Raw genomic sequence first — 55,633 nt, forward strand, 5'->3', positions numbered from 1 at the left:
ATACGGCGGAGGCGTTGCGCGAGGCTGCCAACAGATGTCCTTCCGAGGGCTCGCGGCGGACTGACTACACGCACGCCAGACGACCTCACTCCGTGAGCAAGCAAAGCGGGTCGTCAAAGGGCAGCGCAAAGGGGCAGTGTAGCCGAACGGCACACGCCTGTCCACTCTGCTCTCGCTGCATGCTCCACGTTGCTCGCAGCATCGCCCGTCCGAGCGCAAACGTCAAGCCCGTGAGCCGGACTTTCGCCGGATTCGTAGGCTAGACGCTGGGATTTCTCCCCGGAGCGACGCTCGTTCGCCGTCAGGCCCAAGACGATACCCGCGATCCGAGACGGCTAACACAGCGTCACTACCGAGGCGCTACCCCGGTCGAGCTGTGACGGTCGTACCCGGCACCCAGGCTACGCTAAACCTCTTTTTTAATAACAATTTGTCCTTCGCCACGCGCGAGCCCTCACGCGCTGCCGATCAGGGTCGATAGCTGGGCCGCGAGCCAGCCCGTGTCGCCGCGCACCATGACGAGCCTCGCGCGGTTGTGGCTCACCTGTTGCCGCGACCCGGTGATAGTACCGAGATCGACGAAGACGAGCACCTCCACCCGGTCCGGTGTGGCGCGCTCCACAGCCGCGCCCGCCACGGTGGCCTGCTGGACCTTCTTGTCGGCCTTGGCGCTGGCGACGAGCGTGGCCCGCAGTTCGTCGTAGTGCCGCGACAGCTCTCCCGTGGTGTGCTCGCGGGCCCGGGCGAGGTCCTGCTCGATCGTGCGGTAGTTGTACGACAGCAGGTCGGACGTGACCGCGCGGGCGGCCGCCATGGCCTCCGCGCCCGCCGCCTCGGCCGCGTCCAGCCGGCGCAGCTCCAGCGCCATCACCGCCACCGTCACCACCAGCCCGGCTGCGGCGAGGGCCAGGACCGCCACGGTCACGACCCGCCTCACCGGCTCCGCCCCGCCTCGCGCGCCCGCCTCACAGGACCTGCACCGCCTTGGACACCAGCCAGACTCCCCGCACCTTGGTGACCTCCATCGACCACCGGTAGAAGCGCTTCTGCGGCGCCGCCCGCGAGCCCTCCCACCGGATGTCCACGTCGGCGACCACCAGTGCCTTGGCCGTACCGCCGGCCAGCGACTCCAGCCCCGCCGCGCGCAGCACGCCGGTCTGGACCACCTTGTTGGCCAGCGTCGTCTGCCGGAGCTTCGCCGAGCCCGCGGCGTACTCCGCCTTGGCCGCCCCCGTGGAGGTGGCCAGGATGCGCCGGATGTCGGCGTCGACGGTGGCGTGGTTGAGCGAGATCAGGCTGATCGCGTGGGCTCCCGCGGCGTCGAGCGCGGCCCGCCGGTCGTCGGCCCGCGCCTGCGCCTCCCGCAGGCGGGCGCCGGTCCACACGGCCGCCACGCCCAGCAGCACGACGAGCGCCGCCAGCACGGGGATCAGGAGCCGTCGCGCCATGCCACCGGATCATAATCGGACAACCCGCCGCGCAACCGCGGAACGCCCGGTTGGAGGGGGTGTCGCGGGCCGTACACCTGACGCGGGCCGTACGCCCGACGCGCCGACCCCCGGATCGCCCTCCCCCGCGCCGCCGCCCTACCGCACCCCGTTGAGGTGGGCGTTGATCAACCGCGGGTACTCCTCCAGCCAGTTGCGCCCGCGCTCGTCCACGAACGACCCCGGCGGCGGGATCACCCCGTTGGCCGCCAGCCACGAGCCCGGCGGCCTCATCGTGCGCCGGATGCGGTTGCCCGTCGGCATCAGCTGCGGCGGGATGGGCGGCAGCGCGCCCGGGTCGTGCCCCATCTGCGCCTCGGCCTCCAGCTCCGAGACGTCCTTCTCCTCCGACATCCCGATGGGCCCGTGCCGCCGCGCGTTGAGGAACTGCCTGACCACCGGTTCCTCGCTGGACAGCAGCATCTCCCGCGGCCCGAACATGACCAGCTCCCGCCGGAACAGCAGCCCGATGTCGTCCGGCACCGTGCGCGCGGTGTTGATGTCGTGGGTGACGATGAGGAAGGTCGCCTCGATCTCGGCGTTGAGGTCGACGATGAGCTGGTTGAGGTACGCGGTTCGCACCGGGTCCAGGCCGGAGTCGGGCTCGTCGAACAGGATGATCTCCGGATCCAGCACCAGCGCCCTGGCCAGCCCCGCGCGCTTGCGCATGCCGCCGGAGATCTCCCCCGGCAGCTTGTTCTCCGCGCCCACCAGGCCGACCAGATCCATCTTCTCCATCACGATCTGGCGGATCTGCGACTCGCTCTTCTTGGTGTGCTCGCGCAGCGGGAAGGCGATGTTGTCGTAGAGGTTCATCGAGCCGAACAGGGCGCCGTCCTGGAACAGCACGCCGAACAGGCGCCGCAGCTCATACAGCTTGTTCTCGCTACAGTTGGCCAGGTCGTGCCCGTCGATCCAGATGTGTCCCCGGTCGGGGCGCAGCAGCCCGACCAGCGTCTTGAGGAAGACCGACTTGCCGGTGCCCGACGGGCCGAGCAGCACGGAGATCTCCCCGGCGGGCAGCGTGAGCGAGACGTCCTCCCAGATGACCTGCTTGCCGAACGACTTGGTCAACCCCTCGACGACGACTTCGACGCCCACGGTCACCTTCCACGCACAGGCGGTAGCTTGGGCGGCACTTTACCTCGCGCGTGCCGTTCCGCTAGCGACCTTCCCGCGAATTGGACTCCAATCCAATAGAGCGGGCGAATCGTTACCGGCCGGTTATCCCTGCACCGCCGCCTATCCGAACACCACCGACGTCAGCGGCGCCACCAGCCGCCACCCGAGCGTGCCGTACAGCGCGCGCCCGTCCCGGGTGGCCGCCAGCACTCCCGTACGGCCCGCCCCGAGCCCCTCCAGCGTGCGCATCACGACGCTCCCCAGGCCGCGCCTCCGGTGCGGCTCCTCGGTCGCGACCCGGTCCACCACGGCCGAGCCCGCGCCCGCCACGATCCGGCCCCGCGCCGCCTCCTCGCCCGTGCCGGCGACGACGATCCGGACCCGGGTGAGCGTCCCAGCGGTCTCCGTGACCACCTCGTACCCCTCCGGGCAGACCGCTGTCACCTCCTCCAGCGGCCTGGTCATCAGGAAGCCCGGCTCCCTGATCTCCCAGCCCGGCGTCAGGAACGGCGCCACCTCCTCGGCGGGCGCGAACACCTTCAGCCACGTGCCCGGCGTCGTGGTCGCCGCCACGATCCGCTCCAGGGCGTCGGGGTCGGCGGCGGGCAGGACGTGCCGCCGCACGTGGCCGGGCTGCCCGACCTCGATGCTGAACCCGTACGGCTGGGCCACCGGCGCGGCCGCCTCCCGGGAGACCGCCCATCCCGTCACCCATGCGTGCACCAAATCCACGCGCGGAGCCTAGCGAGCGGTCAGGTCGTAGAGAGTCACGCCCCCGGTCTCGGTGGCGGTGAAGGTCTGCCGCACCCAGGCGGCGATCCTGGCGGCCTGGTCGCCGTCGCTTGAGTCGCGCCCTATCCGACCCATGATGAAGTAGTGGGTCCTCCCCTCGGCGACGTGGCGCTGGACCTGCCGGCGTTGAGCAGGCCGCCTCCCCGCCCGCTGGGAAAACCGCCACCGCCGAAACCGCCAGGAGCCCCACCGAGCATCCCGCCCTCCACGGTCCCGCCGCCGGGCATGGGAGGGCGGAACCCGCCGCGGCCCATCGCCCCCGCGGGCGGCCCCCCGAAGCCGGGGCCGCCCGCCGTACGCGGCCCCGCCGCGGGGATCGCGCCCGTGTGCGGCGTGGCCGCCGTGTCGATCGCGTAGGCCGCCGGACCGGCGAGTGCCACGACCACGGCGACGGCGGCAGCCGTACCCGCCGACCGGCCCGGGCGGGGACCCGCCGATGTACGGCCTGGCGTCCTCGGGCACGAGCGCCACGGCCGCCACCCACCACCCCGCCGCAACCACCATGGCGGCACCGGCCACGCACAGCTGCCACACGCGCCGCCACAGGCCCGTCGGCGCGGTCGCCAGGTAGACCAGGGCGAAGGCCGGCAGGACGAGGAAGGCCTGCAGCATCTTGGCCAGGAACGCGAACCCGACGCAGGCCCGGCCGGCGCCAGCCACCGGGTGGAGGCGGCCTCCTGGGCCCGCAGCAGGCAGTACGCGCCCAGGGTGAGCAGCAGCACCAGCATCGCGTCGGGGTTGTTGAACCGGAACATCAGCACCGCCACCGGCGTCAGGGCCATGACCGCGCCGGCCAGCAGGGCCGCGCCCGTGGAGAAGTGGCGGCGCACCGCGGCGTAGACGACGCCCACCGTGGCCACGCCCATGAGCGCCTGCGGCGCCAGGATGCTCCAGGAGTTCAGCCCGAACAGCCGCACGCTCAGCGCCATCGGCCACAGCGACGCGGGCGTCTTGTCCACGGTGATGGCGTTCGCGGCGTCGGAGGAGCCGAAGAAGAACGCCTTCCAGCTCTGGCTGCCCGCCTGGACCGCGGCCGAGTAGAACGGGTTGGCCCACCCGGAGGCGCCCAGCCCCCACAGGCAGAGCACTCCGGTGGCGACCAGCACAGGCTCCGGACAGGCTCCGGACATGCCAAAGGGGCGGACCCACCCGGCACCAGGGTGTGGGGTCCGCCCCTTTCGCTGAGAGCTCTTACTTGACGGTGACGGTGGCGCCGGCGCCCTCGAGGGCGGCCTTGGCCTTCTCCGCCTGCTCCTTGTTGACCTTGCCGTCGAAGACCGGCTTCGGAGCGCCGTCGACCAGGTCCTTGGCCTCCTTCAGGCCCAGGGAGGTCAGCGCGCGGATCTCCTTGATGACCTGGATCTTCTTGTCGCCGGCGGCCTCGAGGATGACCTCGAACTCGTCCTGCTCCTCGGCGGCCTCGGCCGGGGCGGCGGCGGCACCGGTCGGGGCGGCGGCGACGGCGACCGGGGCGGCGGCCTTGACGTCGAAGGTCTCCTCGAAGAGCTTCACGAACTCGGAAAGCTCCAGGAGGGTCATCTCCTTGAAAGCGTCGAGCAGCTCGTCGTTGCTGAGCTTCGCCATGGTGTTTCCTCCGTATGGATCTTGCTAAGTGTGGTGGTGGGACAATCCCCGGTCTTACTCGCCCGCCTCTTCGCGCTTGGCGCGCAGGGCGTCGGCCAGCTGCGCCATCTGCGTGGGCAGCGCGGCGAACATGGCGGCTGCAGCGGACTGCTTCGCCTTCATGGCACCGGCCAGCTTCGCGAGGAGGACCTCGCGGGACTCGAGGTCTGCGAGCTTGGTGATCTCGGCGGCGTCGAGGGCCTTGCCCTCCATGTAACCGCCCTTGATCACCAGCAGGGGATTGGCCTTGGCGAAGTCACGCAGACCCTTGGCGGCCTCCACCACGTCGCCCTTGACGAAGGCGACGGCGGTGGGGCCGGTGAGCAGGTCGTCCAGACCCGTCACGCCCGCCTGGTTGGCGGCGATCTTGGTCAGGGTGTTCTTCGCCACGGCGAACCTCGCGTTCCCACCGAGCGACTTACGCAGCTCCTTGAGCTGTGCGACGGTGAGACCGCGGTATTCGGTCAGAACGGCGGCGCTGCTGGCCTCGAACTCGCTCTTGAGCTCGGCAACCGCTGCCGCCTTATCCGCCCTCGCCATGGGCCTCCTTCCTGATGTGCCGCCGGAAGTGACGAACCCCAGACATGAAAACAGCCCCGAGCGCAGGCGCGTCGGGGCTTGCACACGGTCAGGAGACCATGTGGAAAGCTCGCATCTCACACCTGCGCGGGTCGCCCACATGCGTGGATCCTTCGGTCGCCAGGAGGTGCCTGGACGACGACCAGCGGTCTTCGGCACCAGCCAGGATAGGTCCTGGCTGTCAAGATGCCAAATCGGGTTCTTCGCTCAGCCGGTCGGGGCCTGGCTGGGCCGGCTCAGCTCGTTGAGCTCCCCCACCTGGTCCGCCGGAGGCGTCTGGACCGTGACCGGCTGGTTGAAGCCCTTGAAGAACAGCGTGGCGTCCAGCGTCGCGCCCTCCTTCGAGCCGTTGAGCGCCAGCTTCCGCGGCAGCCCGTCGGCGCCGACCCAGATGTCGAACTTGACGTCCTTCAGTTCCGCCAGCGTCGGCCTGGCCCGCTCCCGCTGGTCGGCGGGCAGCTGCTGCAGGGCCGCCTCGACGGGGAACGTGCCGCTGTAGCGGGTGGCGTCCTCGCCGTTGACGCTCTCGGTGCCGACCGCCTTGACGTCCTGCGAGGCGGTCACCATCTGCGTCACGGTGGCGAGGTCGAACTGCCGCACCTGGTCGAGGTACTTGTTGACCTCGGCGGCCGACCCTGCCTGGGCGAGGTCGACGCGGATCCACGGCTTGGTCGCGCCCAGCATCTGCTTGAGGGCCTCGACCTTCACGTACAGGACGTCGCCCTGCAGCACGGCGCGCACCTCGCCGGGCACGTTGCGCCCGCCGAAGCTCACCGTGTCGAGGGTGACGTCCACGGCCAGCTGGGGCTGGTTCTGGTAGAGCATCCGGCCCTGGACCTTGCCGGAGCCCTGCTGCGGATGCGTCACGTTCACCACCGCGTCGACGGTGTAACTGGTGACGCTCTGCGTCTTCTGCGCGGCCTGCTCGAGCACCTCCGCGGCCGCCAGGTTGACCTGGAGCGGCTGGGAGGCCGACCCGCAACCGGCCACCGCGAACAGCGCGGCCGCGCCCGTCGCGGCGGCAGCGAGAGTAATCCTGCGCTTCAGCATGCTTTCGACCCTACGTGGCGATCTCACGCCGCAGCGCCTTCCCCACCAGAATCCAGGGAAACGCCAGGGTTTTCCCTGGGTTTTACTTTTTGGTTTTTGTCCTGTACGGCAGAGCCAGGTCGGCACCACCCGCCAACCGGGGCCGGGCCCTGTCCAGGGAGACGCTCACCGGGCGTTCATGGCCGGCCGCCGCAACGGCGTGACGTTGGACGATCGCCGTGGCCCTCGGGCTGGCCGCCGTCGCCGTACTTGCCGTCCTGCTGTGGCGGGGGCATGGAGTGCGTTGAGCCGCCCCGCCGCCGCCGTACTTGCCGTCTGGCTGTGGTGGAGGCACTGAGGGGATGGAGGTGGTGCGGCTCGCTGAGGACGTTGGTAGCGAGCGTGCGCCGGAAGGCCGTAGCGGATGCTCGTGGAGGCCGTAGCGGATGCTGCGGCCCGACCTGTCGCGCGTTGCTCGTCGACCCGCGCAGGTCATGCTCATCATGCTTGCGCGCGCCGAGACCGCAAGCCGCGATGTGGCGCATGCTCACCGAGGCCCACAAGCCCGCGCTCAGCCGTACCCACGCTCGGTGAGCCTTGATGCCCGCCCGGCTGTGCTGACGCCCGGCGACCCCGCTATGCCCCCGCCGAGCCGTACCCCAGCCGCCTTTCTCCCAGTACCTGTGCCCCAGCAGGACGGAAAGCCCGCTACGGCGGGACGGTCCCGTGGAAAGCGAAGGCCCCGCCGGGAGACCGGCGGGGCCATGCCCTATGTGCCCTGCTGGAGGCTCAGGCCTCGAGCTCGGCGGTGATGCCGCGGGTGATGTTGGGGTCGACCGGGACACCGGGGCCCATGGTGGTGGAGAAGGTGACCTTCTTCAGGTAACGGCCCTTGGCCGCCGACGGCTTGAGACGCAGCACCTCGTCCAGGGCGGCGGCGTAGTTCTCCACGAGCTGGCGCTCGCCGAAGGACGTCTTGCCGATGACGAAGTGCAGGTTCGCCTGGCGGTCGGTGCGGAACTCGATCTTGCCGCCCTTGATGTCGGACACGGCCTTGGCCACGTCCGGCGTCACGGTGCCGGTCTTGGGGTTCGGCATCAGGCCGCGGGGGCCGAGGACGCGGCCGAGGCGGCCGACCTTGCCCATGAGGTCGGGCGTGGCCACGACGGCGTCGAACTCGCCCAGCCGGTTGCCCTTGGCGATCTCCTCGATCAGCTCGTCGGCGCCGACGATGTCGGCGCCCGCCTCGCGGGCGGCCTCGGCACGGTCACCGGTCGCGAAGACCAGGACCCGGGCGGTCTTACCGGTGCCGTGCGGAAGGTTGACCGTGCCGCGCACGATCTGGTCGGCCTTGCGAGGGTCGACGCCGAGGCGGAGGGCGACCTCCACGGTGGCGTCGAACTTGGTCGGGGACGTCTCCTTGGCGAGCTTGACGGCCTCGACCGGGGTGTAGAGCTTGCTGCGGTCGACCTTAGCCGCCGCGTCCTTGTACGCCTTGCTGCGCTTCATGGTCAGGGAATCTCCTGCTGGTGGTGTGACGGGCTCTGCGGCCCTCCCACGGGGTGGAACAGGTCTCAGTCGGCGACGGTGATGCCCATCGACCGGGCGGTGCCGGCGATGATCTTCTCGGCGGCCTCGATGTCGTTGGCGTTGAGGTCGGGCATCTTCGTCTCGGCGATCTGGCGCAGCTGCTCGCGGGTGAGCTTGCCGACCTTGTCCTTGTGCGGGACCGCGCTGCCCTTCTCCAGGCCGAGCGCCTTCTTGATCAGCTCGGGCGCCGGGGGCGTCTTGGTGATGAAGGTGAAGCTGCGGTCTTCGAAGATGGTGATCTCGACGGGGATGATGTTGCCCCGCTGGGCCTCGGTCGCAGCGTTGTACTGCTTGACGAAGTCCATGATGTTGACGCCGTGCGGACCGAGGGCGGTACCGACCGGCGGAGCCGGGGTCGCCTGGCCAGCGGGCAGCTGGACCTTGACGAGCGCGGCGATCTTCTTCTTCGGAGGCATGTCCTACTCCGGGTCCTGAGTGGGTGGTGACACGTCGGAAGGGCCGCCCTTCGCGATAGGCGGCCCGCCGAACGACTAAGTGTATGTCAGATCTTCGAGACCTGGTTGAACGACAGCTCGACCGGGGTCTCGCGACCGAAGATCGAGACCAGCACCTTGAGCTTCTGCGACTCGGGGCTGATCTCGTTGACCGTCGCGGGCAGCGTGGCGAACGGGCCGTCCATGACCGTGACGGACTCGCCGATCTCGAACTCCACGGCCGGGCCGCTGGCGGCCTTGGTCTTGGCCTGCTTGGTCTCCTCGGTGGGCTCGGGAGCCAGCAGCTTGGCGACGTCGTCGAGGCTGAGCGGGCTGGGCTTGTTGGACAGGCCGACGAAGCCGGTCACGCCGGGCGTGTTGCGCACCGCGGCCCAGGACTCGTCGGTCAGCTCCATGCGCACCAGCACGTAGCCGGGCAGCACGCGCTCCCTGACGGGGACCTTCTTGCCGCTCTTGAACTCGTCGCGGGTCTGCGTCGGCACCTCGACCTGGAAGATGTAGTCCTCCATGTTGAGGGACACGGTCCGGGTCTCGATGTTGGACTTCACCCGGTTCTCGTAGCCGGCGTAGGAGTGGATGACGTACCACTCGCCGGGCAGCCCACGCAGCGACTCCTTGAACTGCTCGACCGGGTCGGCCTCGGGCAGGACGTCACCGTCTTCGTCGACAGCCGCGACGTCCTCGACAGCCTCTTGCGGCTTCTCGTCCCACTCGTGCGTGGACTCGTCGGACACGGTGACTCTTCCTCTTCCGTCGACTACCGATTGTCGACACCCTCCAGGGTGTCAGATCACTTCCCGCCGAACACGCGCAGGACGGCCTCGCCGAAGAGCCAGTCGAGCCCGTACACGATGCCGACCATGATCAGGACGAACACCATGACGACGGTGGTGTAGGTGACGAGGTCCCTGCGCGTGGGCCAGATGACCTTGCGCAGCTCCGCGACGACCTGGCGGTAGAAGAGGGCAGGAGTGGTCCTGGACTTCTTCTCACCACTCGGCTTGCCTGCGGTCTCGCCGCGAGTGTCGATCGCCACAGTCCTCACCTGCATCTGTCGTGAATCCAACGCACACTTGCGGCGCGCTTTCACGCCTAGGTGCGCGGACCGCAACTCGCAGGGCAAGAGGGACTCGAACCCCCAACCGCCGGTTTTGGAGACCGGAGCGCTACCAATTGCGCCATTGCCCTATGTCGTCAACCAGACTACCCCGGTTGAGTCACTGCCCGGACCTTTCCGCATGGCGACATGCGGAGGCTCGACCAGGCCAGAGTGTAGAGGGGAATGACCGATACGTCGAACCGAATCGCGATCACGCAGGTCACGGCGGCGACGTCGGCGTTCTCCACAAGAGACGTCGGCGTTGTCCACAGGAGCCGGAGAGCCGCGCCCGCGCCGGAGCACGCTGTGACAGCATGGGAGCCATGTCCACCCGACCCCGCATCTCAGCGCGAATCTCCGCGATCAGCGAATCCGCCACCCTGGCCGTCGACGCCAAGGCCAAGGCGATGAAGGCGGCGGGACGGCCGGTCATCGGCTTCGGCGCCGGCGAGCCCGACTTCCCCACGCCCGGCTACATCGTCGAGGCCGCCGTCGAAGCGGCCAGAAACCCGAAGTACCACAAGTACACGCCGGCCGGCGGCCTGCCTGAGCTGCGTCAGGCGATCGCGGACAAGACGGCGCGCGATTCGGGGTATCAGGTGTCCGCCGACCAGGTGCTGGTCACCAACGGCGGCAAGCAGGCCGTCTACGAGGCGTTCGCCACCCTGCTCGACCCCGGCGACGAGGTGCTGGTCGTCGCGCCCTACTGGACGACCTACCCCGAGGCGATCAAGCTGGCGGGCGGTGTCCAGGTGGACGTGGTCACCGACGAGACGACCGGCTACCTCGCGAGCGTCGAGCAGCTGGAGGCCGCGCGCACCGAGCGCACCAAGGTCGTGCTGTTCGTCTCGCCGTCCAACCCCACCGGCGCGGTCTACTCGCCGGACGACACGGCCGCGATCGGCCGCTGGGCGGCCGAGCACGGGCTGTGGGTGGTCACCGACGAGATCTACGAGCACCTGGTGTACGGCGGGGCGGAGTTCACCAGCATCGCCCACCACGTCCCCGCGGACCAGGTCGTCATCCTCAACGGCGTGGCCAAGACCTACGCGATGACCGGCTGGCGCGTGGGCTGGCTGATCGGCCCCAAGGACGTCGTGAAGGCCGCGACCAACCTGCAGTCCCACGCCACCTCCAACGTCTCCAACGTCGCCCAGGTGGCGGCCCTGGCCGCGGTGTCGGGCGACCTGTCGGCCGTGGCGGAGATGCGCGAGGCGTTCGACCGGCGCCGCAAGACCATGGTCCGCATGCTCAACGAGATCCCGGGCGTGGTCTGCCCCGAGCCGCTGGGCGCGTTCTACGCCTACCCGTCGGTCAGGGAGCTGCTGGGCAAGGAGCTGCGCGGCAGGAGGCCGGCCAACAGCGCCGAGCTGGCCGAGCTCATCCTGGAGGAGGCCGAGGTGGCCGTCGTGCCGGGTGAGGCGTTCGGCACGCCGGGGTACTTCCGCCTGTCTTACGCGCTGGGCGACGACGACCTGGTGGAGGGCGTCAGCCGGATCGGCAAGCTGCTGGCCGAGGCGCGCTGAGCCGTCGCGGGCGCTACTTCTCCTGCCATACGCCCTCGTGCCGAAGCTGTCGCACACCTCGATCATGATGTCTTCGCAGCGGCGCAGGACCTCATCGGCGAACACCTTCCCCGAGTGTGTGGGTGCAGGCCCCAGGGCGTACAGGCCGACGCTATGGCCTGGCCGGATACGGGATGCGGTTCCCACCACAGTGATGCAGGCCAACCGGTAGTGTGTTCGATCGTGAGGCTGGTGGTGCAGGTGAAGCTTCTGCCGACGCCTGAGCAAGCGGCGGCGTTGGAGGGCACCGTGCGCGCCGCCAACGCCGCCGCCGACCTGGTGTCGCGCATCGCCTTCCGGCAGCGGTGTTTCCGCGCCTACGACCTGCGCAGGCACACCTACCAGCAGATCAAGGCCGACTTCGGGCTGGCCGCCCAAGCCGCCCAGCACGTGATCAAAAAGGTGTGCGACGCCTACCGCACCCTGCACGCAAGCCTGGCCGCCGGCCGCTTGGGCAAGCCAGGCTCGGCGCGGCGCGTCAAAGCGGCAGGCAAACCGATCTCCTTCCGCCCGCTGGCGGCCCAGCCCTACGACGACCGCTGCCTGTCATGGGATCATGACCGGCGGACCGTCTCGATCTGGACGGTTGCCGGGCGGATGAAAGACCTCGCTTTTACCGGCTCGCTTGAGCAGCTGACGCTGCTGGCCGCGCATCGGCGGGGCGAGTCGGATCTGGTGTGCCGCGACGGGATGTGGTTCCTGCACGCCACCGTCGAGGTGCCGGATGTCCCGACCGCCGCGCCGGAAGGGTTCCTCGGGGTGGATCTGGGGATAGCGAACATTGCCACCACCAGTGACGGGGTCCGGCACAGTGGCAAAGCCCTGGCCGCGGTCCGCCACCGCAACCGCGAGCTGCGCCGCCGGTTGCAGGCCAAGAACACCAAGAGCGCCAAACGGCTGCTCAAGCGGCGCCGCCGCAAGGAGGCCCGCTTCGCCGCCAACCTCAACCATGTCATCGCCAAGCAGCTCGTGACCGAGGCAGAACGCACCGGGCGCGGCATCGCACTGGAAGACCTCCAGGGCATCCGCGAGCGGGTACGGCTTCGCATGCCCCAGCGGGTCAGGCTGCACTCTTGGAGCTTCCACCAGCTGGGCGCCTTCATCGGCTACAAGGCGGCCCGGGCCGGGGTGGCCGTGATCTATGTGGACCCGGCCCACACCTCCCAGCAATGCTCTCGCTGCGGACAGGTGGACAAACACAACCGGCCCGATCAAGAAACCTTCGCCTGCACGTCGTGCGGCTTCGCTGAGCACGCTGACGTCAACGCAGCCCGCAACATCGCCGCACGCGGTGAGGCGGGCTGGGCAGTGAGTCACGCTGCCTGACGCGGACCGGACCGTCGACGCCATCGACGGCGGGAGCTGCAAGCTCGGCCGTTTTACCGCCGAGAAGCTGACTCATGGGTCATCGGGTCCCCTTTCGCCCTCCCCAACGCCCCGCCTGGCCATAAGGTTGAGACGCATATGGAAAGGCAGCGCGAAAGACCCCTGAACACCCTCCCGAAGGCCCATCTGCACCTGCACTTCACCGGCTCGATGCGGCACACCACGCTGATCGAGCTGGCCGCGGAGCAGGGGGTGCACCTGCCCGACGCGCTGGTGGAGGACTGGCCGCCCCAGCTGCACGCCACCGACGAGCGCGGGTGGTTCCGCTTCCAGCGCCTGTACGACATCGCCCGTTCGGTGCTGCGCAAGCCCGAGCACGTCTACCGGCTGCTGCGGGAGGCGGCCGAGGACGAGGCCGCCGAGGGGTCGCGGTGGCTGGAGATCCAGGTGGACCCGTCGGGGTACGCGCAGCGGTTCGGCGGGCTGACCTCCACGCTGGAGCTGGTGCTCGACGCCGCCGAGAAGGCCGCCAAGGCGTCGGAGGTCGGCATCGCGGTCATCGTGGCCGCCAACCGCACCAAGCACCCTCTCGACGCCAGGACGCTGGCCAGGCTCGCCGCGCAGTACGCCGGGAAGGGCGTGGTCGGCTTCGGGCTGTCCAACGACGAGCGGCGCGCCCAGGCGCGCGACTTCGACGCCGCCTTCCGCATCGCCAAGCGCGCCGGGCTGCTGGCCGTGCCGCACGGCGGCGAGCTGCTGGGGCCGCGCAGCATCGAGCAGTGCGTGGACGACCTGGAGGCCGACCGGGTGGGGCACGGGGTGCGCGCGGCCGAGTCGCCGCGGCTGATGGAGCGCCTGGCCGACCGGCAGATCTGCTGCGAGGTCTGCCCCACCTCCAACGTGGGGCTGGGCGTGGTCGAGCGTCCCGAGGACGTGCCCGTGCGGGCGCTGTTCGACGCGGGGGTGCCGCTCGCGCTGGGGGCCGACGACCCGCTGTTGTTCGGCTCGCGGCTGCTGCCGCAGTACGAGCTGGCCAGGCGGGTGTACGGCTTCCGCGACGCGGAGCTGGCCGAGCTGGCCCGCCAGTCGGTCCGGTCGTCGTCGGCGCCGGAGTCGGTCCAGAAGGAGCTGCTCAAGGGCATAGACGAGTGGCTGACGTCACCGCAGTGACCGGGCGACCTCGACGGCCCGGTCCCTGTCCCTGATGCCCTCCAGCCGGTAGCCGCGCGTGCCCTCACCCCACACCAGCGTGGCGTCGGCCACCCGCAGCGGCAGCTCGGTGCCGTCGGCCCTGGTCAGGTAGCTCACCGGGTGGGCGCGGGCGATCCACCAGCCTTCGTGGACGCCGATCGACACCATGTCCGGCCAGGTGTCCAGGCGCTTGAGGAACAGCGGGTGGAGGCCGCCGTCGAACTGGTCGAGGCGGACGCCGCCCGGCCAGAGCATCGAGACGATCCTGCCGTTGTCGCTCAGCCGTACCTCCGCGGGCTCGCCGAGCGCGGCGGGGACCCGGACCGGGAACGGCGCGGCGCGCCTGGCCTCCTCCAGCGTGACCCGGCCCTCGCCCGGGATCGGCCGGGTCACGCTCGGCGTGGGCGCGGGCTCGCCGATCCGCAGCTCCACCCCGCCCGCGCGCAGCACCCACGTCAGCGCGGCGGCGGTGAGTGCCAGCACGACCACGGCGATCACGGCGACGAGCCTCCAGCGCCGCCGCGGCACGGCCGGCCGCGGGCGGGCGCGGTCGTGCGCCGGGTCCGGAGACTCCAGGCGGGCCCGTACGGCCGCCGCCACCTCGGCGGGAGGCGGCGAGGGCACCTCGAGGGAGTCGCCGAGGGCCAGCAGCTCCGCCTCCAGGTCGTCGTCGTGGAAGTCACGCGAGGTCACGGCCCACCTCCTCCCTCAGCCTGGCCAGGCCCCGGTGCGTCCTGGACTTCACGCTGCCCACCGGGCAGTCCAGCACCTGCGCCGTCTCGGCTTCGGACAGCTGCAGGAAATACCGGCACACGACCGCGTCGCGTTCCCGATCAGGCAGGTTGCGCACCGCCGCCAGCAGCCGGGCCCGGCGGTCGGAGGCGACGGCCGTGCCCTCTGGGTCGTCCGGCGCGGTCACGGGCGTCTGGGCGCCGATCCGCACGGCCAGTTCCGACCGGCGGCCGCGGGAGCGGGTGAGGTTGTGGGTCTCGTTGGCGACGATGCGCAGCAGCCACGGCCGGAAGGGGGAGTCGCGGCGGAAGGAGGCCAGGTGCCGGTAGGCCTTGACGAAGGCCTCCTGCACCACGTCCTCCGCCTCGTCGCCGGCGCCGAGCATGGCCGCCGTCCGGTGCGCGAGCGCGCTGTAGCGGGCGACCAGCGTCTCGTAGGCGCTCAGGTCACCGGCGAGGGAGCGGGCTATCGCCTCGTCGTCGTCCATGGACGAGACAGATTCCACCTCATCCGGGCGGCCGGGCGGAAGCCTGTTCCCTGATCCAGTCGGCGATCTGCGCGCGGCGCGACAGGCCGAGCTTGGCCATGACCTGCGCCACGATGGCCGCCACGGTGTGCTCGGAGGTCACCAGCCGCTCGGCCGCCTCGGCGTCGGACAGCCCGGCGGCCACCAGGCGGGCGACCTCCCACTCCCTTGGGGCGAGCGGGAGCCGTACTCCCCGGTCCTGGCGGGCGGCCAGCGTCACGGCGGCGTCCAGGCCCAGGCGCTCGCCCCTGGCCCGCGCGGCGGCGAACGCGCGGCGGCCGAGCGCCCTGCGCGCCAGATGGGCGCAGGCGGCGTGCGGGGCGTTGAAGTACCGCGAGCGGAACAGGCGCGGGCCGACCGACGGCCAGATCCGCGCGGCGGCGCCCTGCAGGACGGCGGCGCGCTCGTACTCGCCGCGCTCGGCGCGCAGCAACGCGATCAGCTCGACGGCCAGGACGGTGCCGAACAGGTCGTGGAAGTGATGGCTGACCTCCAGGCAGCGCAGCGCCAGCCGTAGGGCGTGCTCCCGGTCGCCGCCCAGCCAGGCGACGTAGGATTCGGCGTAGTCGGCGTGGGAGCGCACCCATTCCTCGCCGACGCCCTCGCAGGTCTCGCGCACCTGCTCGCACAGCGCCGTGCACTCCTTCAGCCGGTCGCGGAACGCCAGCGCCATGGCGAGCTCGACGCAGGCCATGAGCACGTTGCACTCCAGCACGTCGCGACGGGCGTAGAGGTCGAGTGCGGCGTTGAACAGGTCGATGGCGCGGTCGTGGTCGCCGCCGACCAGCGCCAGGCCGCCCAGCCGGTGGACGGCGTGGGCGATGGTGGCGGGGTCGCCGAGCGCGCGGCAGTCCTCCAGCAGGCGGCGCGCCCTGGCGAATTCGCCCCCGAGGACGCAGACGTATCCGGCTACCCATAAGGCCTTGGCGTGGGCCGCCGGCGCCTTCGGGGCCGCTTCCACGTTGCTGAGGGCCCGCTCCAGCCAGTCGCGGCCCTCCCCCAGCTGGCCGCAGCCGACCCAGTAGAACCACAGGGTGGCGGCCAGCTCCAGTGCCTCCTCGGCGTCGCACCGCTCGAAGGCGACGCGGAAGTTGGCCATCTCGCAGCGGGTCCTGGCGAAGATGGCCCGCTGGTGGGGGCCGAACCAGGCGGCCTCGCTGTGGCGGGCCAGCTCCAGGTAGAACTCCTTGTGGCGGCGGCCCAGCCGTTCGGCCTCCTCCTGGTCCAGGCGGTGCAGCCACTCGGCGCCGTACTCCTTGATCGAGTCCAGCAGGCGGAACCGCACGCCGTCGGGAAGCTCCTCCCTCGACAGGATGGACTTGTCGAGCAGGCCGCGCACCAGGTCGACGATCTCGGCGCGCGGCAGCCGTTCGTCCGAGCACACCGTCTCGGCGGCGGCCAGGCTGAAGCAGCTGGTGAAGACCGACATGCGTGCCCACAGCAGCCGCTCGGCCGGGGCGCACAGCTCGTGGCTCCATCCGATGGCGGCGCGCAGGGTGGTGTCCTGGCCGGCCAGCTCCAGGGGCGCCAGCTGGGCGATGATCCGCTCCAGGGGGAGGGCGCGCAGGCGGACGGCGGCCAGCTCGATGGCCAGCGGGAGGAGGTCGAGCCGCCGGCACAGCGTGGCGATGCGTTCCTCGGTCTCGGCGGTGAGCGGCGGCCTGGCCGGGGCGCGCTCGGCGAACAGGGCCACGGCGTCCGGCGGCGACAGCGGCGGGACGGTCAGGACCTGCTCGTACTGCACGCCCAGGACCTGCCTGCTGGTGACCACGACCGTGACGCCGGGCGCGCACCTCAGCACGAGGTCCACCAGGTGGGCGCAGGCGCCGACCAGGTGATCGGCGCCGTCCAGGACCAGCAGGAGGCGCCGGCCGGGCAGGTGCGCGCGCAGGACCTCCTCGGCCGGGCGGGCGGTCTGGTCCGCCAGGCCAAGCGCGGCCGCCACGGCCCGGCCGAGCATGCGGGGGTCGCGGACCTCGGCGAGGCAGACGTAGAAGGCCCCGTCGTCGTAGTCGCCGCGCACCGTGTGGGCCAGGCGGCGGGCCAGGCGGGTCTTGCCCACGCCGCCGGCGCCGGTGAGGGTCAGCAGGCGGGTACGGCCCAGCAGGGCGACGGCCTCGGCGAGCTCCAGCCGGCGGCCGACGAAGCTCGTCGTCTCGGCCGGCAGCCGCCCTTTGGGGTGTTGCGGGTCCACGGCGCGGTTTCCTGCGTCCATGGCGCCCCCTCGGCAATGGGGAACAAAAGCAAGACCAACGGATCGTAACCCCATGAATGCGTTCAGGAACGACAGTTGTCGGCATCGGGCCGTCACGTGACCCTTCCGTTCCCGTCGGGCACTAGACTCTGCCGGACACGTGACCTGTCTCTTGGGGGACACAGCGAAGATGTCTGGCTACGACCGCATAGTGCAACCGGCCGCCGGTGACGAGGCCCTGGAGAACCACCTGGGTGGCGACGAGGCCAAGAACTACCGGCAGTACGAGCTCGACATGGTCGCGCCGCACGTCGGGCGTTCGATGCTGGAGATCGGCTCGGGGCTGGGCCACTTCGCCGAGCAGTTCCTGCCCCGCCTGGACCGGCTCGTGGTCAGCGACTTCGACCCCTACTGCGTCGAGCAGCTGCGCAAGCGCTTCGCCGACCGCTCCGACGTGGAGGTGCTGCAGTTCGGGCTGCCGACCGACATCCCGCTGGCGGAGCCGGTCGACACGGTGGTGATGATGAACGTCCTGGAGCACATCGAGGACGACGTCGCCGCCCTGCAGTCGCTGGCGAAGGTGACGAAGCCGGGCGGGCGGATCGTCATCTGGGTGCCGGGATACATGCAGCTGTATGGCGACTTCGACCGCAAGGTCGGCCACGTCCGCCGCTACACCCCCGCCACCCTGCGCACCTGCGTCGCCCGGGCCGGGCTCGACATCGACGTGCTCAAGCCGATCAACTTCCTCGGCGGCATCGCCTGGTGGGCCGCGGTACGGCGGGGCGGCGTCAACTATCCGGACCCACGCATCGTCAAGATCTACGACCGGACCGTCGTCCCGCTCACGCGCTTCATCGAGCGCTTCGTCCGCCCGCCGTTCGGGCAGACCGTCTTCTGCGTCGCGCGCGTTCCCGGCTGACGCCTCCCCGAGGACGATCAAGCCGCTGGCTCGCCCGGCCTCGATGGCGATCGAGGCCGGGCGAGCCATCAGGAACCTCTTGATCCTCGGCCGCCGGTGCGGCGCGGCCGGGCTGTGCGTTCAGTCCCGGGTCAGGTGCTCGACCGCCGCCACGATCTCCGGGTTGTCGGACTGGAGCCGTCCGGCCCAGCCCGCGTTCTCGAGCGGGTAGTGGTTCATGAGCACCAGGGTCTCCTCGGTGTTGGCGATGCCCGCGTACGCCGTGGCGATGGCCGCGTGGATTCGCGCCGACATCTCGCGTTTGGTGTCGAGGTCCTTCAGCTCCGGGACCTCCAGGAAGCAGACCGGCCGTACCGGTTCCGCGGCCGGCCGGCCGTCTTGGGCGACGTTGTCTGCCGGGTACTCGCGCAGCCAGATCCGCACGTCGGGGATCCGGAAGGCCGCATCGACCGCGTCGGTGATCTCGCGCATCATCTGCCGCTTGGCGTCCGGCTGGATCCCCGTGGGGGCTTCGATGAACAACTGTGGCATGGCCGCTTCTCCGTCTCTTCGGCCGTATTGGCCGGAAGGCACAACCATAAAGTCGGAAATTCCAACTATCAAGTCCATATTCCGGATGTTGCCTGATAGGCTGCGGACATGGCAGGCAGGCGCAGGTATGACGACGGCTGCGCGGTGGCGCATGCCCTGGAGCTGATCGGAGAGCGGTGGGCTCTGCTCGTCGTGCGTGAACTGGTGCTGGGCCCCAAACGGTTCACCGACCTGCGGGCCGGCCTGCCCGGCGTCAGCGCGGACGTGCTGTCGCAGCGGTTGCGCGAGCTCGGCGACTCCGGCCTGGTGCGCAAACGCAAGCTCGCCCCGCCCGCCGGCTCCTGGGTCTACGAACTGACCGAGTGGGGGGCCGAGCTGCAACCGATCATCACCGGGCTGGGGCGCTGGGCCAGCCGCTCTCCCGCCATGCCGTACGACGCCTCGATCGGCGCCGACTCGCTCGTGCTGTCGCTCGAGGCACTGTTCGCGCCGGAGGCCGCGGGCGGGTTCGACGCCACGATCGGGCTGCGGTTCGGCGAGCAGGAATTCCACGTACGGGTGGCCGATCGGGAGATCACGCTCGCCCGCGGCCCGGCTGAGCGTGCCGACGCGGTTCTGGAGGCCGGCCCCGACACCGTCTCGGAGCTGCTGACAGGCCGGCGCACCGTGGAAGAGGCGCAACGCGCCGGCGATCTGCGGATCAACGGCGATGCTGAGGCCGTCACGCGCTTCCTGCGCCTGTTCCGCATGCCCGAGCCCGCGAGCATGGAGTAACGCCGGCCTGCCCCTCCTCGCTCACGGGGACATGACGGATGGGAGGGGTGGAGGATCATCGCGGACCGCGATGAGTTCCGCGCACTCCGGTGGTCCACACGAGGAGACAGCCAAGCAACAACTGGAAAGGAGGGGACCATGAAGCTCACCGTGACGACCTTCATGACCCTCGACGGCATCGCACAGGCGCCGGGCGGGCCGGATGAGGACCGCAACAGCGGGTTCGAGCACGGCGGGTGGGTCGTCCCGCACATCGACGAGGACTTCGGGCGCGCGATCGACGCCCGGTTCGCCGAGGCGGACGCCTTCCTGCTCGGCCGCAAAACCTATGAGATCTTCGCCGCGTACTGGCCGAAGATCACGGACCCGGACGACCCCGTGGCGGGCAAGCTGAACGGGCTGCCCAAGTACGTCGCGACCCGCACGCTCGACAAGGCCGAATGGGCGGGGACCACCCTCCTCAAAGGCGACGTCGTCGAAGCGGTCGCCGAGCTGAAGTCCCGGCCCGGGCGCGAGCTCCAGGTGCACGGCAGCCTCAACCTGGTCCAGACCCTCATCAAGGCCGACCTGGTCGACGAGTTCTACCTGCTGGTCTTCCCGCTCGTGCTCGGCACCGGCAAGCGGCTGTTCGACGACATCGTCCCGACCGGCCTCAAGCTCCTCGACTCCCGGACCACCGGCAACGGGGTCATGGTGCAGACCTACCGGACCGCCGGCCGCCCGGTTTACGGGAGCATCCCGAAGCCGGAGTAGAACATCCCGGGGGCGACGGGAAATGGCAGGGCGACGATTCTGAAGCGGCGCTCATATTCGGGGTCCACACGGAAAGAAAGGAGGCGTAACGTCGGCGGGAGGACGCCATGAGCGAGTACGCCAAGGCAAGAGAGCTCGGCGAGCAGGCCAGAGAGAGGGAATGGAAGCTGCCGAGCTTCGCCAAGCAGCTGTTCCTGGGAGACTTCCGGCTGGATCTGGTGCATCCGGTGCCCACGCTCCCCGAGGAGGCCGTCGAGAAGGGCGAGGAGTTCGTCCGGGCGGTGCGGCGGTTCCTGGACACGCAGGTGGACCCGGGGGCGATCGAGAGGACGGCGCGGATCCCGGACGAGGTGATCAAGGGGTTGAAGGCCCTGGGCGCCTTCGGGATCACGATCAGCGAGGAGTACGGCGGGCTGGGCCTGCCGTACTTGTACTACTGCCGCGCCCTCACGCTGGTGGGCTCCTACAGCCCGGCGCTGGCGACGCTGCTGTCGGCGCACCAGTCGATCGGGGTGCCGCAGCCGCTGAAGCTGTTCGGCACCGAGGAGCAGAAGCGCGAGTTCCTGCCCAGGTGCGCGCGCGGGGAGATCTCGGCCTTCCTGCTCACCGAGCCGGACGTGGGATCGGACCCGGCCCGCCTGTCGACGACCGCCGTGCGGGACGGCGACGAGTACGTCATCAACGGCACCAAGCTGTGGACCACCAACGGCGTCATCGCCGACCTGCTGGTGGTCATGGCCCGCACCGGCGAGCGGATCAGCGCGTTCATCGTCGAGGCCGGCTCCCCCGGCATCACCGTCACCAACCGCAACGAGTTCATGGGCCTGCGCGGGATCGAGAACGGCGTCACGACGTTCAAGGACGTGCGCGTCCCGGCCAGGAACATGGTGGGCCGCGAGGGCCAGGGCCTGAAGATCGCGCTGACCACGCTCAACACCGGCCGCCTGTCGCTGCCGGCCGTCTGCTCGGGGGCCGCCAAGTGGGCCGCGAAGATCGCCAGGGAGTGGGGCTCGGCCCGCGTGCAGTGGGGGCGCAAGGTCGGCGAGCACGAGGCGGTCGCCAAGAAGGTCGCCTTCATCGCCGCCACCGCCTACGCCCTGGAGGCGATCTGCGAGCTGACCAGCCGGCTGGCCGACGACGCGCGCAACGACATCAGGATCGAGGCCGCCCTCGCCAAGCTGTATGCCTCGGAGCTGGCCTGGCTGGTGGCCGACGAGCTGGTCCAGATCAGGGGCGGGCGCGGGTTCGAGACGGCCGACTCGCTGGCGGCCCGCGGCGAGCGCGGCGTGCCGGCCGAGCAGGTCCTGCGTGACCTGCGCATCAACCGCATCTTCGAAGGCAGCTCGGAGATCATGAAGCTGCTCATCGCCCGTGAGGCGGTGGACGCGCACCTCACCGCGGCCGGGGAGCTGCTCGAGCCCGGCAAGCCCAAGGGCCCGGCGCTCAAGCGGGCCGGCGCCTTCTACGCCAGATGGCTCCCCTCGCTGGTCGCGGGCACGGGCACCCTGCCCATGTCCTACGCGGCCTTCGGCCCGCTGGCGCCGCACCTGCGCTTCGTGGAGCGGACCAGCCGCAAGCTGGCCCGGTCCACCTTCTACGGCATGTCGCGCTGGCAGGCCCGGCTGGAGCACCGCCAGGCCTTCCTGGGCCGCCTGGTCGACATCGGCGCCGAGCTGTATGCCATGACCGCGGTCTGCGTCAAGGCGCAGGAGGACGAGGCGGACCTGGGGCGCAGGCCGCAGGAGCTGGCCGACGCCTTCTGCCGCCAGGCCAGGCGGCGGATCGGCGCGCTGTTCGCCCAGCTGTGGGACAACACCGACAAGCAGGACGTACGGCTGGCGCGGTACGCCCTGGAGGGCCGGTACCGGTTCCTGGAGGAGGGCATCCTCGACCCCTCGGTCGACGGGCCGTGGATCGGCAAGCCGGGCGACAGGGAGGACGTCCACCGGACGATCACCTAGAAAACCCAGAGAGTCACTTAGAAGATCCCAAAACCATCCCGGTCTAGACCACCTTTCCGCTTCCGTTGTCGAACCGATATCGCCCGGTATAGACCGCGCGGTGAAGCCCGGCTTACCCTGGCGCAAACGCGCGGAGCTGCGGCTCGCGCACCTCTTGATCCCTGGACTGCTCCGCGGCTGGTCCATACCAGTCGGAGCAGTCCGAAGAGAAGGCGGTATCGAAGGTGAACAAGAAGCTTGTGGGCGCGGCTCTCGGCCTCGCCGCAACTGTCACCCTCGCCAGCTGCGGCTCCGGATCTGGCACCGGGACCGCGGGCGACAGCGGGGACAAGGCCGGCGGCGGCCAGGTCACGCTCAAGATGGTGGCCGCCGACTACGGCGACGGCCCGGGCAAGCCGAACTCCGGCCAGAAGTTCTGGGACGAGGTGGTGGCCGAGTTCGAGAAGGCCAACCCGGCCATCAACGTCGAAGTCACGGTCATCAACTGGAACGACATCGACAAGCAGGTCGCGACGATGGTCCAGAACGGCCAGCCGCCGGACATCCTGCAGACCGGCGACTACTCGGGCTTCGTCAAGGACGGCCTGCTGCACAAGGCCGAGGAGGTGCTCTCCCCCGGCGTCCAGCAGGACCTGCTGGAGAAGTTCGCCGAGTTCGGCAAGGTCGACGGCGTCGCCTACGGCATCCCGTTCGTCTCCTCCGCGCGTGCCCTGTTCTACAACAAGGAGCTGTTCACCAAGGCCGGCGTCGCCGAGCCGCCCAAGACCTGGGACGAGCTGAAGGCCGCGGCCCAGAAGCTGAAGGACGCGGGCGTCTCCCAGCCCTTCGGCCTGCCGCTGGGCCAGGAGGAGGCCCAGGCCGAGGCGTTCCTGTGGATGCTGGGCAACGGCGGCGGCTACAAGGACGCCTCCGGCAAGTGGGCGATCAACTCCCCGCAGAACGTCGAGACCTTCACCTTCCTCAAGGGCATGGTCGACGCCGGGCTGACCACCCCCAACCCCGGCACCAAGGACCGCAAGACGGTCTGGGAGGACTTCGCGGCCGGCAAGGTCGGCATGGCCAACGGCGGCCCGATGTCGATCCCGATCTTCGACGCGGGCGCGGTGAAGGACAAGTACGGCGTGGTGGCGATCCCCGGCAAGACCGGCCCGCTCGACACGACGCTGGGCGTCATGGACTGGATCATGGCGTTCAACAAGAACAACCACCCGGAAGAGATCAAGAAGTTCTTCGACTACTTCTACACCGGCCCGGCCGCGCAGAAGATCGTTGACCTCTACAAGCTGCTCCCGGTCACCAAGAGCGGCATCCAGAAGCTGTCGGGCGACGAGAAGCTCAAGCCGTTCCTCGACGCCCTGCCCAACGCGAGCTTCTACCCGTTCACCGACCCCAAGTGGTCCGAGGTGAACACGCAGATCAAGCAGACCATGGGCGGCGCCGTCCAGGATCCCGCCAAGGTCCTGGGTGAGCTCCAGAAGGTCGCCGAGGCGGGCTGATCTGTCTGGATGGCGTACGGCAGGCGCGGGTGCCGGCACGACGGCCGATCGCGCCTGCCGTACCTCCATGAAAGGGTGCGCATGAAGAAGCTGGAGCCCCTCGCCTGGGTGGGGCCCGCGGTGGTGCTGATCGCCGCGGTGGTGATCTGGCCGGTCGTGGAGATGATCCGGTCGTCCTTCCTGAAGATCAGCAGGTTCGGCGTCGTGCAGGGCCCGAACGGGCTGGCCAACTACGAGAAGCTCTTCGCCGAGAAGGATTTCGCCGACATCATGGTCCGCAGCGTGATCTGGGTGGTCGCGGTCGTCGGGCTCACCGTGCTGATCTCCCTGGCCCTGGCGCAGCTGTTCAACCAGAGGTTCCCCGGCCGCAAGGTGGCCAGGTGGGCGCTCATCGCGCCGTGGGCGGCCTCGGTGCTGATGACGGCGATCGTGTTCAAGTGGATGCTCGACCCCGAGGTCGGCGTCATCAACCTGATCAGGCGCGACCTGGGCACGTTCGTCCACGACGTCTTCGGCGTCGACCCGCGCTCGCTCGGCCTGCTGTCGGCCATGGGCGGCGAGGCGGCCGACCAGCTGGGGCAGGCCTCCACCGCGATGCCGTGGCTGGTGTTCGTGGCGGTCTTCGTCTCGGTGCCGTTCACCACCTACGCCCTGCTCGCCGGCCTGGCCACGATCCCTTCCGAGGTCTATGAGGCGGCCAGAATGGACGGCGCCTCCAGGCTGCGCACGTACTGGTCGATCACGCTGCCGCTGCTGCGCCCCGCGCTGACCGTGGCCGCGCTGATCAACGTGATGAACGTCTTCAACAGCTTCCCGATCATCTGGGCGATGACCAGAGGGCAGCCCGGCTACGACACCGCGACCTCCACGATCTTCATGTACATCCTCAAGAACTCCGACATCGGCGAGTCCGCCGCGATGTCGGTGGTCAACTTCGGCATGGTCATCGTCCTGACCGCGATCTTCCTGAAGGTCTCGCGGTGGAAGCAGGAGGTGGCGTGATGGCCCACACCACCCAGCACGCCCCCCAGCACACCGCCCAGCACGCCGGCCACCATGCCGCCCCGCGCACGCACCGGGGCATGCCGCGGCTGAAGACGACCGTCACCGCCGCCGCCGCTTACCTCATCGGGCTGTTCTTCCTGTTCCCCTACCTGGTGATGGTGCTCATCTCGCTGCGCCCGCAGGACGAGCTGCGCAAGGCCGAGTGGTTCCCCGAGCGCTGGGACCTGTCGGCCATCACCGGCTTCTGGAGCGGCGGCCTGGCCGACAACCTGGTCGTCTCGCTGCAGGTCGCGTTCGGCTCCACGCTGCTGGTGCTGCTGGTGGCGCTGCCGGCCGCCTACTACACCTCGCGGCACCACTTCAGGGGACGCACGTTCTTCCTGCTGCTCGTGCTGATCACGCAGATGTTCCAGCCGACAGCCATGGTCGTGGGCATCTACCGCGAGTTCTACCAGTTCGGCCTGGTCGACTCGATCGTGGCGCTGATCCTCGTCAACGGCGGCTTCAACCTGGCCTTCGCCGTGTGGATCCTCAACGCCTACTTCTCCTCCATCCCGCGCGAGCTGGAGGAGGCCGCGTTCATCGACGGCAACGGGCGCCTCGGGGCGCTGTTCCGCATCACGCTGCCGCTGGCCATGCCGGGCGTCATCACCGCGCTGATCTTCACGTTCATCGCCGCGTGGAACGAGTTCGTCGTCGCGCTGACGCTGGCCACCTCGCCGCAGAACCAGCCGCTGCCCGTGGCGCTGCACTCCTACATGGGCCAGTACTCGGTGGACTGGCAGGGCCTGTTCGCCGGATCGGTGATCGCCACCATCCCGGTGATCATCCTGTTCGCGCTGATCGAGCGCAAGGTCGTCGGCGGGCTCACCGCCGGGTCGATCAAGTAGGCACCCGGGAAGGACGACGGCGCGCGGCACAGCCCGCCAGGTTCCGCGCGCCGTCGAGCTTTTGGTGTCAGAGCCTCTCGATGATGGTGACGTTGGCCTGGCCGCCGCCCTCGCACATGGTCTGCAGGCCGTACCGGCCGCCGGTCCGCTCCAGCTCGTGCAGCAGCTTGGTCATGAGGATCGCGCCGGTGCCGCCCAGCGGGTGGCCCAGGGCGATGGCCCCGCCGTTCGGGTTGACCCTGGCCGGGTCGGCGCCCAGCTCCTCGATCCAGGCCAGCGGCACGGGCGCGAACGCCTCGTTGATCTCGACCACGTCGATGTCGTCGATCGACAGGCCGGCCTTCTGCAGCGCCTTGCGCGTGGCCGGGATCGGCGCGGTCAGCATGTAGACCGGGTCGTCGCCGGCCAGGCCCAGCTGGACGACGCGGGCGCGCGGGGTCAGGTTGTGCTCGCGGACCGCCCGCTCGGAGGCGATCAGCACGGCACCCGAGCCGTCGGAGATCTGGCTGGAGGTGGCGGCCGTGATGACCCCGCCCTCGCGCAGCGTCTTGAGCTCGGCCATCTTCTCCAGCGTGGTGTCCGGCCGCGGGCCCTCATCGTCCGTCACGCCGTTGACCGGCTCGATCTGGTCCCTGAAGTGCCCGTTGGCAATCGCCTTGGCCGCCCGCTGGTGGCTCTCGTAGGCGTACTGCTCCAGCCGCTCGCGGGTGAAGCCCCACTTCTCGCACATCAGCTCCGCGCCGCGGAACTGCGAGATCTCCTGCTTGCCGTACCGGGCCACCCAGCCCTCGCCGAAGGGGAACGGCATGCCCATGTCCAGGGCCGCCTTGACGGAGGAGCCCATCGGGACGATGCTCATGGACTCCACGCCCCCGGCCACCACCAGGTCCTGGGTGCCGGACATGACCCCCTGGGCGGCGAAGTGGATGGCCTGCTGGGAGGAGCCGCACTGCCGGTCGATGGTCACGCCGGGGACGGACTCCGGCAGGCCAGCCGAGAGCCAGGCGTTGCGCGCGATGTCGAGGCTCTGCGGGCCGAACTGCATGACGCAGCCCAGGATCACGTCCTCGACGGCCTCGGGGTCGACGCCCGTGCGGTCGACGAGCGCCTTCAGCGTGTGGGCGGCCAGGTCAACGGGGTGGACGGTCGACAGGCCGCCCTTCTTCTTGCCGACCGGGGTGCGGACCGCCCCGACGATGTACGCCTCTGCCACGATGCCTCCAGAGCATTGTTCGGTCAGTGGCAGCTTACAACAGCTCCCCCGGATGGACAGCAGGGCCTCGGGGCATCGGAGGGGTGACAAGACAGGGGCCGGGAGGCTCCCACCGCCTCCCGGCCCCTGCCGGCTTCACGGGATCAGTGGCCGCACAGACCCGCCCAGTAGGTGGAGTAGTCGGAGCGCACGCCCGACTCGTACACCTGCCCCCGGCAGTCGACCTGGTAGCGGCCGACGACGACGGTCTTGGAGGCGTCGGAGTAGTACGTCAGGACGCAGTTGTAGTTCGGCTTGCAGAAGCTGGCCTGCGCGGCCGGAGCGGGGACCAGAGCCAGGCTGCCCGCGACGACGGCGGCGGCGACGGCGAGGCGACGGATCAACATTGCCTCCAGGTTGAGGGGGTTCCCTGTCCCTGGCAGTATGATCATGCTTCGCGCTGTCGATCAAGGCTTGCTTCGTCATTGGCGTCGACGCGGAAGCGCCACCGGTCGACCACCACGCCCTGGAACTCCTCAGCGAGCCGCAGCGCGACGCCCTCGTCACGCACCTCGACGCGGGCCGGCTCGGCCGAGTACGGCATGAGCGTCCGCCCCATCGGCGAGGGATCGGCGATCGGCACGAGCACGGCCTCCTCGAACCGCACCACCCCGTAGTCGTCGGCCTCGCCCTCGCCCAGGAACTCCGCCAGTTGCTCGGCCGCCGGCCGTACCGGGAGCAGGACCAGCCACGTCTGCTCCTCGTCGGCGGGATCGACCACCTCGCCCTTGCACACCACCAGCCCGTCCAGCCGCGCGGCGATCCCCTCGGCCAGGTAACGGTCGAAGAAGTCCAGCGGCAGCGGGCCCTCGGCTTCCACGCGGCACGCCCACACCTTCTCCAGCTCGCCGCCGACCAGGTCGGGGTCCGCCTCGACCGGCGCGTGCACGCGGCAGTCGGCCGCCAGCACGTCGTCGCCGTCCAGCTTCGCGTCGGGATCCGCCAGAGCCACGACGGCCAGCAGCTTGGTCCTGTCCGGCTTGTACGGCACCGCCACCGTCGGGCCAGTCCTCAACCTGCGCTTCGCCAACCAGCCCATAGCGCTACTCTCCTAGGACCTGTAGGACTTGGTCATCGTCGCGTACACGATGATGTTGTCGGTGTAGTGCCCGGTGTTCCTGTTGTAGACACCGCCGCACGTGATCAGGTGCAGCTGCGCGTTCTGCTGGTCGCCGTAGACGCGCTCCGTCGGGAAGACCTGCTTGCCGATCTGCTCCACGCCGCCCACGGTGAACACCGCCGTCGTCCCGTCGCGGCGCTTGACCTCGATGACGTCGCCGTTGCGGATCTCGCCCACGCGGCTGAAGACGGCCGGGCGTGTGCGGGTGTCCTTGTGGCCGAGCATCACGGCCGGGCCCGCCTCGCCCGCCGTCGGCCCGTGCCGGTACCAGCCGATGAGGTTCGGATTGTCGATCGGCGGCGTCTCGATGGCGCCGTTCTTGTCGGTGCCGACGGTCACGATGGGGGCGTTGATGCCCAGCCGCTTGATGATCAGCCTGACCGGCGTCGCCGGCTGCATGGGCGGCGCGGGCACCACCTGCGGCAGCGGCGGCGGATCCGTCGGAGTGCCCGACCACAGCACCTGCCGGGGCTCCTGCTTGTTCGCCTCGGGCTGGGGCTGAGCCTCCAAAGCGAGCGACTCCCGGCCGCTGGCCAGGCCGTACTCCTCCGGGTTCATCACCATGAGCAGGAGACCGAACACGACGATCACCGCTCCCAGCACGCCCGCCAGGATCAGCGTCGACCTCAGCGCGCCCACGGGATCATCCTCGGGCGGTACGGCGGCGCAGCACCAGCCCGCCCAGGGCAGCGGCGGCGACGAGCGCGGTGCCGGTGAGGACGAACATGCGCCCGTCCGGCCCGGCCTCACCACCGCCACCGGTCTCGGCGCCACCCTTGGGGGTCTTGTTGACCTTGCCGTTGCCGTTGTTGTCGCCGTTGCCGCCGACCGGGGTCTTGGTGACGATCACGGTGGTGGTCTTGGTGGGGACGGGGGTGTTGGACGCGGTGGACCCACCGGTCACCGTGAAGGTGTAGCTCTTGAGGTTCGTCTGCGTGGTGTCGAGCGTGCAGTTGACGGTTGGCGAGCTGGAAGACGCGCCGATCTTCAGGGAGCCGGGCTTGACCGTGACCGTGCCAGCCGTCGTGGGCTTCACCTTGGCTGGTGTGGTCGGCGCCTGGAAGGTGATCGGCTGGCCCTGGGTGACCGTCACGTTGCCTTCCGCCGTTGCGGTGGTCAGACCGCCACCGCTGAGCGTCAGCTCGGCGAAGTATTTGGGGTTCGTAGGCAGCGTGGTGGGGGCCTCCAGCTCGTAGCCGGTCACGTCGTTGGTCGCGCTCCAGCCGATGGTGGATTCCTGACCGGTCTTGGCGTTCGTCGGCATGGTGAGGGTGACCTTGAGCCTGACGTTGTTCGTCCCGGTCGGCACGCCGGTGCAGTTGTACCAGACCTCGTTCTCGCCACCGGTGCCGCCGCCTCCTGCGCCTGTAGTGAGCTTGAGCTCTCCGGCCTTAACGGTTACCTTGCCTGTCGTCCCAGCCGCCACGGACACCGTGTACTTGACTTCAGCCGCAGGCACGGTCGTGGACTGCGCCTGCGCAGTACCTCCCGGCTTGTTCCCAGGATTGGAGACGGTCGCTCCCGTTGACAACGTGAGCTTCCCGTCCACCTGCACCTGCGTAGCCGCGGTAACAGCCGTTTTCAACGTCAGCTGCGGGATGCTTAGCGTCACCTCGAATGTGCCACCAGCCTGGACCGTCTCGGCCGAGGCAGTCATACCGACCTGGATGCTGGTGTTGGTGATATCGCCACCGGTGCATGTGTAGGGGATTTGCTTAGGCCCCCTCACACCTGTACCCGTACCGATAGCGACTTCCAACTGCTCCTGCGACGTGGTCGTGCACGTAGTCACGCCTTCCGCGTGTGCGATCCCCGCAGGACCGGCAACAGCCAGCAAGGCGCTTGCGAAGAGCGTCAGTATGCCCAAGGCCGAAGACTTGCGGGCTAGGCGGCTGCACCGCGCCTTGGACGTCAACACTGTCTCACTCCCGTTTCAGCCCATATGACCGATTCAACAGGCGACCCAGGATGGCAGTTCTGGGTCACAGTCAGGTAGCGATCCTACGAACTGTCCCTGAGAATCGCCTGGAAACCACAAAAAACATCCCAAATATCTCGCATGTCCCCCACGTCAGCCCTTCTTCTTGGACAGCGTGGCGTAAACGATGATGTTGTCCGAGTAGCTGTGCGCTCCCTGGTTGTAAACCCCGCCGCACGTGATCAACCGCAGCTGCGCGTTCGACGTGTTCCCATACACTCGCTTCGTCGGGAACTGCTTCTTGCTCACCTGCTCGATCCCGCTCACCGTGAACCGCGCGATCTTGCCGTCCGAGCGGTACACGTAGATCTGGTCCCCCTTGGCCAGCTCCGCCAGCCGGTTGAAGACCGCCGCGCCCTTGCGCGTGTTCACGTGCCCGTTGATGATCGCCGGCCCGGCCTCGCCCGGCACCGGGCTGAAGCGGTACCACCCGGTGAGGTTCGGCTTGGACAACGACGGAACCCCGAGATTGCCCTTCTCGTCGACGCTCACCGACCCCACGGGCGCGTTCACCTTGATCTTGGGGATGCGGATCCGCGTCGGCTTGGCCTTGCCACGGCTCGGCTTGAACGGCGCGGCCACCTTGGTCGCCGGAGCGGGCGGGGGCGCGTCCAGGCGGGCGGGCGTGAGCGGCACCGGCATGCCGTCCGGCCCCTTGCCGCCCGGTCCCACCTCGGCCGGAAGCTCGAACGCGACGTTCTCCACGCCCACGGTCCCGGGCGAGGCCTGCGCGACCGGGGCGGTAGCCGTACCGGCCTCAAGAGTAGGCACCAGCGCCAGCAGCCCGGCCATGATCGCGGCGACTCCCGCCAGCGATCCCGCGACGAGCACCGCCGGCAGCGCCTTGCCGGTCAGCGGCTTGCTCATGACTGGACCCCCTTGGCGTACGCGGCCCTGCGACGACGCAGCACGAACCCGCCCGACACGCTGGCGAGCAGCAGGGCGCTGCCGCCGCCCAGCAGCAGGTACGGCTCGCGCGACGGCTCCGGCGCCTCACCGGTCTCCACGCCGCCGGTGGGCGTCTTGGCCACCTGCGCCTTGACGTACTTGGTCGCGGTCGGCCCCGCCGAGGGGCTGCTCGTCGTGGCGGTCCGCACCTGGCCGGGACCCACGACGACGACCTCGGGCGGGTTGATCTGGTGATGCGGTGGCGACGTGGTGGAGGTCTTCGTCGGAGTCGGCCCGGAGGTGGTGGGCGTGGTCGTCGGAGTAGTCGTCGGCGTCGTGGTGGTCGGCGGCGTGGTGGACGGGCTGGTCTTGCCCTTGACGATGACCTTGACCGTGGCCGGGTTGTTGACGATGACGCACTTGGACCGGTGGAGCGTCGGCGGGTCGATCATCGGCCTGGTGTGCACCTTGAAGGCGTCCAGGTGGATCGGCTTGTCGTCGAGGCTGGTCACCCTGATGGTGTGCCTGCCGTACGCCAGGTCGTCACGCTTCCAGAGCGAGACGTTGCCCTGGATCGTGGTCGGGTGGCGCGTGTCCACGATCGCGGAGGCGTTGTCGATGACCACCCTCGCCCTGCCGCTGTCGGGGCTCTGGCGGCCGATGAACTCGATGCCGGTGCCGACGAAGGTGAAGGCCGCGGTCTGACCCGCTCCCGTCGTGGTGTGCACGTCCCTCTGGTAGTCGCCGTACTCGACGGGCTGGTCGGAATCGTCGTCCCAGCCCGGTCCGTAGTCGATGCGGTCCGGAGCGTCGTCGTTGACGATCTCCTCACCGGCCGGGGGCGTGAAGTCGACCTCCAGCTCGCCCGGCACGATGCTGATCTCGCCCTCCTTGTCCAGGTGCGCGCTGTCGGAGATGCCCTCGGGCAGGGCCAGCGGCCGATCGGGCACGAGCTCGCCCTGGTCCTTGCCGCCGCGCGGCTCCAGCACGCCGTTCCACGCCTTGCCGGACAGCTGGACCTTGCCGGCCAGCGTGACGCGCGCGCCGGCCTTGAAGTAGCCGGGCGAGACGAAGGTCCGGGCCTCGATGTACCCGAGCCGCCAGCCGAGGTTGAGCGTGCTGCCGACCTGGAGCACGGTGGGAATGCTGACCTCGGTGCGCAGCTTCACCGGTCCGGTCGACGCGATGCCGCCGGTGCACTGGTACTCGACCACGAGACTGACCGATTCGGCCTTCGCCGGCAGGGCGAACAGAGCGGCCGATGCCGCCGCCGCGCTGAGCGATCCGGCGATCAAGGCGTTGCGCCACCGTCTCACTGGACACTCCGATCACACCTGTAACCAAAGGTAGATCTTAGGGTCCGAAGTCATACGAACCGGCACGAGTCCGATGACTTGTGATGAACCCGTGTCCAGCAGCGGCGCATCATGCCAGTCACGAGCTCGCAGACATTGAAGTCACGTAACCCACTTCGCGAAGCACTTGATCTCCTCAAGGGAGTCCAGCCTCGCCAGACCCAGCCAGTCCGCATCGAGGGCCGTCTGCAGATGGGATACACATCCACGCCCGCGCGTATCTCCTCGCGGACGACGTGTGTGGTCACGCAGGTGGCTCCTGGCAGCAAGTCGCGCAACACGTCCAAGCGTTCCGCACGCGCAAAGTGAGTGAGGCACATCGCGTCGAAGACCAGAACGCGACCAGGCTCGGCGGTGCTCAAAGCCCGAGGTCCTCCTCCTCGCGCACCGGCAGGTCGGACGCCACAATCTGGCCTCGCATAAGCTCGACCGCTCGACTCGCCGTGATCAGCGACTTCTTGAAGGATTCCACCACCGCATGGGCGTAGCTCGGGGGCACTCGAACCGCTTCGAGGTCGGGCTGCGGAGCCCAGCCGACCGCTTCCATCAATTCCGCGCGCGTCGGATTCCTCTGCCGCATTTCCCTCGCGACGTTCTTGTCGAGGATTTCGGCTTCGACGGCCTGCCGTACGGTCAGCGACCAGGAGGTTCTGAACCGGGCGGCGAAGACCACCAGATCCTCTCGCCTCGCGGGCTCGCTCAGGCCGGCGTGGCGGAACGCTTCGGTGGGGAGCAGCAGTTCCGCGGCAAACGTGTCGACGACCGCTTCTCTTTCATCCCGGGAGGCGTGGACACCGATGTCCGTGGAGTACTCGTCGCCGATGACGAGGTGTCCCAGCTCATGAGCCGCGGTCGTGCGGCGACGTCCTGGATCGCGGCTCTCGCTGACCACGGCTACCGCCAGGTCGCCGTCGATCAACGAGGCGCCCTCACCCGGAACCTCGACCACCGCGGCCAGCTGGCCCAGCCGTTCACAAACCTTCATCACGGAATCAATGGGCTCGAGTCCGAGGCCGAGCCGGTCCCGGACCCAAAGGGCTGCGCGGCGGGCGCTTCCCGCGTCCACGACCTGCGCCGGGTATCGGACGATGTCAGGAACGCGGAGCTCACCGAGTTCCACGAGTTGCCGGACATCGGACAGCCACGTGGACAGGGCCACTTCCAGGCGGTATGACTGCCGCGTCGCATCGGTCACCGTGTCGTCGGCCAGCTCCGCCCTACGCGACACCACGAGCGGCGGCGGACCGAGGAAGTGGCTGACATCCTTGCCGCGCTCGGAACCGACACCCTCTCACGGGACGAACTGGCCGCCCGTACCGGTCTGTCGGTTCCCGCCCTGCGTCGCTGGCTGAAGATCATGCGCGAGGAGGGCTCGATCGAACTCGTAGGCATTCCAAAGAGCAGACATGTGCGCTACCGCCGGGCGCAACAGGACCCACTCTTCTCCCAGACACGCCACTGAAGTCTCCTGGACACGCACTGAAGCCCTCTCATGCCGCGGTGAACAGCTCGCGGATCTTGCCGACCACGTCGAGGATGGACGTCACCTCGCCGGCCCGCACCGAGAGCCGCCGCAAGGCGTCCAGGACACGGGACCGGTCCGGTTCGGGCTCGGCCAGTTCCTGGCGGATGTCGGCGGCGTCGCGGCGGGCCTGGCGCGGTTCGGCGACGGCGTCCTCGTGTTCGGCGAGGAGCTCCTCCAGCCGGTACGGCAGGACCGGCACGCGCTGCCCGAAACCGCCTCGCCCTCGTCCACGGAGTCGTCCGAGGACGACGCCACGGTGGCCGACACCGGCACGGACGACGAGGCCGACACCGGCGGGAACGATGCCGCGGCCGGTCAGGCAGCGCAGGTCGAGGACATGCTGGACCGCAGCCACTCCTCCCGTTCCAACCTGTCCTCGGCCATCGACGACGCCGTCAGGTGCGAGGCGAACGGGGTGGAGACCATCGAGGAGATCACCCGGAGCCGCAAGAGCCAGCTGGCGGCGGCCGAGGCCCTGGACACCGGCGCGCTGCCCTCGGGCGAGGAGGTGAAGGAGTCGCTGGTGGAGGCGCTGGACGCCTCCTACCGCGCCGATGCCGCCTTCCTGTCCTGGGCCCGGCGTTACCAGGACCGCGGCTGCACGGGCGCCGTCGCCCGCGACCGCGACTACCGGCGAGGGCTGGCGCACTCCAAGAGCGCGCAGGCGGCGAAGGCGCGTTTCGCCGAGCTGTGGCGGCCCATCGCCGAGACGTACTCCCTGACGGCGTGGACCGCCGATGACATCTGACAGCTCCGGCGCTTCGGCATCACCCGGCGGCCCGCTGGGCACCCTCGCGATCCCGAAAACCGACACATGGTGACAAATCAGGCCACCGGGTAGTACGTCCGGGACGGAAGGAGAACCGGCCATGGACGTTCCCGGAGGGGATGCCGAGCAGTCCTCCATCGTGGAGGGCATGCGTCCTCGCCAGCTGCGGGACCTGTCCCACGCGGGGACGTACGTGGTGGACGATCGAGGGCGGATCGTCGAGGTCAACTCCCAGGCCGAGCACCTGCTCCGCCGTACCGCCGAGGACCTGCTGGGCAGGGACGCCCACGACCTGCTGCACCGGGGGCAGTACGGCGAGTCCCTGCCGCGGAGCGGGTGCACGATGAGGCAGCCCTTCCTCACCGGCGGCACCGCACAGGGTGACCAGGAGTGGTTCGAACGCGGGGACGGCTCGTTGATGCCGATCTCCTGGATGGTCACCGCCTGCCGCATCGACGAGGGGCGGCTGGGCGCGATGGTCCTCTTCCACGAGACCGCCTCGCCCGCAGGCGACCAGCGGGAGCCGACGCGCACCTCGTCGATGTCGGAACTCGAGCGGCTGGCCTTGCTCGCGGAAACGACCACGACGCTCACCTCGAGCCTGGACGTCGACGAGACGGTGCGCCAGCTGGTGCGCCTGGTGGTGCCGCTGCTGGCGGACTGGGCGGTGGTGGACCTGCTCACCGAGGAGGGCGGGGTGTCGCGCGTCGCCGTGGTGCACTACGAGCACGGCACGCTGGTGCACCGGAGCGATCTGGAGGGGCCGATGCCGCCGGTGCCGCAGGAATCCTCGATGCCGCTGTCGCGGGCACTGCGTGGAGTCACCGCGGCGCTGGCGGGCCCACAGGACTACCAGGGTCCTCCCGACTCCGGCGTCGCGGTCATCCAGCGGGAGCTGTTCGCGGCGACCGGCATACACTCCGCGACCATCGTGCCGATCCGTGGCGTGCGGGAGGTGGTCGGGGCCATGACGCTGGGACGCGCCGAGTGGCCCGGGGCGTTCACCACGACCGATCTGCTGCTGGTCGAGGACATCGCCCGCCGGGCGGGGCTGGCGCTGGACAACGCGCGCCTGTACGAGCGGCAGCGGCGGGTCGCCGAGACCATGCAGCGCCACCTGCTGCCGCAGCTGCCCGACGTGCCGGGGTTGGAGATGAGCGCGCGCTACGTGCCCGCGCCGCACGCCTCCCAGGTGGGCGGCGACTGGTATGACTCCTTCGTCCTGTCCGACGGGGCGACCGGCGTGGTGATCGGCGACGTGGTCGGTCACGACCTTGAGGCGGCCTCGGGCATGGCGCAGGTCTGCAACATGCTGCGCGCGTACGCCGGGGAGATCGAGGAGCCCCCCAGCAAGATCGTGGAACGGCTCGACGAGGCGGTGGCGCGCATGGCCCAGGCGACGATGGCCACCGTCGTCTTCGCCCGGGTGGAGCCCACGGACAAGGGATGGCGGTTGCGCTGGACCAACGCCGGCCACCCACCGCCGCTCCTGGTCGAGCGCGACGGGCGGACCCGGTTCCTGGATGGCGTGAGCGACCTCCTCCTGGGCACCGGCATCCTCTCCTCCCGTGAGGACGCCGTCGCGGACCTGCCGCCGCAGTCCACGCTGCTGCTCTACACCGACGGGCTGATCGAGTCGCCCAGCCGCACCCTGGACGAGGGCCTGGCACGGCTGAGGCGGTACGCCGCCTCGGTGGCCCACCGCTCCCTGAGCGCCCTCTGCGACGTGCTCCTCGCCCACGTTCGCCCCGCCGACAACGACGACGACGTCGCCCTGCTGGCCTTGCGCGTTCCCGGCTGACGCGCGAGCCGCCGTGCCTCCGGAGGACCGAACAGTATTCTGTCCTCAGAATCCCCTTCTGGAGGCGTCAATGGAGCGAGACCTCTTCGAGGAGGAGCATCTGCTCTTCCAGCAGACCGTGCGGGAGTTCATGGCCCGCGAGGTGGCACCCCATCACGACCAGTGGGAGAAGGACGGCATCGTCCCCCGCGAGGTCTGGAAGCGGGCCGGGGAGGTCGGGATGTTCGGCTTCTCGGTTCCCGAGGAGTACGGCGGAGCCGGCATCACCGATTTCCGGTACAACGCGGTCATCAGCGAAGAGATCATCCGCACGGGCGCCTCCGGGCTGGGCTGGGGGCTGCACAACGACGTGGTCGCGCCGTACCTCGTGGAGCTGACCACGGACGAGCAGAAGCAGCGGTGGCTGCCGGGGTTCGTGAGCGGGGAGCTGATCACCGCGATCGCGATGACCGAGCCGGGAGCGGGCAGCGACCTGCAGGGCATCCGCACGACGGCGATCAGGGACGGCGACCACTACGTGGTCAACGGCCAGAAGACGTTCATCACCAACGGGATCAACTCCGACCTGGTCATCGTGGTGGCCAAGACGGATCCGGAGGCGGGGGCGCGCGGCACGACGCTGCTCGTGGTCGAGCGCGGGATGGAGGGGTTCACGCGCGGCCGCAACCTGGAGAAGGTCGGCCTGAAGGCGCAGGACACCGCCGAGCTGTTCTTCGACAACGTGCGCGTGCCGGTGGAGAACCGCCTCGGGCCCAAGGAGGGCGAGGGCTTCTTCCAGCTGATGAACAACCTGCCGCAGGAGCGGCTGTCCATCGCGGTGGTGGCCGTCGCGGCGGCGGAGGCCGTCCTGGAGATGACGATCGAGTATTGCCGGAATCGTCAGGCCTTCGGCCGAAATATCGGCAAATTTCAGAATACGAGGTTCCTCCTCGCCGAGCTCGCCACCGAAGTGGAGATAGCCCGCCACTACGTCGACAAGTGCATCGTCGCCCACAACCACAGGAAGCTCACCGCCGTGGACGCGGCCAAGGCCAAGTGGTGGACCACCGAACTGCAGAACAAGGTCGTCGACCGCTGCCTCCAGCTGCACGGCGGCTACGGCTACATGCTGGAGTACCCGGTCGCGAAGGCGTGGCTGGACAGCCGGGTCCAGACGATCTACGGCGGCACCACAGAGATCATGAAGGAGATCATCGGCCGCTCGTTCGGCTTCTGAGCGGACACAGGAGGTGCGGAGCCGGGCATAAGGGCACACCGGACGCCCGGCGCCGCCGCGCCCACGACCCGCAGGCCGCATACTGGCAGACATGGACGCTGGCCTCATCCTCCTGGTCTTCCTGGCGCTCCTGTTCGCCTGGGGCCTGAACCGAGTACGGCGGGCGCTGCGCCTGGGCCCGGTCGGCTACGCCGGCGTGATGATCGTCTTCATCCTCGTCATGCTGCTGCTCTGGGGTCAGACGATGCGCGGCTGACCTTGCGGAAGCGCACGCGCCGCCCCGAGGCCCTGAACGCCGCCACGGCCGCGACCCGCGTCACCGCCCCCACCATGACCTCGAAGCTGTGCGCCGCCCCGGCCGGCAGCGAGGCCAGCCGCCCCGCCGGCACCACCCGCCCGTCGTCGAGCTCCAGCGACAGCCGTATCCCCGTCCAGGGGACGGCCGAGCCGTTCAGCAAGGTCACCACGACCGTGCCGGGCGCGCGGGCGATCCTCATCCCGTACGGCAGGCGCGGATCCGGCCCGATGGAGGCGTCCAGGTGCCGCGTCAGCGAGGCCACGAGCCCCGGCATGGCGCGAGACAGGTCCTTCCGCTCCCGCGGGTCGGTTTCCAGGTCGTATAACTCCACGCGCCCCGACGGCCCCGCCCCCGCGATTCCCGGCGCGAAGCGGATGAGCTTCCAGCGCCCCCGCCGGATCGCCTGGGCCTTGCGCGGCCGGTTCCAGATCAGGTGCTCGTGCGCCGCAGCGCCCTCCCCCGTCAGCAGTCCGAGGAAGGACCGCCCGTCGATCCCGGCCGGCACGGGCACCCCGGCCAGGTCGGCCAGCGTGGGCAGCACGTCCCAGAAGGCCACCGGCCGGCTCTCCACCCGCGGCGGCAGCGAGGGCGACCAGGCGATCATCGGCACGCGGATGCCGCCCTCGTACAGGTCGCGCTTGTCCCCGCGGAAGGGGCCGTTGGAGTCGAACAGCCCGGGCGTCACCCCCTTCTCGCGGTGCGGGCCGTTGTCGCTGGTGAACAGCAGCAGGGTGCGCTCGGCGACGCCCGCCTCCCGCAGCGCGTCGATCAGCGCGGCGACGTCCTCGTCCAGCCGCGTGACCTGGGCGGCGTGGCGGCGGTTGGCCCGGCTCCACGGCTGGTCGGCGTAGATCTCGGCGTCCGGCGGCACGACGCTGGGCGAGTGCGGCAGGTTGGTGGCGAAGTACAGCAGGAAGGGACGGTCGCCCTGCTCGCGGATGAACTCGACGGCCCGGTCGCGGAACAGGTCGGGCGCGTAGACCGAGCCGTCCAGCGGGATCCGCGTGCCGTTGTGCCACAGGTAGTCGGGATAGTACTGGTGGGCGTGGCGGTGGCCGATGTAGCCGAGGAACTCGGCGAACCCGCGCCGGTTGGGGTGCGAGGGCTGTCCCGGCTCCTCCGGCCCGAAGCCCCACTTGCCGATGCACGCCGTACGGTATCCAGCCAGCCGCAGCAGCTCCGCGAAGGTCAGGTCGGCCTCGGTGAGCGAGTGCTGCGGCCCGCCCTCGGGGTTCTCGCGGACCGTTCCATGCCCGGCGTGCAGCCCGGTGAGCAGGGCGCAGCGCGAGGGGGCGCACAGCGGGGCGCCCGAGTAGGCGCTGGTGAAGCGCACCCCCTCGGCGGCCATCAGGTCGAGGGTCGGCGTGAGGATCTGCCGTTGCCCCTGGCTGCCGATCTCGCCCCAGCCCAGGTCGTCGGCCAGGATGACGACGATGTTGGGGCGCTCGGGCAGCCGGGCCGACCCGGCCGTCCCGGAGACGGGCACGGCGAGGCTGGCCAGGGTGCCCGCGAGGAAAGTACGGCGCGAAGGCCCGACGATCATGTACCGAACCCTCCGCGGCACGGTGGACGATCAAGTGATGAGGACTGTAACGGGGAATGAACTCTCAGAGGTAGCCCCACTGCTCGCAGATCTCCTTGAGCTCGGGCACGACGTCCTCCGGCGCGGGCAGCGGGCGCGCCTCGACCACGGTGCCGCTGCGGATCTTGTCCCGCCAGTCGCCGACGCCCTTGACGAAGGCGCCGTGGTCCTTGTCGCCGTAGTTCAGCATCCCCGGCTCCCAGGGCACGTCCAGGAACTCGCACACGCGCCGCAGCTCCCGTTCGGGGTCGGCGACCAGGTCCTCGTACCGCAGCGTCAGGCCGTCCAGGTGGGTGCGGGCCTCCTGCAGGTAGGTCATGTAGCTGCGCGTGCGCGGCACCGCCTCCTCCATGGGCCGCCTGCCGGGGTCGGCCTCGTGCCAGGACTGCACGATCGACATGGGGTGGCGCAGCAGGAAGACGAAGCGCGCGTCGGGCCAGCAGGTGGAGATGCGCCGCCAGGCGAAGACGTTGCTGGGCGTCTTCTCCACCAGGATCGGCTTGCCGCTGCGGGCGAGCTCACGGTGCAGCAGGCGGTCCCACACGATGTGCTCGATGTCGCTGTGGGTGTGGCCGAGCAGGCCCATCGCCTGCCGTACCGGATCGGTGGGCAGGGTGACGCCGACGCGGCGGAAGTGGGTCTCGATGGGCGAGTGGATCTGCGAGTGGCTGTTGAGCATGACCCGCAGCAGCGTGGAGCCGGACCGCACGGACGACAGCACGAAGCCGGGACGGCGCAGCAGCCGGTCGGCGGCCGGGTCGACCGGCGGGCGCACGACGTCGCCCGGGAGCCTGACGAGCTCGGGCGCGGGCTTGGGGGGCGGCGGCGCGGCCGGCTTGCGCGCCTTGGCGGCACGGGTCAGGACGTATCCGGTCAGGCCTTCGAGGGTGGTGTTGGCCCTGTACCTCCAGCTCATGGGCGGCAAGGTAGAGGCAGCCGGTGAACTGGCGGTGAACCCCTACTGGGAAGACTCCAGGATGACCCGGGCCACCAGGTCGGGGTCGTCGCTCATGGGCACGTGCCCGCAGCCCTTGAGGAGCTTGACGCGCTGGCCGGACCATTTGGCGGCGCGTACGGCCTGGCGGCGCAGCAGCAGCCGGTCGTGCTCGCCCCAGGCGATGGTGATGGGCGTCTTGGGCGGGCCGGGCGGCATGATGTTGGCGAACGACTCCAGCGTCTCGTCGAAGCCCGGCGCCTCGGCCAGCGCCCGCGAGGCGGCCAGCAGGGCCGAGGGGGCCAGCCGGGACGGGTGCGCCACGAGCAGCCCGACCGACAGCGCCCGGCCCAGGCCGGAGGCGGCCAGGACGGCGGCGCGGTCCGGCGGCAGGGACCGGGCGGCCGACCGCATCGCGAGCAGCACGCCCTTGGCGTACAGGTGCTCGGCGGGCGTCCAGAAGCCGGCCGGCGACAGGGCGGTGGCGGTGCGGACCGTGCCGCGCGAGGCCAGCTCCAGCGCGATGTAGCCGCCCAGCGAGTTGCCCGCGACATGCGGCTCGCGGATGTCGAGCTTGGCGCAGAACGACTCGACCGCGTCGGCCAGGGTCTCGGCGGTGTACGGCACGCCCTTGGGCAGCTCAGGCGACGCGCCGAACCCGGGCAGGTCGACGGCGACGACGTGACGGTGCTCGGCCAGGCGATCCATCACCGGCAGCCATGCCTGCCAGTGGTGGCCGATGCCGTGGACGAGGATCAGCGGCTCGCCGGAACCCCGGCGCTCGTGGGCCAGCTCCATGCCGCCGAGTCAACCACTCACCGGCTGCGCGTGGGAATCTCGAACCAGACGGCTTTGCCTTCCTTGGTGGGACGCGAGCCCCACCTCTTGGCGAGCTGGTCGACGAGGTACAGGCCCCGGCCGCCCTCGTCGTTCTCGCCGGCGCTGCGGATGCGCGGCAGCCGCAGGTCCTGGTCGAACACCTCGACCCAGACCGACTCCTCGCCGCGCCGGATGCGCAGCCGGAACTCCTTGTCGGAGGGGACGTCCGGCTCCAGCCCCGGCATGTCCCAGGACTCCTCGAACGGCAATGGCGGGCCGTCCAGCACCAGCTCGCGGCGCGGGACGCCCGCACTGGCCGCGTGGAGCACGACGTTGGTGACCACCTCGGAGACGAGCAGGCAGGCCAGCTCGGCGCGTTCCTCCGGCACGCCCCAGCCGGCGAAGGCCTCGGCGGCCATCCTGCGGGCCTCGCCCACCATGATCGGCTGGGCGGGGAAGGTGCGCTCCTCCACGTCGAGGTTGACGTGGCTGGAGCGCAGCACCAGGATCGCCATGTCGTCGTCGATCTCGCCGGGCACCGCCACGGTGGCGGCCTCGGCGATGCGCTCCACCGGGGCGTCGGCCACCTTGGCCAGCTGCTCGCACAGGACGCCGAGCGTCTCCTCGTCGCTCGGGGTGTGCCCGCCGGTCTCGCGGCTGGGCCGGCGGTCGACCAGGCCGTCGGTGTAGAGCAGCAGCGCGGCCCCGCGCGGCAGCGTGAGCGTCTCCTCCTTGTAGACCAGGTCGGCGTGCATGCCCTTGGCCCGCACGCCGAGCGGCTGGCCCACCTCCTGGATCTCCAGCTCGCGGCAGGTGCCCTCGTGGAGCAGCAGCGGCGGGGCGTGGCCGGCGTTGGCGAAGGACAGCTCGCGGGACCAGGCGTCGTAGACGAGGTACTGGCAGGTCACGATGGGCGGGACGTTGATCTCGGCGCCGGTCTCGTCGACCTCGGGCGTGGCGATGACGCGGGTCCACTCGTCCAGCCGCGCCAGGATGTCGGCGGGCGGCTTGTCGTCCTGGGCGAAGGCGCGCAGGGCGGCGCGCAGCTGGCCCATGATCGCCGCGGCCTTCGCGCCGCGGCCCTCCACGTCGCCGATCACGATGCCGACGCGGCCCGCCGACAGCGGGATCACGTCGTACCAGTCGCCGCCGACCTGGGTCTGGATGCCCTGCCCGTGGGAGGCCAGCGGGGCGGCCGGGTAGTAGCGGACGGCGATCTCCAGGCCGTCGAGGGCGGGCAGGGCACGCGGCAGCAGGTTCTTCTGGAACGACTCGGCGGTGTGGCGCTCCTCCTCGAACAGCAGCGCGTTGTCGACGGCCAGCGCCACGCGGGTGGCGATCGCGCCGACGAAGTCGCGGTCGAAGGCGTCGTAGTGGGGGCTGCGCCGGTCGGTGAGGTTGGACAGGCCCAGGTACATCAGCCCGAGCGTCTCGCCGCGCACGCACAGCGGGGCCACGATGGCCGAGGTCATCCCGATCTCGCCGCACAGCCGGGCGCTGCCCTCGCTGGTGCGGGGGAAGCTGCTGGTGGCGAAGTCCTCGACGAGGATCGTCTCCTGGCGGCGCAGCGCGGTGTCGGCGTAGTGGCCCACCGGGTAGTGGACTTCGGCGCCCACCTCGGCCCAGGTGCCCGGCGGTGGCGACCAGCCCGGCACGTGCTGGGAGATGCGGCGCACCAGCCGGTCGCCCTCCATCAGCTCGATGAAGCAGTGGTCGGCGAACTGGGGGACGAGCATCTCGGCGACCCGTTTGAGCGTCTCCTCGACGTTGAGCGAGCCGGCCAGCCGCTCGCCGATGCGCTCCAGCAGGCCGAAGCGGTCCTTCTCCCGCTCGTTGCTGCGCATCGCCTCGCGCGCGGTGATGACGATCCCGGTGACCGAGCCGGAGCTGTGGCGCAGCGGCACGGCCTGCGCCCGCACGTAGACCATGGTCCCGTCGCCGCGCTTGACGTCGAAGGTGCCCTCCCACACGCCGCCCTTGAGGACGTGCTTGGCCAGCTCGATGGCCATCGGGTGATCCTTCTCCATGATCCCCAGCTGCAGCACGGAGGCCTCACGTCCCGGTCCGGGCTGCCGGATCACACGACCGAAGAGCTTCTCGGCGAACGGGTTCCAGTACAGGAGGTTGCTGAACCGGTCGGTGACGAGCACCGCCATCTCCGCGTGGTCGAGGACCGACTCCGCGGAAAGGGCCTCCAGCCCGTCTTGGGACAGATCCCCCCAACGTTTCATCCGGGGACCACTCCTCGGGGAGGCATGTGCGCAAAGCGAACCACGGGCGCTCCTGCAACGGTCGTGTCCGGGGAGTGGAGGGTCTCCCAGGTGGGATTCAACCAGCTCGGGCCTCGCGGGTCACCGGGTGGAGACGAATACGTGCGCGGCGATCTCACGCGGGAGCTCCGCGAGAGTGTTGTCCGCCTGTTCGTCACCTGTCACCCGCACACCGTCGTCGCTCGCCGCGAGCGTGACCTCGCGTCCGGGTTGTATCCCAACTTGCTTGAGTTTAAGCATCGCAGCGGGATCGCTTTGCACTTGTTCGCTAATTCGCCTGACGATCACGGGTGTCTCCCGGGCGCCCGCGATGTCCGTCATGGCCCTCAGCTCGGCGTCGGTGTCGGCCGCCTCGTGGGCGCCCAGCTCCGCCAGCCCGGGGATCGGGTTGCCGTGCGGGCACACCGTGGGGTTGTCGAGCAGCTTCACCAGCCGGGTCTCCACCGACTCCGACATGACGTGCTCCCAGCGGCACGCCTCGATGTGCACCTCCTCCCACGGCAGGCCGATCACCTGGGTCAGCAGGCACTCCGCGAGCCGGTGCTTGCGCATCACGCGGGTCGCCAGCGTCCGGCCCAGCTCGGTCATCGACAGATGCCGGTCACCCTCCACGCGGACCAGCCCGTCGCGCTCCATGCGGGCGACGGTCTGGCTCACGGTCGGGCCGCTTTGCTGGAGCCGTTCGGCGATTCGCGCACGAAGGGGGACGATCCCCTCTTCCTCAAGTTCGTAGATCGTCCGGAGATACATCTCCGTCGTGTCGATCAGGCCATGTGCGGTCAAGGCTCCTCCCATCTGAATGCTACGCCGGTCCGGGGGCAGGGAAAGCACGAGAACCCTATTGGGAGAACGACCAGCGATGGCAAAGGACGCAAACACCGGAGCGGCCCGGTTCCTTCCCCAGGACCTCACCCTGGAGTCGCTGCGCACCGCCGCGGCCTGCTGCGAGGGCTGCGACCTGTACCGCGAGGCCACCCAGACGGTCTTCGGCGAGGGCCCGGCCCAGGCGCATTTCATGCTGGTCGGGGAGCAGCCCGGCGACCAGGAGGACCGCAAGGGCGTGCCGTTCGTCGGCCCGGCGGGGCGCGTGCTGGACCGCGCGCTGGAGGAGGCGGGCATCGACCGCGACGACGTCTACGTGACCAACGCCGTCAAGCACTTCTCCTTCACGCTCAAGGGCAGGCGCAGGATCCACCAGAAGCCCACCGCCGCCCAGATCGCCGCCTGCCAGCCGTGGCTCAACGCCGAGCTGGCCCTGGTACGGCCGCGCGTCGTCATCGTCATGGGCGCGACAGCCGCCCGCTCGCTGCTCGGCCCCTCCTTCCGCGTCACCAGGCAGCGAGGCCAGGCCGTACCCCTGGGGGACGCGCAGGCGGTGGCGACCATCCACCCCTCGGCGGTGCTGCGGGCGCCCGACCAGGAGGAGGCCTACGCCGGGATGCTGGCCGACTTCAGGGTCGCGGCCGCTCTCTAGCGCCCACGGCCCGGTAGTCGCGGAAGGCCGGCACGGCCAGGCCGACGAGCACGACGGCCAGCGCGCACGCCAGCCCGCCGCCCACCCACGCCCCGGTCAGGCCGAAGGCGGTGGCGGTCGCGCCGGCCCGCAGGTCGCCCAGCCGGGGCCCGCCCGCCACCACGACCATGAACACGCCCTGCATGCGGCCCCGCATCTCGTCGGGTGCGTAGGTCTGCAGGATCGACTGCCGCCACACTGACGAGACCATGTCCGCCGCTCCCCCGACGGCCATGAAGGCCACCACCGTCCACAGCTGCGGCGACAGGCCGGCGGCGGCGACCGCGAGCCCCCACACCGCGATGACGGCGACGAGGCCGAGCCCCTGGCGGCGTACCCGGCCCACCCAGCCGGAGAACAGCCCGCCCGCGACCACGCCGATCGCCATCCCCGAGTTCAGCCAGCCCAGCGCGATGAGCGAGCCGCCGAAGCGGTCGGCGGCCATCTCGGGGAACAGCGCCCGGGGATAGGCGAAGACCATCGCGAAGATGTCGACCACGAACGACATCAGCAGCACCGGGCTGCCCGCCACGAACCGCAGCCCCTCCAGGACGGCCCTGGCGCCGGGACGGGCCACCCGGCCGAGCGGCGGCAGCGCGGGCAGGCGGAAGGCCGCATAAAGCGTCGCGGTGAACAGCACGGCGTCCACCGCGTAGGCGGTCGGGAAGCCGCCCCAGCTCATCACCACGCCGGCGATCATCGGGCCGACGATCGCGCCGGTCCCCATGACGAGGCTGTTGAGCGTGTTGGCCGCGGGGACCAGCTCGGCCTCCAGGAGCCTGGGGATGATCGCCCCGCGGGTGGGCGAGCTGATGGCGAAGCCGACGGCGCCGAGCGCGACGATGCCGAGCAGCAGCGGGGCGCTGCGCAGCCCCAGCACGGCCTGCGCGAGGATGGCCAGCGTGCTCGTCCACGTGACGAACGAGCCGGCGATGAGCAGCCTGCGGCGGTCCACGGCGTCGGCGATCGCCCCGCCCCACAGCCCGAAGACCGCCAGCGGCACCAGGTTGGCCAGGCCAAGCAGGCCGACCCACAGCGACGAGCGGGTGATCTCGAAGACCTGCTGGCCGACCGCCACCACGGTCACCTGCATGCCCACGTGCGCGGTCACCTGCCCCGCCCACAGGCGGCGGTAGGCGGCGACCTTCAGCGGCCGGGTGTCGAGCAGATGACGCTTGAAGAAGTCCCCGATGACCACTTAAGGCACATTAGGGGGCAAGTCTCTCAAGCACCCAATCAGCGCGGACCAGGCGGTAGCGGAGCCGGTCGTGCATCCGGTCCAGCCGGCCCTGCCAGAACTCCACCTCCGACGGCACGACGCGGAAGCCGCCCCAGAAGTCGGGCGCGGGCGGGTCCTCCGGCCAGCGGGCCGCCAGCTCCTCGTAGCGGGCGTCGAGCTCCTCCCGCGAGCCGACGACCGCCGACTGGCGCGAGGCCCAGGCCGCGATGCGGGAGCCGTACGGCCGGGAGTGGAAGTAGGCGGCCGACTCCTCGTGCGGCAGGCGGACCACCGAACCCTCGACGCGGACCTGCCGGCGGATGGGGTGCCAGGGGAACACCAGGCAGGCGCGGGGGTTCTCGGCCAGGTCGCGGCCCTTGCGCGAGTCGTAGTTGGTGTAGAAGACGAAGCCGCGCTCGTCGTAGCCCTTCAGCAGCACCGTGCGGGCGCTGGGACGCCCGCCCGCCGAGGCGGTGGCCACGATCATGGCGTTGGGCTCGGGCAGGCCCGCGGACAGCGCGTCCTGGAACCAGCGAGCGAACTGGGTGAAGGGGTCGGGGGCCATGCCGGATTCGAGCAGCGGCTCGCCCTCGTAGGAGCGGCGCAGCCCTGACAGGGAGGTGGCGTCCACGGAAGGTATTCTTGCGCGCTTGGCGGCCCCTCATGGCCACCGCCCCCACCAGGGGCAACGGCTTTTCGGCGCGCCCGGAGTCAGACCATCCGGGTCCAGGGGGTTAAATTGACGCGCCGGTATCTCGACATCAAGGCATCGTCATCGCGCAAGAAAGGGAGGCGGCCGAGAATGTCCGACTTCAAACCCGGCCTCGAAGGCGTCATCGCCTTCGAGACCGAGATCGCGGAACCGGACAAAGAAGGGGGCGCCCTTCGGTATCGGGGCGTCGACATCGAGGAGCTGGTCGGCCGCGTCCCGTTCGGGCACGTGTGGGGCCTGCTGGTCGACGACAAGTTCCAGCCGGGACTGCCCCCGGCCGAGCCGTACCCCATCCCCGTCCATTCCGGTGACATCCGTGTCGACGTGCAGAGCGCGCTGGCCATGCTGGCCCCCGCGTACGGCTTCAAGCCGCTGCTCGACATCAGCGACGAGGAGGCCCGCGACCAGCTGGCGCGCGCCTCGGTGATGGCCCTGTCGTTCGTCGCGCAGTCCGCGCGCGGGCTGGGCCTGCCGATGGTGCCGCAGAGCCGCGTCGACGAGGCCAAGACCATCGTCGAGCGCTTCATGATCCGCTGGCGCGGTGAGCCCGACCCCAGGCACGTCAAGGCCATCGACGCCTACTGGACCTCCGCGGCCGAGCACGGCATGAACGCCTCGACCTTCACCGCCCGCGTCATCGCCTCCACCGGCGCCGACGTCGCGGCCGCCCTGTCGGGAGCGGTGGGCGCGATGTCCGGTCCGCTGCACGGCGGCGCGCCGGCCCGCGTGCTGCACATGATCGAGGGCGTGGAGCGGCTGGGCGACGCCAAGAAGTACGTCCAGCAGGAGCTGGACGCCGGGCGCCGGCTGATGGGCTTCGGCCACCGCGTCTACCGCGCCGAGGACCCGCGTGCCCGCGTGCTGCGCCGTACGGCCAAGGAACTCGGCGCGCCGCGCTACGAGGTGGCCGCCGCGCTGGAGCAGGCCGCGCTGGAGGAGCTGCACGCGCGCAAGCCCGACCGGGTGCTGGCCACCAACGTGGAGTACTGGGCGGCCGTGGTGCTGGACTTCGCCGAGGTTCCCGCCCACATGTTCACCTCGATGTTCACCTGCGCCCGCACCGCCGGGTGGGCCGCGCACATCCTGGAGCAGAAGCGCACGGGCAGGCTGGTCCGCCCCAGCGCACGGTATGTCGGCCCCCCCTCGCGCCCGCTGAGCGAGGTGCCCGGCGCCGACGAGGTCGTCGGCAAGTACTGATCTTTCTGGGTTTTCCGGTACGGCTGCCGCGCGGCAGCCGTACCGGTCTGCCCGCCTCAGCGGAAGGAGCAGGCGACCTTCAGCTCGGCGGTTCCCGGTTCCTTCTCGTCCACCGTGCAGGCGCCTACGGTGTCGACCTTCGTCCCGTGCACGGAGTACAGCCGCAGCTGCCGCGGGAACGCGATGTGCGACTCGGCGTCCTCGGAGAAGTAGAACGGGCCGCTCGCGCCCTGCACGAGGCCGTCCACGCCGAGCCCGCGCAGGTTGTAGGCGACGCTCCCCGCGATGTTGACCGACTCGTCGACGTTCTTGGCCTTGATGCGGTCCAGCGCGCTGGTGACCGCCAGGAGGGCGTCGTAACTCAGCCAGGCGTGGACCCTCGACACGCCCTGCACCCCGGTCCGGCCGATCCACCGCTCGATCTCGTGCTGGGTGGCGTTGCCCGGCACGCGGACCATGTCGTTGAGGGCGACGAAGTCGATCGCCGGCTGGTTCTCCAGCGCGTTCTCGGCGAGAAGCTGGCCGACCTTGTCGGTGACCTCGTCGCCGGCCAGGATGCGCACCTGGTCGCCGCACCTGTGCGCCTTGAGGTCCAGGACGGTCCTGAGATGGTTGGCCCGTCCCGTGTAGAAGAGCACCGTCGCGCCGTCCAGGCAGGCCCGCTCGATCCGGTCGGCCAGTTCGTCCGGGTTGGCGAAGACGTACCGCTCGGCGCCCGCGTAGGGCGGCTTCGCCGTACCGCCGCGTTGCCCGGTGAGGCCGTCGGCGAGGTCCCTGCTGTAGAGCTCCCGGCCCTCAGCGTCGCGCTCGACCAGGATGGCGACCTTGCCGGGCGGCACGGCCTCGCCTCCCGGCAGCCCGCGGCGCAGCCACTGCTCCACCGCCATCGCCTGGGCCGAGTTCGGGGCGGCCATCCGGAAGAAGTACGGCGAGGGCCGCCCCTGGTAGACCAGCGGCGTCTCGTCGGCGGTGTTGGTCGTGCTGAGCACCGGGATGTGGGCGTCGCCGAGCAGGCGGATGGCACGCTGGGTCTCCGTACGGCTCCAGGCCAGCCCCACCACTGCGGCGACGTCGGGGTCGCCGGCCGCCCGCTCCTTGATCATCCGGGCGGCGAACTCGGCGTGCCGGAAGTCCTGACCGGTGTTGGCGTACTCCAGCCTGATCTGCCAGCTTCCCCTGGCGTTGTAGGCGAGCTGGCGGGCCGCCAGCCCGGACAGCTCGCCGGCCGAGCCGGCCACCTGGTCGTCGCCCGGCCGCGACGTGGTCAGCGGCCCCAGGTAGAACACGGTGACCACGCGCTGGTCGGTGTCGATCTTCCGGTTCTGCTCGTCGATCCGCTCCAGGATCGGCCGCACGAGCGGATGGGGGCCGATCTCGGACAGGTTGTCGCTCAGGCCGACGCACTCGCGCCCGGCCCGCGTCATGCCGGGGCCGCAGCCGAACCAGTTCTTGCCGTAGAGCAGCAGCGGCGGTGCGATCAGCAGCGACAGCACCACGCCCCAGTAGCCCAGGGCGCGCAGCCGGACCCGGCCGAGCCTGGGCCGGAAGGGTTCGGTGAACGTCAGGTCGTCGCTGTCGAAGACGAGCCGTTGCCGCGGGCCCCTCCGGGTGACGGCTCCTTGCCAGAGCTTCACCCGATCGTCGAATGAGCCGTTCGCCCACGGGTCGGCCGGCTCGGGCGGCGCCGCCTGCGCCTTGGCGACGATCAGCACAGGGGCGGAGACGGGCGTCTTCTCGGTGACCTCGTGCAGGATCTCCAGGAAGCGCTTGTGGACCGGGTCGCCGCAGTCCAGGACGATCAGGGCGTAGAGCCCGCGTCCCCAGCTCGGCCAGGGGATGCGCGGCCACCGGCGATACGCCTGCCGCAGGTCCTCCAGCAGCGCGCGGACCAGCAGCTCCTCGATCAGCTGCGGCTCTGTTTCCATGACGTCCATCAGCCGCGTCGCGTAGTCGGGACGGCTCTCGCCCGGTTCCCTCCGCAGCCGGCCGAGGGTCTTGGTGCGGAACCAGCGCGAGAAGGAGGCGCCCATGACGAACCGCGCGGTCTGCACCACGATGGCGACCGCGCCGACGACGAGCGCCACCGCTCCCGGGACCAGGGAGATCAGGTCGGTGAGGCTCGACTCCAGCCACCAGGCCACCAGCGTGGCGACCGGCACGATGAAGACCGCCGCGCGGATCAGGAAGTCGCCCGCCGCCCAGCGCCGGCGGCTCTCGCCCTGGAACAGCCGCCTGCCCCAGAACCGGGCGCGGAAGCGCTCCTTGACCTGGTCCGTTCTCTGCCTGGACGCGGGCGGCCAGCCGCCCGGCCAGTTCTTGTGCTGGTCCCACGCCCACGACACGAAGTCGGTCAACGGGAAACGGGGCGCGGGCAGCAGCGTCCGCCGGACGCTCGTCCGTCCCAGTTCCCTCGCCATGGTCTCCACCAGCGTGGCCAGGTCCGCATCCGGCTCGCGGGCGGGCTGGGAGTACGGCAGGTGATTCCTGAACACCCCGGTCACCCGCTCGACCGCCTTGGTGTCGCCGGTGACGAGCAGCGTCGGCAACGGCCGGTCGCCCCACAAGGGCCTGGATAACAGGCCTTCGACAACCTCGCGCGAGTCAGCCATCGACATGGCCCTCCGTCACCTGCTCGGGGAGTGACACGGCTCTTGATCCCATTGTGCGCAACGTGGTCGCGGGGTGACGGACGCGTTCTCACGATTCGGACCGCCGCGAGGAGCACGCTCGGGGGTCGGTAGGCTGCGTTAGGTGGCTGACATCGTGATTCCCGCTGACATCAAGCCCGCCGACGGCCGCTTCGGCTGCGGGCCGTCGAAGGTGCGCCCCGAGCAGCTGGCCGCGCTCGCCTCGGCCGGGGCGAGCGTCATGGGCACCTCGCACCGCCAGAAGCCGGTCAAGAGCCTGGTGGGCCGCGTGCGCGCGGGCCTGGCCGAGCTGTTCTCGCTGCCGGAGGGCTACCAGGTGGTCCTGGGCAACGGCGGCACCACCGCCTTCTGGGACATCGCCGCCTTCGGGCTGGTCAGGAACAAGTCGCAGCACCTGTCCTTCGGCGAGTTCTCCTCGAAGTTCGCCGCCGTGACGAGGAAGGCGCCGTGGCTGGAGGAGCCGTCGGTCATCTCCTCCGAGGTCGGCACCCACCCGGTGGCCGTGGAGGAGGAGGGCGTCGACGTCTACGCGCTCACCCACAACGAGACCTCCACCGGCGTGGCCATGCCCATCGCCCGGGTCGGCTCCGGCGACTCGCTGGTGCTGGTCGACGCCACCTCGGGCGCGGGCGGCCTGCCGGTCGACATCACGCAGACCGACGTCTACTACTTCGCGCCGCAAAAGAGCTTCGCCTCCGACGGCGGGCTGTGGATCGCCGTCATGTCGCCGCGCGCGCTGGCCCGCGTCGAGGAGATCGCCGCCTCGGGCCGCTACGTGCCCGAGTTCTTCAGCCTGCCGATCGCCATCGACAACTCCGGCAAGGACCAGACCTACAACACCCCGGCGGTGGCCACCCTGTTCCTGCTGGCCGAGCAGATCGACTGGATGAACGGCAACGGCGGCCTGGCCTGGACCACCGCCCGCACCGCCGAGTCCGCCCAGAAGCTGTACGGCTGGGCCGACAAGTCCTCCTACGCGACGCCGTTCGCCGCGCCGGAGTACCGCTCGCAGGTCGTCGGCACCATCGACTTCGCCGACTCGGTCGACGCGGCGGCGGTGGCCAAGGTGCTGCGCGCCAACGGCATCGTCGACACCGAGCCCTACCGCAAGCTGGGCCGCAACCAGCTGCGCATCGCGATGTTCCCCTCGATCGATCCGGCCGACGTCGAGGCGCTGACGGCCTGCGTCGACTACGTCGTCGAGCGCCTGTAGGCGACCGGCCGTGCCCGGCCTGCGAGGCCCGCGGGCCGGGCTCGGTTTCCGGTCAGGAAATACGCCTCAATAAGGTATGACCCGTGACTTTCGCGGGGGGACGGCCCAAGGGCCTCGGGTACCTGATGTTCGCCAGCCGCTGGCTGCAGCTGCCGCTGTACCTGGGGCTCATCGTGGCCCAGGGCGTCTACGTGTGGCAGTTCATGGTCGAGCTGTGGCACCTGATCGACAGCGTGATCCTCCACCCGGGGGCGCAGCAGGCGAGCGAGTTCCCGCCGGAGACCGTCGTCATGCTGAGCGTGCTGGGCCTCATCGACGTCGTGATGATCTCCAACCTGCTCATCATGGTCATCGTCGGCGGCTACGAGACCTTCGTCTCGCGGATCAACCTCGACGGGCACCCGGACGAGCCGGAGTGGCTCTCGCACGTCAACGCCAACGTGCTGAAGGTCAAGCTGGCCACGGCGATCGTCGGCATCTCGTCGGTGCACCTGCTGCAGACCTTCCTCAAGGCGCGGCAGACCGAGCCGGCGCACATGATGTGGCAGACGCTCATCCACCTGGCGTTCGTGGCGTCGGCCATCGGGCTGGCCTGGATCGACCGCCTGCTGGCGGCCTCGCCCGCCGAGCGGACCCACGCCCCGCGGGCCGAGCGCGTGCCTCAGAAGCTCGCGGGGTAGGCCGGCGTCCGCGGTATCCGCTTGCGGCGCAGCACCCAGGCGGCCGCCACGCCGCCGATGAGGCCGAACAGGTGGCCCTGCCAGGAGACGCCCTCCTGGTTGGGCAGCAGGCCCCACAGCATCGAGTAGTAGGCGATCGCCACGCCGACGCCGATGAGGACGTCGACGAGGCGGCGGTCGAAGATGCCGCGGGAGACCACGTAGCCGAAGTACCCGAAGATCAGCCCGCTCGCGCCGATCGCGACGACCTTGGGCGGGGTGGTCAGCCAGGTGCCGAAGCCCCCGATGAGCATGATCAGGATGGTGGCGGAGACGAACCGCCCGATGCCGCGGATGGCCGCCAGGAAGCCCAGCACCAGCAGCGGCAGCGAGTTGGCCATCAGATGGCCGAAGCCCACGTGGAGGAACGGCGCGAAGATGATGCCGACCAGCCCGTCGGCCGTCCAGGCGCGGATGCCGTAGCCGTCGAGGGCGCCGCCCAGCAGGTAATCGAAGATCTCCAGCGCCCACATGACGGCGAGCATGCCGATCATGAGGAGCGCCGCTCCCACGGCGCCGGACAGCAGGGCCCGCCAGCCCGTCGGCCCGGTCGAGTATCGGCTCATACGACCTCCCGAGGCAACCGTCTGCCCTTTACCGTAAGCGGGAAAACCTCTGGGCGCGTTAAAGAGCCCCTCCCGGGGCCGGGAGGGGCTCATGCCGCGGGGCCTATTCGCCCTTCCACTGGGGGGCGCGCTTCTCGGCGAAGGCCGCCGCGCCCTCCATGGCGTCCTTGGAGCCGAACACCGGATCGATGATCTTCCGTTGCTTGGCGAACATCTCCTCCAGCGACCAGTCCTGGGACTCGACGATCACCTGCTTGGTCGCCCTGAGCGCGAGCGGCGCGTTGGCCGCGATCTTCCTGGCCAGCTCCAGCGCGCCCTCCAGGGCCTTGCCCGGCTCGGTGACGCGGTTGACCAGGCCCAGCTCATACAGCCGGGAGGCCGGGTAGTGGTCGCCGGTCAGGGCGATCTCCATGGCGACGTGGTAGGGGATGCGGCGCGGCAGCCGCATGACGCCGCCCGCCCCGGCCACCAGGCCGCGTTTGGGCTCGGGCAGGCCGAACTTGGCCTCGGCGGAGGCCACCACGACGTCGCAGGCGAGCACGAGCTCGAAGCCGCCCGCCAGGGCGTACCCCTCGACGGCCGCCACGATGGGCTTGCGCGGCGGCGCCTCGGTGATGCCGCCGAAACCGCGGCCCGCCACGACGGGGAAGTCCCCGGCGAGGAAGCCCTTGAGGTCCATGCCGGCGGAGAAGGTGCCGCCCGCGCCGGTCAGGACGTAGGCCGCGACGTCGGCGCGCTCCTCCAGGGAGTCCAGCGCGGCGGCGATGCCCCGGGCGACCGCGCCGTTGACGGCGTTGCGCGCCTGGGGCCTGTTGATGGTCAGGACGGCGACGCCGTCGCTCACCTCGACCAGGACCTCGTCGGACCGAGGGTCAGACTGAGAGTCGGACACGGGACCTCACTTGGGCTGGAAGCGGATGCCGCCGTCGAAGCGGATGACCTCGGCGTTCATGTAGTCGTTCTCGATGAGCATGCGCACCAGGTGGGCGAACTCGTCGGGCCGGCCCATGCGCTTGGGGAAGACGACGGGCGCGACGAGCTTGGCCTTGAACTCCTCGGCGTTGGGCGAGAAGCCGTAGATGGGCGTGTCGATGATGCCGGGGCAGATGGTGTTGACGCGGACGCCGATCGCCGACAGGTCGCGCGCGGCCGGGACGGTCATGCCCACGATGCCGCCCTTGGAGGCGGAGTAGGCCAGCTGGCCGGTCTGGCCCTCCAGCGCGGCCACGGAGGCGGTGTTGACGACCACGCCGCGGTGCCCGTCCTCGCTGACCGGCTCGGTCTTGGCGATGGCCGCCGCCGCGATGCGCATGAGGTTGAACGTGCCGATCAGGTTGACGTCGATCACCTTGCGGAAGGAGGCCAGGCTGTGCGGCTGCCCCTCGCGGTTGACGGTCCGCTCGGCCCAGCCGATGCCGGCGCTGTTGACCACGACGCGCAGCGGCTTGCCGGTCGCGACCGCCGCGTCCACAGCCACCTGGACCTGCTCCTCGTCCGACACGTCGGTCTTGACGAAGACCCCGCCGATCTCGTCGGCGATCGCCTTGCCGCGCTCCTCGTTGAGGTCGGCGATGACCACGGTCATCCCGTGGGCGGCCAGCTCGCGCGCGGTCGCCTCGCCCAGGCCGCTCGCCCCGCCGGAGATGATTGCTGCTGCACCGTTTACGTCCATGGACCGAACCCTAATGCGACAACCGAATGAAGTTCTACTCGGGGTGGGTTAAATCTCACCCACGGCGGTGTCGACGTCGGCGTAGACCTTGATGCGGCGGTCCAGGCCGGTGGTGCGCAGGATCCTGGCCACGGGCGCCTGCGGCGCGGCCAGCGACACGTCGCCGCCCTCCCCGGTGGCCAGCCGCCAGGCCTCGATCAGCACCGACAGCCCGCTGGAGTCCATGAACGACAGCTGCTGCAGGTCCAGCACGAGCCGCGCGCCGTCCTGCTTGATGGCCTCGCGCACCTCGTCGCGCAGGAAGGGGGCGGTGAACAGGTCGAGCTCACCCTCGACGGCCACAACGACGGCGTCGCCCATCGAGTGCCGTTTCAGGCGCAGCTTCATGCGGACCCCTCCCGAAGGTCACTGTACTGCGACATCCCCCGGTGCAGGACTGTTACAAACTACGCCCCCGGCGCCGGGATGGCGAAGCCGTACGGCAGCTCCAGCCGGTGACGCGCCAGCAGCTCCGCGTCGGCGAGCAGCTCGCGCGTGGGCCCGTCGGCGGCGATCACCCCGTCGGACAGGATGAGCGAGCGCTCACACAGCTCCAGAGCGTACGGCAGGTCGTGGGTCACCATGAGCAGTGTGACGTCCAGCGAGCGCAGGATCTCGGCGAGCTCGCGGCGGGCCGCCGGATCCAGGTTGGACGACGGCTCGTCCAGCACGAGAATCTCCGGCTC

The 55,633-nt window shown here is 70.2% G+C and carries 58 protein-coding genes and 1 tRNA gene (1 of these 59 cut by a window edge); 19 read left to right on the plus strand and 40 right to left on the minus strand.

What is annotated here, in order from left to right:
- Positions 1 to 454: 454 nt before the first annotated feature.
- The 14 genes from BSB02_RS32290 to BSB02_RS32350 form a co-directional block, all read right to left on the minus strand.
- Positions 455 to 925, minus strand: a complete 471-nt coding sequence (locus BSB02_RS32290) for a hypothetical protein (RefSeq protein WP_143591416.1) — start codon at positions 923 to 925, stop codon at positions 455 to 457.
- Between the two features lie 40 nt (positions 926 to 965).
- A complete protein-coding gene (locus tag BSB02_RS32295; RefSeq protein ID WP_084964774.1) occupies positions 966 to 1,448 on the minus strand; it encodes a hypothetical protein in 483 nt (160 codons plus the stop codon).
- 138 nt (positions 1,449 to 1,586) lie between these two features.
- Positions 1,587 to 2,588, minus strand: coding sequence for an ABC transporter ATP-binding protein (locus BSB02_RS32300; RefSeq protein WP_084964831.1), 1,002 nt, complete (start codon positions 2,586 to 2,588; stop codon positions 1,587 to 1,589).
- Between the two features lie 141 nt (positions 2,589 to 2,729).
- On the minus strand, positions 2,730 to 3,341 hold the full coding sequence (locus tag BSB02_RS32305) for a GNAT family N-acetyltransferase (RefSeq protein ID WP_084964775.1): 612 nt from the start codon (positions 3,339 to 3,341) through the stop codon (positions 2,730 to 2,732).
- A 9-nt stretch (positions 3,342 to 3,350) separates the two neighbouring features.
- Complete coding sequence (locus BSB02_RS43195) at positions 3,351 to 3,476, minus strand: hypothetical protein (RefSeq protein WP_276206377.1); 126 nt, start codon at positions 3,474 to 3,476, stop codon at positions 3,351 to 3,353.
- A complete protein-coding gene (locus BSB02_RS32310; RefSeq protein ID WP_240506838.1) occupies positions 3,464 to 4,507 on the minus strand; it encodes an ArnT family glycosyltransferase in 1,044 nt (347 codons plus the stop codon). The genes BSB02_RS43195 and BSB02_RS32310 overlap by 13 nt, the downstream gene beginning before the upstream one ends.
- Before the next feature lie 85 nt (positions 4,508 to 4,592).
- The gene (gene rplL, locus BSB02_RS32315; protein WP_084964776.1) at positions 4,593 to 4,985 is read right to left on the minus strand and encodes a 50S ribosomal protein L7/L12; all 393 of its coding nucleotides are present in this window, start codon (positions 4,983 to 4,985) and stop codon (positions 4,593 to 4,595) included.
- 54 nt (positions 4,986 to 5,039) lie between these two features.
- Positions 5,040 to 5,564 (minus strand): 50S ribosomal protein L10, encoded by a 525-nt coding sequence (gene rplJ, locus BSB02_RS32320; RefSeq protein ID WP_084964777.1) that lies wholly within the window; start codon positions 5,562 to 5,564, stop codon positions 5,040 to 5,042.
- A 246-nt stretch (positions 5,565 to 5,810) separates the two neighbouring features.
- On the minus strand, positions 5,811 to 6,653 hold the full coding sequence (locus tag BSB02_RS32325; RefSeq protein WP_240506840.1) for an SCO4651 family lipoprotein: 843 nt from the start codon (positions 6,651 to 6,653) through the stop codon (positions 5,811 to 5,813).
- 768 nt (positions 6,654 to 7,421) lie between these two features.
- On the minus strand, positions 7,422 to 8,141 hold the full coding sequence (gene rplA / locus BSB02_RS32330; protein WP_084964778.1) for a 50S ribosomal protein L1: 720 nt from the start codon (positions 8,139 to 8,141) through the stop codon (positions 7,422 to 7,424).
- A gap of 65 nt (positions 8,142 to 8,206) precedes the next feature.
- Complete coding sequence (gene rplK, locus BSB02_RS32335; RefSeq protein WP_084964779.1) at positions 8,207 to 8,638, minus strand: 50S ribosomal protein L11; 432 nt, start codon at positions 8,636 to 8,638, stop codon at positions 8,207 to 8,209.
- Positions 8,639 to 8,724: 86 nt separating this feature from the next.
- Positions 8,725 to 9,411 carry a transcription termination/antitermination protein NusG gene (gene nusG / locus BSB02_RS32340; protein WP_084964780.1) on the minus strand — a complete coding sequence of 229 codons (687 nt, stop codon included), beginning with the start codon at positions 9,409 to 9,411 and terminating at the stop codon, positions 8,725 to 8,727.
- 56 nt (positions 9,412 to 9,467) lie between these two features.
- Positions 9,468 to 9,713 (minus strand): preprotein translocase subunit SecE, encoded by a 246-nt coding sequence (gene secE / locus BSB02_RS32345; protein WP_240506842.1) that lies wholly within the window; start codon positions 9,711 to 9,713, stop codon positions 9,468 to 9,470.
- Positions 9,714 to 9,792: 79 nt separating this feature from the next.
- Positions 9,793 to 9,865 (minus strand) — tRNA-Trp (locus tag BSB02_RS32350).
- 234 nt (positions 9,866 to 10,099) lie between these two features.
- Here BSB02_RS32350 and BSB02_RS32355 point away from each other — a divergent pair.
- The 3 genes from BSB02_RS32355 (at position 10,100) to BSB02_RS32365 (ending at position 13,837) form a co-directional block, all read left to right on the plus strand.
- Positions 10,100 to 11,302: a pyridoxal phosphate-dependent aminotransferase gene (locus tag BSB02_RS32355; protein WP_240506843.1), complete on the plus strand. Its 1,203-nt coding sequence runs from the start codon at positions 10,100 to 10,102 to the stop codon at positions 11,300 to 11,302.
- Between the two features lie 222 nt (positions 11,303 to 11,524).
- Complete coding sequence (locus tag BSB02_RS32360; RefSeq protein WP_084964833.1) at positions 11,525 to 12,667, plus strand: RNA-guided endonuclease InsQ/TnpB family protein; 1,143 nt, start codon at positions 11,525 to 11,527, stop codon at positions 12,665 to 12,667.
- Positions 12,668 to 12,805: 138 nt separating this feature from the next.
- The gene (locus BSB02_RS32365) at positions 12,806 to 13,837 is read left to right on the plus strand and encodes an adenosine deaminase (RefSeq protein ID WP_084964783.1); all 1,032 of its coding nucleotides are present in this window, start codon (positions 12,806 to 12,808) and stop codon (positions 13,835 to 13,837) included.
- On the opposite strand, the gene BSB02_RS32370 is transcribed toward BSB02_RS32365, so the two are convergent.
- Genes BSB02_RS32370 through BSB02_RS32380 form a run of 3 tightly spaced genes read right to left on the minus strand, consistent with a single transcriptional unit; the run spans position 13,826 to position 17,331 of the window.
- Positions 13,826 to 14,551, minus strand: coding sequence for a hypothetical protein (locus BSB02_RS32370; RefSeq protein WP_084964784.1), 726 nt, complete (start codon positions 14,549 to 14,551; stop codon positions 13,826 to 13,828). The two genes, BSB02_RS32365 and BSB02_RS32370, sit on opposite strands and share 12 nt — an antisense overlap.
- Positions 14,538 to 15,077, minus strand: coding sequence for an RNA polymerase sigma factor (locus BSB02_RS32375; RefSeq protein WP_084964785.1), 540 nt, complete (start codon positions 15,075 to 15,077; stop codon positions 14,538 to 14,540). The genes BSB02_RS32370 and BSB02_RS32375 overlap by 14 nt, the downstream gene beginning before the upstream one ends.
- Positions 15,078 to 15,096: 19 nt before the next feature.
- Positions 15,097 to 17,331 carry an ATP-binding protein gene (locus tag BSB02_RS32380; protein ID WP_158088791.1) on the minus strand — a complete coding sequence of 745 codons (2,235 nt, stop codon included), beginning with the start codon at positions 17,329 to 17,331 and terminating at the stop codon, positions 15,097 to 15,099.
- Between the two features lie 169 nt (positions 17,332 to 17,500).
- Between BSB02_RS32380 and BSB02_RS32385 the strand changes: the two genes are divergently transcribed.
- The gene (locus tag BSB02_RS32385) at positions 17,501 to 18,232 is read left to right on the plus strand and encodes a class I SAM-dependent methyltransferase (RefSeq protein WP_084964787.1); all 732 of its coding nucleotides are present in this window, start codon (positions 17,501 to 17,503) and stop codon (positions 18,230 to 18,232) included.
- A 120-nt stretch (positions 18,233 to 18,352) separates the two neighbouring features.
- On the opposite strand, the gene BSB02_RS32390 is transcribed toward BSB02_RS32385, so the two are convergent.
- Positions 18,353 to 18,763 carry a tautomerase family protein gene (locus BSB02_RS32390; protein ID WP_084964788.1) on the minus strand — a complete coding sequence of 137 codons (411 nt, stop codon included), beginning with the start codon at positions 18,761 to 18,763 and terminating at the stop codon, positions 18,353 to 18,355.
- A gap of 108 nt (positions 18,764 to 18,871) precedes the next feature.
- Between BSB02_RS32390 and BSB02_RS32395 the strand changes: the two genes are divergently transcribed.
- The 6 genes from BSB02_RS32395 (at position 18,872) to BSB02_RS32420 (ending at position 25,642) form a co-directional block, all read left to right on the plus strand.
- On the plus strand, positions 18,872 to 19,537 hold the full coding sequence (locus BSB02_RS32395) for a winged helix-turn-helix transcriptional regulator (protein WP_143591418.1): 666 nt from the start codon (positions 18,872 to 18,874) through the stop codon (positions 19,535 to 19,537).
- Between the two features lie 138 nt (positions 19,538 to 19,675).
- On the plus strand, positions 19,676 to 20,290 hold the full coding sequence (locus BSB02_RS32400) for a dihydrofolate reductase family protein (protein WP_084964789.1): 615 nt from the start codon (positions 19,676 to 19,678) through the stop codon (positions 20,288 to 20,290).
- Positions 20,291 to 20,397: 107 nt separating this feature from the next.
- Positions 20,398 to 22,251: an acyl-CoA dehydrogenase family protein gene (locus BSB02_RS32405; protein WP_084964790.1), complete on the plus strand. Its 1,854-nt coding sequence runs from the start codon at positions 20,398 to 20,400 to the stop codon at positions 22,249 to 22,251.
- A gap of 224 nt (positions 22,252 to 22,475) precedes the next feature.
- On the plus strand, positions 22,476 to 23,747 hold the full coding sequence (locus BSB02_RS32410) for an extracellular solute-binding protein (RefSeq protein ID WP_206185006.1): 1,272 nt from the start codon (positions 22,476 to 22,478) through the stop codon (positions 23,745 to 23,747).
- 81 nt (positions 23,748 to 23,828) lie between these two features.
- Positions 23,829 to 24,749, plus strand: coding sequence for a carbohydrate ABC transporter permease (locus BSB02_RS32415; protein ID WP_084964791.1), 921 nt, complete (start codon positions 23,829 to 23,831; stop codon positions 24,747 to 24,749).
- Positions 24,749 to 25,642, plus strand: a complete 894-nt coding sequence (locus BSB02_RS32420; protein WP_240506845.1) for a carbohydrate ABC transporter permease — start codon at positions 24,749 to 24,751, stop codon at positions 25,640 to 25,642. Before BSB02_RS32415 ends, BSB02_RS32420 begins: the two co-directional genes overlap by 1 nt.
- A gap of 67 nt (positions 25,643 to 25,709) precedes the next feature.
- Here the strand turns inward: BSB02_RS32420 and BSB02_RS32425 are convergent, their stop codons facing one another.
- The 8 genes from BSB02_RS32425 to BSB02_RS32460 all read right to left on the minus strand — a co-directional run bounded on the left by BSB02_RS32425 (position 25,710) and on the right by BSB02_RS32460 (position 33,430).
- On the minus strand, positions 25,710 to 26,855 hold the full coding sequence (locus tag BSB02_RS32425; RefSeq protein ID WP_084964792.1) for an acetyl-CoA C-acetyltransferase: 1,146 nt from the start codon (positions 26,853 to 26,855) through the stop codon (positions 25,710 to 25,712).
- A 143-nt stretch (positions 26,856 to 26,998) separates the two neighbouring features.
- A complete protein-coding gene (locus BSB02_RS32430) occupies positions 26,999 to 27,241 on the minus strand; it encodes a DUF6289 family protein (RefSeq protein ID WP_084964793.1) in 243 nt (80 codons plus the stop codon).
- 41 nt (positions 27,242 to 27,282) lie between these two features.
- Positions 27,283 to 27,933 (minus strand): hypothetical protein, encoded by a 651-nt coding sequence (locus tag BSB02_RS32435; protein ID WP_143591420.1) that lies wholly within the window; start codon positions 27,931 to 27,933, stop codon positions 27,283 to 27,285.
- Between the two features lie 12 nt (positions 27,934 to 27,945).
- On the minus strand, positions 27,946 to 28,653 hold the full coding sequence (locus BSB02_RS32440) for a class F sortase (protein WP_240506847.1): 708 nt from the start codon (positions 28,651 to 28,653) through the stop codon (positions 27,946 to 27,948).
- 4 nt (positions 28,654 to 28,657) lie between these two features.
- Positions 28,658 to 29,881 (minus strand): hypothetical protein, encoded by a 1,224-nt coding sequence (locus BSB02_RS40075; protein WP_143591422.1) that lies wholly within the window; start codon positions 29,879 to 29,881, stop codon positions 28,658 to 28,660.
- A gap of 204 nt (positions 29,882 to 30,085) precedes the next feature.
- Positions 30,086 to 30,859: a class F sortase gene (locus BSB02_RS32450; RefSeq protein WP_084964796.1), complete on the minus strand. Its 774-nt coding sequence runs from the start codon at positions 30,857 to 30,859 to the stop codon at positions 30,086 to 30,088.
- Positions 30,856 to 32,196 (minus strand): hypothetical protein, encoded by a 1,341-nt coding sequence (locus tag BSB02_RS41685; protein WP_206185007.1) that lies wholly within the window; start codon positions 32,194 to 32,196, stop codon positions 30,856 to 30,858. The genes BSB02_RS32450 and BSB02_RS41685 overlap by 4 nt, the downstream gene beginning before the upstream one ends.
- A 397-nt stretch (positions 32,197 to 32,593) precedes the next feature.
- Positions 32,594 to 33,430, minus strand: a complete 837-nt coding sequence (locus tag BSB02_RS32460) for an ImmA/IrrE family metallo-endopeptidase (RefSeq protein WP_143591424.1) — start codon at positions 33,428 to 33,430, stop codon at positions 32,594 to 32,596.
- A 57-nt stretch (positions 33,431 to 33,487) separates the two neighbouring features.
- Here BSB02_RS32460 and BSB02_RS40085 point away from each other — a divergent pair, with 57 nt between their 5' ends.
- Positions 33,488 to 33,697, plus strand: a complete 210-nt coding sequence (locus tag BSB02_RS40085; RefSeq protein WP_206185008.1) for a DprA-like winged helix domain-containing protein — start codon at positions 33,488 to 33,490, stop codon at positions 33,695 to 33,697.
- A 28-nt stretch (positions 33,698 to 33,725) separates the two neighbouring features.
- Here the strand turns inward: BSB02_RS40085 and BSB02_RS32465 are convergent, their stop codons facing one another.
- A complete protein-coding gene (locus tag BSB02_RS32465; protein ID WP_084964799.1) occupies positions 33,726 to 33,959 on the minus strand; it encodes a hypothetical protein in 234 nt (77 codons plus the stop codon).
- On the opposite strand from BSB02_RS32465, the gene BSB02_RS32470 reads away from it, so the two are divergent.
- From BSB02_RS32470 to BSB02_RS41160, 4 genes are all read left to right on the plus strand, one after another.
- A complete protein-coding gene (locus tag BSB02_RS32470; protein WP_084964800.1) occupies positions 33,915 to 34,508 on the plus strand; it encodes a hypothetical protein in 594 nt (197 codons plus the stop codon). The genes BSB02_RS32465 and BSB02_RS32470 overlap by 45 nt on opposite strands.
- Positions 34,509 to 34,629: 121 nt before the next feature.
- Positions 34,630 to 36,330, plus strand: coding sequence for a SpoIIE family protein phosphatase (locus BSB02_RS32475; protein ID WP_084964801.1), 1,701 nt, complete (start codon positions 34,630 to 34,632; stop codon positions 36,328 to 36,330).
- 70 nt (positions 36,331 to 36,400) lie between these two features.
- Positions 36,401 to 37,546 (plus strand): acyl-CoA dehydrogenase family protein, encoded by a 1,146-nt coding sequence (locus BSB02_RS32480; protein ID WP_084964802.1) that lies wholly within the window; start codon positions 36,401 to 36,403, stop codon positions 37,544 to 37,546.
- Between the two features lie 91 nt (positions 37,547 to 37,637).
- A complete protein-coding gene (locus BSB02_RS41160; protein ID WP_169729459.1) occupies positions 37,638 to 37,802 on the plus strand; it encodes a hypothetical protein in 165 nt (54 codons plus the stop codon).
- Here BSB02_RS41160 and BSB02_RS40800 read toward each other — a convergent pair.
- The 5 genes from BSB02_RS40800 to BSB02_RS32505 form a co-directional block, all read right to left on the minus strand.
- Positions 37,765 to 39,387, minus strand: a complete 1,623-nt coding sequence (locus BSB02_RS40800; protein ID WP_084964803.1) for an arylsulfatase — start codon at positions 39,385 to 39,387, stop codon at positions 37,765 to 37,767. The genes BSB02_RS41160 and BSB02_RS40800 overlap by 38 nt on opposite strands.
- A gap of 64 nt (positions 39,388 to 39,451) precedes the next feature.
- A complete protein-coding gene (locus BSB02_RS32490) occupies positions 39,452 to 40,342 on the minus strand; it encodes a sulfotransferase (RefSeq protein WP_084964804.1) in 891 nt (296 codons plus the stop codon).
- 42 nt (positions 40,343 to 40,384) lie between these two features.
- Positions 40,385 to 41,158 carry an alpha/beta fold hydrolase gene (locus tag BSB02_RS32495; RefSeq protein WP_084964805.1) on the minus strand — a complete coding sequence of 258 codons (774 nt, stop codon included), beginning with the start codon at positions 41,156 to 41,158 and terminating at the stop codon, positions 40,385 to 40,387.
- Positions 41,159 to 41,175: 17 nt separating this feature from the next.
- Positions 41,176 to 43,410, minus strand: coding sequence for an ATP-binding SpoIIE family protein phosphatase (locus BSB02_RS32500; RefSeq protein ID WP_084964806.1), 2,235 nt, complete (start codon positions 43,408 to 43,410; stop codon positions 41,176 to 41,178).
- A gap of 120 nt (positions 43,411 to 43,530) precedes the next feature.
- Positions 43,531 to 44,232, minus strand: a complete 702-nt coding sequence (locus BSB02_RS32505; RefSeq protein ID WP_084964807.1) for an iron-dependent transcriptional repressor DtxR — start codon at positions 44,230 to 44,232, stop codon at positions 43,531 to 43,533.
- Between the two features lie 76 nt (positions 44,233 to 44,308).
- Between BSB02_RS32505 and BSB02_RS32510 the strand changes: the two genes are divergently transcribed.
- Positions 44,309 to 44,923 carry a UdgX family uracil-DNA binding protein gene (locus BSB02_RS32510; protein WP_084964808.1) on the plus strand — a complete coding sequence of 205 codons (615 nt, stop codon included), beginning with the start codon at positions 44,309 to 44,311 and terminating at the stop codon, positions 44,921 to 44,923.
- Here BSB02_RS32510 and BSB02_RS32515 read toward each other — a convergent pair.
- Positions 44,901 to 46,160 (minus strand): MFS transporter, encoded by a 1,260-nt coding sequence (locus tag BSB02_RS32515; RefSeq protein ID WP_084964809.1) that lies wholly within the window; start codon positions 46,158 to 46,160, stop codon positions 44,901 to 44,903. The two genes, BSB02_RS32510 and BSB02_RS32515, sit on opposite strands and share 23 nt — an antisense overlap.
- 10 nt (positions 46,161 to 46,170) lie before the next feature.
- Positions 46,171 to 46,812 carry a pyridoxamine 5'-phosphate oxidase gene (gene pdxH, locus BSB02_RS32520; protein ID WP_084964810.1) on the minus strand — a complete coding sequence of 214 codons (642 nt, stop codon included), beginning with the start codon at positions 46,810 to 46,812 and terminating at the stop codon, positions 46,171 to 46,173.
- A 171-nt stretch (positions 46,813 to 46,983) separates the two neighbouring features.
- Here pdxH and BSB02_RS32525 point away from each other — a divergent pair, with 171 nt between their 5' ends.
- Entirely contained in the window at positions 46,984 to 48,090 is a 1,107-nt protein-coding gene (locus tag BSB02_RS32525) for a citrate synthase 2 (RefSeq protein WP_084964811.1), read from the plus strand.
- A 56-nt stretch (positions 48,091 to 48,146) separates the two neighbouring features.
- Here the strand turns inward: BSB02_RS32525 and BSB02_RS32530 are convergent, their stop codons facing one another.
- Positions 48,147 to 50,699, minus strand: a complete 2,553-nt coding sequence (locus BSB02_RS32530) for an ABC transporter substrate-binding protein (RefSeq protein WP_158088792.1) — start codon at positions 50,697 to 50,699, stop codon at positions 48,147 to 48,149.
- Positions 50,700 to 50,841: 142 nt separating this feature from the next.
- Between BSB02_RS32530 and serC the strand changes: the two genes are divergently transcribed.
- Positions 50,842 to 51,951, plus strand: a complete 1,110-nt coding sequence (gene serC, locus BSB02_RS32535) for a phosphoserine transaminase (protein ID WP_084964813.1) — start codon at positions 50,842 to 50,844, stop codon at positions 51,949 to 51,951.
- Positions 51,952 to 52,034: 83 nt separating this feature from the next.
- Positions 52,035 to 52,631 (plus strand): TIGR00645 family protein, encoded by a 597-nt coding sequence (locus BSB02_RS32540; RefSeq protein ID WP_240506849.1) that lies wholly within the window; start codon positions 52,035 to 52,037, stop codon positions 52,629 to 52,631.
- Here BSB02_RS32540 and BSB02_RS32545 read toward each other — a convergent pair.
- The 5 genes from BSB02_RS32545 to BSB02_RS32565 all read right to left on the minus strand — a co-directional run.
- The gene (locus BSB02_RS32545; protein ID WP_084964814.1) at positions 52,613 to 53,236 is read right to left on the minus strand and encodes a rhomboid family intramembrane serine protease; all 624 of its coding nucleotides are present in this window, start codon (positions 53,234 to 53,236) and stop codon (positions 52,613 to 52,615) included. The two genes, BSB02_RS32540 and BSB02_RS32545, sit on opposite strands and share 19 nt — an antisense overlap.
- A 103-nt stretch (positions 53,237 to 53,339) precedes the next feature.
- The gene (locus BSB02_RS32550; protein WP_084964815.1) at positions 53,340 to 54,128 is read right to left on the minus strand and encodes a crotonase/enoyl-CoA hydratase family protein; all 789 of its coding nucleotides are present in this window, start codon (positions 54,126 to 54,128) and stop codon (positions 53,340 to 53,342) included.
- A 6-nt stretch (positions 54,129 to 54,134) separates the two neighbouring features.
- A complete protein-coding gene (locus BSB02_RS32555; RefSeq protein WP_084964816.1) occupies positions 54,135 to 54,908 on the minus strand; it encodes an SDR family oxidoreductase in 774 nt (257 codons plus the stop codon).
- Between the two features lie 48 nt (positions 54,909 to 54,956).
- On the minus strand, positions 54,957 to 55,295 hold the full coding sequence (locus BSB02_RS32560; RefSeq protein ID WP_084964817.1) for an STAS domain-containing protein: 339 nt from the start codon (positions 55,293 to 55,295) through the stop codon (positions 54,957 to 54,959).
- A gap of 59 nt (positions 55,296 to 55,354) precedes the next feature.
- Positions 55,355 to 55,633, minus strand: partial view of an energy-coupling factor ABC transporter ATP-binding protein gene (locus BSB02_RS32565; protein ID WP_084964818.1) — the 3' portion only. The gene runs 462 nt beyond the window's last position; the window shows 279 of its 741 coding nt (coding positions 463-741); its start codon lies beyond the right edge, outside the window; the stop codon is at positions 55,355 to 55,357.

The sequence above is a fragment of the Thermoactinospora rubra genome (genome assembly GCF_002093975.1).
In the GTDB taxonomy this organism is placed as follows: Bacteria; Actinomycetota; Actinomycetes; order Streptosporangiales; family Streptosporangiaceae; genus Nonomuraea; species Nonomuraea rubra_A.

Bases quoted from the DNA above. Each gene is read 5' to 3' on its own strand.
- BSB02_RS32325 (WP_240506840.1), bottom strand. From the start codon at position 6,653: ATGCTGAAGCGCAGGATTACTCTCGCTGCCGCCGCGACGGGCGCGGCC.
- BSB02_RS32395 (WP_143591418.1), top strand. From the start codon at position 18,872: ATGGCAGGCAGGCGCAGGTATGACGACGGCTGCGCGGTGGCGCATGCC.
- BSB02_RS32450 (WP_084964796.1), bottom strand. From the start codon at position 30,859: ATGAGCAAGCCGCTGACCGGCAAGGCGCTGCCGGCGGTGCTCGTCGCG.
- BSB02_RS32295 (WP_084964774.1), bottom strand. From the start codon at position 1,448: ATGGCGCGACGGCTCCTGATCCCCGTGCTGGCGGCGCTCGTCGTGCTG.
- BSB02_RS32510 (WP_084964808.1), top strand. From the start codon at position 44,309: ATGGCAAAGGACGCAAACACCGGAGCGGCCCGGTTCCTTCCCCAGGAC.
- BSB02_RS32560 (WP_084964817.1), bottom strand. From the start codon at position 55,295: ATGAAGCTGCGCCTGAAACGGCACTCGATGGGCGACGCCGTCGTTGTG.
- BSB02_RS32500 (WP_084964806.1), bottom strand. From the start codon at position 43,410: ATGAAACGTTGGGGGGATCTGTCCCAAGACGGGCTGGAGGCCCTTTCC.
- BSB02_RS32420 (WP_240506845.1), top strand. From the start codon at position 24,749: ATGGCCCACACCACCCAGCACGCCCCCCAGCACACCGCCCAGCACGCC.
- BSB02_RS32545 (WP_084964814.1), bottom strand. From the start codon at position 53,236: ATGAGCCGATACTCGACCGGGCCGACGGGCTGGCGGGCCCTGCTGTCC.
- BSB02_RS32530 (WP_158088792.1), bottom strand. From the start codon at position 50,699: ATGGCTGACTCGCGCGAGGTTGTCGAAGGCCTGTTATCCAGGCCCTTG.
- BSB02_RS32405 (WP_084964790.1), top strand. From the start codon at position 20,398: ATGAGCGAGTACGCCAAGGCAAGAGAGCTCGGCGAGCAGGCCAGAGAG.
- BSB02_RS32400 (WP_084964789.1), top strand. From the start codon at position 19,676: ATGAAGCTCACCGTGACGACCTTCATGACCCTCGACGGCATCGCACAG.
- BSB02_RS32495 (WP_084964805.1), bottom strand. From the start codon at position 41,158: ATGGAGCTGGCCCACGAGCGCCGGGGTTCCGGCGAGCCGCTGATCCTC.
- BSB02_RS32555 (WP_084964816.1), bottom strand. From the start codon at position 54,908: ATGGACGTAAACGGTGCAGCAGCAATCATCTCCGGCGGGGCGAGCGGC.
- BSB02_RS32435 (WP_143591420.1), bottom strand. From the start codon at position 27,933: ATGGGCTGGTTGGCGAAGCGCAGGTTGAGGACTGGCCCGACGGTGGCG.
- rplL (WP_084964776.1), bottom strand. From the start codon at position 4,985: ATGGCGAAGCTCAGCAACGACGAGCTGCTCGACGCTTTCAAGGAGATG.
- BSB02_RS32390 (WP_084964788.1), bottom strand. From the start codon at position 18,763: ATGCCACAGTTGTTCATCGAAGCCCCCACGGGGATCCAGCCGGACGCC.
- rplJ (WP_084964777.1), bottom strand. From the start codon at position 5,564: ATGGCGAGGGCGGATAAGGCGGCAGCGGTTGCCGAGCTCAAGAGCGAG.
- rplK (WP_084964779.1), bottom strand. From the start codon at position 8,638: ATGCCTCCGAAGAAGAAGATCGCCGCGCTCGTCAAGGTCCAGCTGCCC.
- BSB02_RS40800 (WP_084964803.1), bottom strand. From the start codon at position 39,387: ATGATCGTCGGGCCTTCGCGCCGTACTTTCCTCGCGGGCACCCTGGCC.
- rplA (WP_084964778.1), bottom strand. From the start codon at position 8,141: ATGAAGCGCAGCAAGGCGTACAAGGACGCGGCGGCTAAGGTCGACCGC.
- BSB02_RS32525 (WP_084964811.1), top strand. From the start codon at position 46,984: ATGTCCGACTTCAAACCCGGCCTCGAAGGCGTCATCGCCTTCGAGACC.
- BSB02_RS32490 (WP_084964804.1), bottom strand. From the start codon at position 40,342: ATGAGCTGGAGGTACAGGGCCAACACCACCCTCGAAGGCCTGACCGGA.
- BSB02_RS32380 (WP_158088791.1), bottom strand. From the start codon at position 17,331: ATGGACGCAGGAAACCGCGCCGTGGACCCGCAACACCCCAAAGGGCGG.
- BSB02_RS41160 (WP_169729459.1), top strand. From the start codon at position 37,638: ATGGACGCTGGCCTCATCCTCCTGGTCTTCCTGGCGCTCCTGTTCGCC.
- BSB02_RS43195 (WP_276206377.1), bottom strand. From the start codon at position 3,476: ATGGGTCGGATAGGGCGCGACTCAAGCGACGGCGACCAGGCCGCCAGG.
- BSB02_RS32385 (WP_084964787.1), top strand. From the start codon at position 17,501: ATGTCTGGCTACGACCGCATAGTGCAACCGGCCGCCGGTGACGAGGCC.
- BSB02_RS32480 (WP_084964802.1), top strand. From the start codon at position 36,401: ATGGAGCGAGACCTCTTCGAGGAGGAGCATCTGCTCTTCCAGCAGACC.
- BSB02_RS32475 (WP_084964801.1), top strand. From the start codon at position 34,630: ATGGACGTTCCCGGAGGGGATGCCGAGCAGTCCTCCATCGTGGAGGGC.
- BSB02_RS32430 (WP_084964793.1), bottom strand. From the start codon at position 27,241: ATGTTGATCCGTCGCCTCGCCGTCGCCGCCGCCGTCGTCGCGGGCAGC.
- BSB02_RS32355 (WP_240506843.1), top strand. From the start codon at position 10,100: ATGTCCACCCGACCCCGCATCTCAGCGCGAATCTCCGCGATCAGCGAA.
- BSB02_RS32375 (WP_084964785.1), bottom strand. From the start codon at position 15,077: ATGGACGACGACGAGGCGATAGCCCGCTCCCTCGCCGGTGACCTGAGC.
- BSB02_RS32365 (WP_084964783.1), top strand. From the start codon at position 12,806: ATGGAAAGGCAGCGCGAAAGACCCCTGAACACCCTCCCGAAGGCCCAT.
- BSB02_RS32415 (WP_084964791.1), top strand. From the start codon at position 23,829: ATGAAGAAGCTGGAGCCCCTCGCCTGGGTGGGGCCCGCGGTGGTGCTG.